At 41.9% G+C, this 44,254-nt stretch carries 40 protein-coding genes, 6 pseudogenes and 1 riboswitch; of the genes and pseudogenes, 23 read left to right on the top strand and 23 right to left on the bottom strand.

Translation table 11 applies throughout. From position 1 onward, the window contains the following. Positions 1-166: 166 nt before the first annotated feature. Positions 167-556 (top strand): annotated as a pseudogene (locus F8S12_RS08495) (transposase); the annotation flags it as partial. 242 nt (positions 557-798) lie between these two features. Here the strand turns inward: F8S12_RS08495 and F8S12_RS08490 are convergent. Next, positions 799-1,128: a helix-turn-helix domain-containing protein gene (locus F8S12_RS08490; protein ID WP_196515866.1), complete on the bottom strand. Its 330-nt coding sequence runs from the start codon at positions 1,126-1,128 to the stop codon at positions 799-801. 209 nt (positions 1,129-1,337) lie between these two features. On the opposite strand from F8S12_RS08490, the gene F8S12_RS08485 reads away from it, so the two are divergent. After that, entirely contained in the window at positions 1,338-3,119 is a 1,782-nt protein-coding gene (locus F8S12_RS08485) for a M61 family metallopeptidase (protein WP_196515865.1), read from the top strand. A gap of 140 nt (positions 3,120-3,259) precedes the next feature. Here the strand turns inward: F8S12_RS08485 and pyk are convergent, their stop codons facing one another. After that, complete coding sequence (pyk, locus tag F8S12_RS08480; protein ID WP_196515864.1) at positions 3,260-5,029, bottom strand: pyruvate kinase; 1,770 nt, start codon at positions 5,027-5,029, stop codon at positions 3,260-3,262. Positions 5,030-5,423: 394 nt separating this feature from the next. On the opposite strand from pyk, the gene crtR reads away from it, so the two are divergent. Continuing rightward, on the top strand, positions 5,424-6,314 hold the full coding sequence (gene crtR, locus F8S12_RS08475) for a beta-carotene hydroxylase (protein WP_196515871.1): 891 nt from the start codon (positions 5,424-5,426) through the stop codon (positions 6,312-6,314). Between the two features lie 336 nt (positions 6,315-6,650). Here crtR and F8S12_RS08465 read toward each other — a convergent pair. Next, positions 6,651-6,887, bottom strand: a pseudogene (locus F8S12_RS08465) (DUF433 domain-containing protein); the annotation flags it as partial. A gap of 63 nt (positions 6,888-6,950) precedes the next feature. Here F8S12_RS08465 and F8S12_RS40440 point away from each other — a divergent pair. After that, positions 6,951-7,067 (top strand): annotated as a pseudogene (locus F8S12_RS40440) (beta-carotene hydroxylase); the annotation flags it as partial. Between the two features lie 31 nt (positions 7,068-7,098). Here F8S12_RS40440 and F8S12_RS08460 read toward each other — a convergent pair. Then, positions 7,099-7,247: pseudogene (locus F8S12_RS08460) on the bottom strand (IS701 family transposase); the annotation flags it as partial. A gap of 110 nt (positions 7,248-7,357) precedes the next feature. Between F8S12_RS08460 and F8S12_RS08455 the strand changes: the two are divergent. Beyond that, entirely contained in the window at positions 7,358-13,216 is a 5,859-nt protein-coding gene (locus tag F8S12_RS08455; RefSeq protein WP_196515863.1) for an AAA family ATPase, read from the top strand. A gap of 272 nt (positions 13,217-13,488) precedes the next feature. Next, on the top strand, positions 13,489-13,938 hold the full coding sequence (locus tag F8S12_RS08450) for a hypothetical protein (RefSeq protein ID WP_196515862.1): 450 nt from the start codon (positions 13,489-13,491) through the stop codon (positions 13,936-13,938). Between the two features lie 64 nt (positions 13,939-14,002). On the opposite strand, the gene F8S12_RS08445 is transcribed toward F8S12_RS08450, so the two are convergent. Beyond that, a complete protein-coding gene (locus F8S12_RS08445) occupies positions 14,003-14,623 on the bottom strand; it encodes an rRNA large subunit pseudouridine synthase E (RefSeq protein ID WP_196515869.1) in 621 nt (206 codons plus the stop codon). Between the two features lie 188 nt (positions 14,624-14,811). On the opposite strand from F8S12_RS08445, the gene F8S12_RS08440 reads away from it, so the two are divergent. The 5 genes from F8S12_RS08440 to larE all read left to right on the top strand — a co-directional run bounded on the left by F8S12_RS08440 (position 14,812) and on the right by larE (position 18,846). Next, complete coding sequence (locus tag F8S12_RS08440) at positions 14,812-15,459, top strand: hypothetical protein (protein WP_196515861.1); 648 nt, start codon at positions 14,812-14,814, stop codon at positions 15,457-15,459. Beyond that, positions 15,459-15,899, top strand: coding sequence for a DUF2726 domain-containing protein (locus F8S12_RS08435; protein WP_196515860.1), 441 nt, complete (start codon positions 15,459-15,461; stop codon positions 15,897-15,899). The genes F8S12_RS08440 and F8S12_RS08435 overlap by 1 nt, the downstream gene beginning before the upstream one ends. 192 nt (positions 15,900-16,091) lie before the next feature. Beyond that, complete coding sequence (locus F8S12_RS08430) at positions 16,092-16,319, top strand: DUF6887 family protein (protein ID WP_196515859.1); 228 nt, start codon at positions 16,092-16,094, stop codon at positions 16,317-16,319. Between the two features lie 45 nt (positions 16,320-16,364). Further along, positions 16,365-16,461: riboswitch (TPP riboswitch) on the top strand. Between the two features lie 6 nt (positions 16,462-16,467). Further along, complete coding sequence (gene thiC / locus F8S12_RS08425; RefSeq protein ID WP_196515858.1) at positions 16,468-17,841, top strand: phosphomethylpyrimidine synthase; 1,374 nt, start codon at positions 16,468-16,470, stop codon at positions 17,839-17,841. A gap of 177 nt (positions 17,842-18,018) precedes the next feature. After that, positions 18,019-18,846: an ATP-dependent sacrificial sulfur transferase LarE gene (gene larE / locus F8S12_RS08420; RefSeq protein ID WP_196515857.1), complete on the top strand. Its 828-nt coding sequence runs from the start codon at positions 18,019-18,021 to the stop codon at positions 18,844-18,846. Between the two features lie 124 nt (positions 18,847-18,970). On the opposite strand, the gene F8S12_RS08415 is transcribed toward larE, so the two are convergent. The 6 genes from F8S12_RS08415 to F8S12_RS08395 form a co-directional block, all read right to left on the bottom strand. Beyond that, positions 18,971-20,341 (bottom strand): AtzE family amidohydrolase, encoded by a 1,371-nt coding sequence (locus F8S12_RS08415; RefSeq protein WP_196515856.1) that lies wholly within the window; start codon positions 20,339-20,341, stop codon positions 18,971-18,973. Then, entirely contained in the window at positions 20,338-20,526 is a 189-nt protein-coding gene (locus tag F8S12_RS08410; protein ID WP_196515855.1) for a DUF4089 domain-containing protein, read from the bottom strand. Before F8S12_RS08410 ends, F8S12_RS08415 begins: the two co-directional genes overlap by 4 nt. 48 nt (positions 20,527-20,574) lie before the next feature. Continuing rightward, complete coding sequence (locus F8S12_RS42260) at positions 20,575-20,841, bottom strand: hypothetical protein (RefSeq protein WP_442946790.1); 267 nt, start codon at positions 20,839-20,841, stop codon at positions 20,575-20,577. Between the two features lie 470 nt (positions 20,842-21,311). Continuing rightward, positions 21,312-21,662: a DUF952 domain-containing protein gene (locus tag F8S12_RS08405; RefSeq protein WP_196515854.1), complete on the bottom strand. Its 351-nt coding sequence runs from the start codon at positions 21,660-21,662 to the stop codon at positions 21,312-21,314. Next, positions 21,659-22,102 carry a KGK domain-containing protein gene (locus F8S12_RS08400; protein ID WP_196515853.1) on the bottom strand — a complete coding sequence of 148 codons (444 nt, stop codon included), beginning with the start codon at positions 22,100-22,102 and terminating at the stop codon, positions 21,659-21,661. Before F8S12_RS08400 ends, F8S12_RS08405 begins: the two co-directional genes overlap by 4 nt. A gap of 214 nt (positions 22,103-22,316) precedes the next feature. Beyond that, a complete protein-coding gene (locus F8S12_RS08395; protein WP_196515852.1) occupies positions 22,317-23,831 on the bottom strand; it encodes a thioredoxin-like domain-containing protein in 1,515 nt (504 codons plus the stop codon). A gap of 153 nt (positions 23,832-23,984) precedes the next feature. Here F8S12_RS08395 and F8S12_RS08390 point away from each other — a divergent pair, with 153 nt between their 5' ends. From F8S12_RS08390 to F8S12_RS08370, 5 genes are all read left to right on the top strand, one after another. After that, positions 23,985-24,185 (top strand): hypothetical protein, encoded by a 201-nt coding sequence (locus F8S12_RS08390; protein WP_196515851.1) that lies wholly within the window; start codon positions 23,985-23,987, stop codon positions 24,183-24,185. Beyond that, on the top strand, positions 24,182-24,364 hold the full coding sequence (locus tag F8S12_RS08385) for a hypothetical protein (protein WP_196515850.1): 183 nt from the start codon (positions 24,182-24,184) through the stop codon (positions 24,362-24,364). The genes F8S12_RS08390 and F8S12_RS08385 overlap by 4 nt, the downstream gene beginning before the upstream one ends. A gap of 35 nt (positions 24,365-24,399) precedes the next feature. Beyond that, complete coding sequence (gene glsA, locus F8S12_RS08380; protein WP_196515849.1) at positions 24,400-25,314, top strand: glutaminase A; 915 nt, start codon at positions 24,400-24,402, stop codon at positions 25,312-25,314. A gap of 116 nt (positions 25,315-25,430) precedes the next feature. Next, the gene (locus F8S12_RS08375) at positions 25,431-26,339 is read left to right on the top strand and encodes a nucleotidyl transferase AbiEii/AbiGii toxin family protein (RefSeq protein ID WP_196515848.1); all 909 of its coding nucleotides are present in this window, start codon (positions 25,431-25,433) and stop codon (positions 26,337-26,339) included. Between the two features lie 128 nt (positions 26,340-26,467). Then, positions 26,468-26,686 (top strand): glutaminase, encoded by a 219-nt coding sequence (locus F8S12_RS08370; RefSeq protein ID WP_230967887.1) that lies wholly within the window; start codon positions 26,468-26,470, stop codon positions 26,684-26,686. Between the two features lie 37 nt (positions 26,687-26,723). Here the strand turns inward: F8S12_RS08370 and F8S12_RS08365 are convergent, their stop codons facing one another. Beyond that, a complete protein-coding gene (locus tag F8S12_RS08365) occupies positions 26,724-28,511 on the bottom strand; it encodes an ATP-binding protein (protein ID WP_196515847.1) in 1,788 nt (595 codons plus the stop codon). 126 nt (positions 28,512-28,637) lie between these two features. Then, entirely contained in the window at positions 28,638-30,080 is a 1,443-nt protein-coding gene (locus F8S12_RS08360; protein ID WP_196515868.1) for a hypothetical protein, read from the bottom strand. A gap of 545 nt (positions 30,081-30,625) precedes the next feature. Between F8S12_RS08360 and psaA the strand changes: the two genes are divergently transcribed. After that, entirely contained in the window at positions 30,626-32,884 is a 2,259-nt protein-coding gene (gene psaA / locus F8S12_RS08355) for a photosystem I core protein PsaA (RefSeq protein WP_196515846.1), read from the top strand. A 119-nt stretch (positions 32,885-33,003) separates the two neighbouring features. Continuing rightward, entirely contained in the window at positions 33,004-35,235 is a 2,232-nt protein-coding gene (gene psaB / locus F8S12_RS08350; RefSeq protein WP_196515845.1) for a photosystem I core protein PsaB, read from the top strand. Between the two features lie 227 nt (positions 35,236-35,462). On the opposite strand, the gene F8S12_RS08345 is transcribed toward psaB, so the two are convergent. Next, positions 35,463-35,813 (bottom strand): ArsR/SmtB family transcription factor, encoded by a 351-nt coding sequence (locus F8S12_RS08345; RefSeq protein WP_196515844.1) that lies wholly within the window; start codon positions 35,811-35,813, stop codon positions 35,463-35,465. Positions 35,814-35,894: 81 nt separating this feature from the next. Between F8S12_RS08345 and trxA the strand changes: the two genes are divergently transcribed. From trxA to F8S12_RS08325, 4 genes and pseudogenes are all read left to right on the top strand, one after another. Continuing rightward, positions 35,895-36,218, top strand: a complete 324-nt coding sequence (gene trxA / locus F8S12_RS08340) for a thioredoxin (RefSeq protein ID WP_196515843.1) — start codon at positions 35,895-35,897, stop codon at positions 36,216-36,218. A gap of 131 nt (positions 36,219-36,349) precedes the next feature. After that, positions 36,350-37,462 carry an alkene reductase gene (locus F8S12_RS08335; RefSeq protein ID WP_196515842.1) on the top strand — a complete coding sequence of 371 codons (1,113 nt, stop codon included), beginning with the start codon at positions 36,350-36,352 and terminating at the stop codon, positions 37,460-37,462. 164 nt (positions 37,463-37,626) lie between these two features. Beyond that, a complete protein-coding gene (locus tag F8S12_RS08330; protein WP_442946789.1) occupies positions 37,627-37,878 on the top strand; it encodes a nitroreductase family protein in 252 nt (83 codons plus the stop codon). Positions 37,879-38,053: 175 nt separating this feature from the next. Continuing rightward, positions 38,054-38,497, top strand: a pseudogene (locus F8S12_RS08325) (nitroreductase family protein); the annotation flags it as partial. Between the two features lie 187 nt (positions 38,498-38,684). Here F8S12_RS08325 and tmk read toward each other — a convergent pair. The 8 genes from tmk to F8S12_RS08285 all read right to left on the bottom strand — a co-directional run bounded on the left by tmk (position 38,685) and on the right by F8S12_RS08285 (position 42,777). Beyond that, positions 38,685-39,320: a dTMP kinase gene (gene tmk / locus F8S12_RS08320; RefSeq protein WP_196515867.1), complete on the bottom strand. Its 636-nt coding sequence runs from the start codon at positions 39,318-39,320 to the stop codon at positions 38,685-38,687. 77 nt (positions 39,321-39,397) lie between these two features. Beyond that, positions 39,398-39,661 (bottom strand): hypothetical protein, encoded by a 264-nt coding sequence (locus F8S12_RS08315; RefSeq protein ID WP_196515841.1) that lies wholly within the window; start codon positions 39,659-39,661, stop codon positions 39,398-39,400. A 108-nt stretch (positions 39,662-39,769) separates the two neighbouring features. Further along, positions 39,770-40,372: a hypothetical protein gene (locus tag F8S12_RS08310; RefSeq protein ID WP_196515840.1), complete on the bottom strand. Its 603-nt coding sequence runs from the start codon at positions 40,370-40,372 to the stop codon at positions 39,770-39,772. A 143-nt stretch (positions 40,373-40,515) separates the two neighbouring features. Then, complete coding sequence (locus tag F8S12_RS08305) at positions 40,516-40,881, bottom strand: aspartyl protease (protein WP_196515839.1); 366 nt, start codon at positions 40,879-40,881, stop codon at positions 40,516-40,518. Continuing rightward, positions 40,878-41,195, bottom strand: a complete 318-nt coding sequence (locus tag F8S12_RS08300) for a hypothetical protein (protein WP_196515838.1) — start codon at positions 41,193-41,195, stop codon at positions 40,878-40,880. Before F8S12_RS08300 ends, F8S12_RS08305 begins: the two co-directional genes overlap by 4 nt. Positions 41,196-41,264: 69 nt before the next feature. Then, positions 41,265-41,633 carry an aspartyl protease gene (locus F8S12_RS08295; protein WP_196515837.1) on the bottom strand — a complete coding sequence of 123 codons (369 nt, stop codon included), beginning with the start codon at positions 41,631-41,633 and terminating at the stop codon, positions 41,265-41,267. After that, a complete protein-coding gene (locus tag F8S12_RS08290) occupies positions 41,630-41,947 on the bottom strand; it encodes a hypothetical protein (protein WP_196515836.1) in 318 nt (105 codons plus the stop codon). Before F8S12_RS08290 ends, F8S12_RS08295 begins: the two co-directional genes overlap by 4 nt. 173 nt (positions 41,948-42,120) lie before the next feature. Beyond that, positions 42,121-42,777 (bottom strand): DUF3386 domain-containing protein, encoded by a 657-nt coding sequence (locus F8S12_RS08285; protein ID WP_196515835.1) that lies wholly within the window; start codon positions 42,775-42,777, stop codon positions 42,121-42,123. Between the two features lie 100 nt (positions 42,778-42,877). On the opposite strand from F8S12_RS08285, the gene F8S12_RS08280 reads away from it, so the two are divergent. Continuing rightward, positions 42,878-43,549, top strand: coding sequence for a helix-turn-helix transcriptional regulator (locus F8S12_RS08280; protein ID WP_196515834.1), 672 nt, complete (start codon positions 42,878-42,880; stop codon positions 43,547-43,549). Positions 43,550-43,952: 403 nt separating this feature from the next. On the opposite strand, the pseudogene F8S12_RS08275 reads toward F8S12_RS08280, so the two are convergent. Beyond that, a pseudogene (locus F8S12_RS08275) lies at positions 43,953-44,129 on the bottom strand (IS701 family transposase); the annotation flags it as partial. Positions 44,130-44,254: the final 125 nt, after the last annotated feature.

The raw sequence follows: 44,254 nt of genomic DNA, 5'->3' as shown, positions 1-44,254 counted from the left end.
CCAGAAGAACAAATCAAATATCGTTTAATTACAAAAAACAGGGTGTAGGGTGTAGGGTTTAGGGTGTAGGGGTTTAAATAAAAACTTTAGTTCTGAGTTTAAAGCTCAGTTTAAAAAAAGATGTTTTTCGAGACGCAAAGCGCGAGAAAAACAGTGTCCTTGTTACAATCCCACGTTTTTAAACGTGGGTTCCCCACACCCTACCCCCCACACCCTACCCCCTTTGAAGAGCTTATTGAACATTGAAAAATTCCCAGCCCAGTTACTAGCTTGTGAGTACCATCAACGTTGGGAAGTCGAGAATACGATTGATGAACTCAAAGTACATCTTTTAGGACGAAAAACTCATATTCGTTCTCAAAAACCACGGGAGGTTGTGCAAGAAGTTTACGGTTTATTATTAGGGCATTGGGCTATCCGGTTGTTGATTTTTCAAGCTGCAAACAGCGCAGATGTTTCACCCTTACGTCTAAGTTTCACTGGAACATTACGAGTTGTTCGTCGTGCTCTCCCAAAATTCCAACGTTTACAACCACAAGAACTTCCCTTTTTTTGAGTTGGTTAACTGTGGAGATTCTCGACCAAGTTTTACCTGAAAGGGTTCATAGAAACAACCCAAGGGTTGTGAAAAAGCCTGTATCAAAATTTCGCTCGAAAAAAGTTAAACACAGAGGTACTGGAATAATAACTAATCCTCCCGTGTTTATTATTTTAAGCACTGCATAGCCTTAACTGAACCGTATTGCTTTATATGATGCTTCTATCCCTTCTACTGCTTTTAACCATGTTCGTATTTCCTCATAAATGCGTGAATCCTTCTGATTGTTCAAGCTCTTTGTCTAGCTGCTCTCTTACTTGTAAGCTAATAATTGCTGGTCGCCCTGGACTCTTTTTCATTGATAATAGACCGTTGATTCCTGACTCTTGATAATCCTTTAACCATCTTTGTACCGTTACCCTTGCTCTTCCTACTACCACCGCCACATCTTGTATTGTTTTCACCTGTCCTATTTTCAGCAAATACAAAGCTTGAATCCGTTCAAGACTTGATGCTGTTTTTTGTTTTCTCAACAACCCATGTAATTCCTCTACTGACTCTCTTATTTCTACTTTGGTGACTCCAGCCATCTTTGCTTTTTAATATTTATTCATTATTTATCTGTATCACTCTTTTCGTGAATTGGTATAACTGGAGGCGGAGCCTCTAATCAGCCATTCCCATGCAGAGCATGGGAACGAGAGAAAGCGGCTTCCCGCAGGTATTGCCCCTACAGCTTAAAAAACAAATTTGTCATGATGGGAAAAATTACCCATCGACTATTAACTCGGTACACAAAATGACTCAAGCAACAGTAACTCATCCCAACACCTACGTTCAGGAAACTGGGCCAACGATTCATTACCTGGTGGCAATGTCCCAACCAGAAACCCATCTGTTTGAGGTGACTTTACGCCTTGTCAATTACTCCTCGCCGATTCTCGATTTAAAACTGCCGGTGTGGACACCTGGTTCCTACTTAGTCCGGGAATACGCCAAGAATTTACAGGATTTTGTGGCTTTTGCAGAGGATAAGCCTTTACCTTGGCGGAAGATCAGTAAGAATCACTGGCAGGTAGACAAAATAGGTATTTCAGAATTAACCGTGCGTTATCGCATTTTTGCGAATGAGCTATCGGTGCGGACAAATCACTTGGATGCCACCCACGGTTATTTTAACGGTGCGGCACTATTTTTTAGAATACCAAGCTTGGAGAAGCAACTCATTCACGTTACCATCGTACCACCATGCCCGGAATGGCAGGTAACTACTGCCTTACCACCCGTTGGTAAGGAAACGAATACTTTCTTGGCTGACGATTTTGATACTTTGGTTGATACTCCCTTTGAGCTTGGTCGCCACCAATTGTATCAATTTAAGGTTTTGGGAAAACCCCACGAACTGGCAATCTGGGGGCAAGGAAATTTCCAAGCCCAACAGATGATTGCTGATATCCAAAAAATTGTTCAGGTAGAAGCGCAGATGTTCGGCGGTTTGCCCTATGAACGATACGTGTTTCTGCTACATTTATCTAGTCAAGCTTCTGGCGGTTTGGAGCATAAAAACTCTTGCTCTTTAATTTACCAGCGTTTTGGGTTTCGCTCTCAAGATAAGTACGATCGCTTTATGCAATTAGTGGCACACGAGTTCTTTCACTTGTGGAATGTCAAGCGAATTCGTCCAAAAGCATTAGAAGTCTTTGATTACGACCAGGAAAACTACACACCATCATTGTGGTTTTGTGAGGGGACTACTAGTTACTACGATTTGTTAATTCCTTTGCGGGCAGGAATTTATGATGCTGAGTCGTATTTGAATAACTTGAGCAAAGAAATTACCAGATATGAAATGACACCGGGGCGCAAGGTACAATCCGTTTCCGAGTCAAGTTTTGATACTTGGATTAAACTATATCGCCCAGATGCCAATAGCGGCAATTCCCAAATTTCCTACTATTTAAAGGGAGAAATGGTATCGTTATTGCTGGATTTACTGATTCGCTCTACTTACAACAATCAGCGCTCCCTTGATGACGTGATGCTGAAAATGTGGCAGCAATATGGGCAAGCTGAAATTGGCTATACCCCAGAACAGTTGCAGGAAGTTATAGAATCTGTTGCCGGAATCGATTTAACTGATTTCTTTAAACGCTACATTGATGGTACTGACGATTTGCCTTTGAATGAGTACTTAAAACCCTTTGGCTTGCAGTTAGTAGTGGAGCAACATGAAGAACCTTATTTGGGTGTGAAAACACATACAGAAAATGGGCGGGAGATTATTAAATTTGTGGAGTCGGGTTCACCTGCACAAGCTGGGGGAATTGATGCAGGTGATGAGTTACTAGCAATTGATGGGATTAAGGTAATGGGAAGTAGCTTAAGCGATCGCCTCAAAGATTACCAACTAAACGATACCATGCAAGTCACAGTTTTTCATCAAGACGAACTGCATACTTATTCCATTACTCTAACGTCACCACGTCCCACCCGGTATCAGGTAAAACCTGTTGAGCATCCTGACTCCACGCAGCAGCAAAACCTTGCTGGATGGCTCGGAGTAGCGATCGCAACTGTTTGATAAAGGGGCATTGGGCAATTCAATTTTGGATTTTGGATTGGCGATAGCGAGTCCGCGAGCGTCTTTTGGATTAAATTTCAATTCTTTAATCCAAAATCTAAAATCTAAAATCTAAAATTCTTACTCCCCACTCCCTGCCCCTAATGCGTTCTCACCGCCCCAGAGTAAATTAAACCCCGTTGCAGATCCAGCGTTATAATTGCCCCATCCCGAATCACCTGCGTTGCTTGCTTCACGCCAACAATTACTGGCACACCAAGACGTAAGCCAATCACTGCTGCGTGACTTGTAAGACTTTCATCTTCAGTAATAATTCCGCTAGCTTTCCGAATTGCCTCAACAAAATCGGCACTAGTGCGGGGTGCGACTAGAATATCTCCGGCATTAAAGTTACTAACATCCATGCCAGTAATAGCCACGCGGGCGCGACCACTCACTGAACCTTGTCCCAGTCCAATTCCCTGACCTAGTACTGCCGTCACCACCTCTACCTTAATCAAATCTGTGGAGCCGGAAATTCCTTGCAGTGTGCCAGCAGTCATCACTACTAAATCTCCCTCAGACAGTAACTTCAGCTCTTGAGCCACGTTGATCGCAGCTTGAAATGTCTGACCAGTGGAAGGTAATCCTAGCACCAATAGCGGTTTTACTCCCCATACCATTTGTAGCTGCCGCGCCACATTAACATGGGGTGTCACTGCCAAAATCGGGGTCTGGGGACGGAACTTAGAGACATTGCGAGCTGTTGCCCCGGTTTGGGTTAGGGTCATGATTGCTGCTGCACCTAGTTGTTCGGCAATTTGACCTACAGCTTGACTAATGGCATTGGGAATAGAGCGCCGGGCATCTCTTGAAGAACGTAAATTTGAATGTTGGGCTTCCTCCTGCTCCATCCGCTCGGCAATCCGTGCCATTGTCGCCACCGCTTCTACTGGGTAAGTGCCAACGGCGGTTTCATTAGAGAGCATCACCGCATCTGTGCCATCTAAAATTGCATTTGCCACATCCGACACTTCGGCGCGAGTGGGACGGGGATTGCTCACCATGCTGTCTAACATCTGGGTGGCGGTGATGATGGGAATTCCTAAGCGATTGGCTGTGGCAATTAATCGCTTTTGGAGTACGGGAACATCCTCCGCCGGCAATTCCACCCCTAAGTCGCCTCTGGCAACCATCACGCCATCACACAAAGCCAGAATCGCTTCCATTTGTTCGATGGCTTCGTGCTTTTCAATTTTGGCAATTACTGGCACTTGCTTGCCTGTACTGGAAATTAACTCTTTAATTTCGATCATGTCCTGCGGATTGCGGACAAAGGAAAGTGCCACCCAATCTACACCCTGATCCAGACCAAACATTAGATCCTCTCGGTCTTTGTCGGTCATTGCCTTAACTGACAGGTAAACGCCGGGAAAGTTTACGCCTTTGTTGTTAGAAAGTTTACCCGGTACTGTGATCCGACAATGCAAATCACCTTTGTCGCGGTTAATCTCCTCCACGAGCATTTCTACTCGTCCATCATCGAGGAGGATTTTTGCACCAACCGGGACTTCTTGGGCTAAATAATCGTAGGTGACACAGCTAATTTCCTGCATACCTACAACCGGACGATTTGTTAAGGTAAAGCGATCGCCTTTTGCCAAAACTATAGACCCGTTCTCAAACTTCCCCAAGCGGATTTTTGGGCCCTGCAAGTCTTGTAAAATAGCAACTGGCTGATTTAATTCAAATGCGGTTTGCCGAATTAAGCGAATACTACGCTGATGGTCGGCATGAGTTCCGTGGGAGAAGTTTAGCCGCAGCGTCGTGGCTCCCGCTTCAATAATTGCCTTGAGTATTTCAGGACTGCTAGTGGCGGGGCCAATGGTAGCGACAATTTTTGTCCGGCGCAGAGAATCTCTTAATTGCATAGGGGCTGAAGTTAGGGAGCTATCTGGGAAGTCATCGTAACTTAAGTGGCATCTCCTTTTCAGTCACTGCTATATCAATAGACTTAAGCAGTTAGAGAGAGGTTATGGGAGAGTGGGGCTGTGGGACTGTGGGGCTGTGGGATAGAATAAACATGCTACGTCAATCTTGTCTCTATTCTTCCTACTAGGAAGTTTATTCCATCAAACTCTTGCCAATTGTCATACCCCACTTATCAATAAATACTAGTCCTCGTCTGGAATCATAGCGTTATTCATCTGCTGATATGCAAAGCCCTGGATAAATATTGCTATATAAAACTTTGCAAAACTTTATCATTCCCTAATATTTATCGTATATTCGTAATGTTTCACAAAGAAGGAGTCAATGTCAGAAATGATCACATCGGAGGCACAAAAGCCACTGACAATCCCGCCGAAAGAATTTTTAGCGCCTCCTGGTGATTTCAATCCCACGCTGCTATTATTTTCAGCATCTGTAGTAATGCTGGTGTTATCTAACTTTGGTTACTGGCTTTGGGAATGGCCGCACTGGCTGTGCTTTAGCGTTAACACCATTGCACTGCATTGTGCTGGAACGGTAATTCACGATGCCTGTCACCAATCTGCCCATCGTAACCGGGCGATTAATGCGATGTTAGGGCATGGCAGTGCGTTGATGCTAGCTTTTGCTTTTCCAGTGTTTACGCGGGTGCATTTACAGCATCATGGACATGTCAATGATCCAAAAGACGACCCAGATCATTATGTCTCTACAGGTGGGCCGCTGTGGCTGATTGCAGTGAGGTTTTTGTACCACGAGGTGTTTTTCTTTCAACGGCGACTGTGGCGTAAATCTGAGCTACTAGAATGGTTTATCAGCCGTTTGTTTGTTGGTGTAATTGTTTATATTTCAGTGCAATACCACTTTTTGGGTTACCTTCTCAATTTTTGGTTCATACCGGCTTTTGTCGTGGGGATAGCACTGGGATTATTTTTTGACTATTTGCCCCATCGTCCTTTTGCCGAGCGCGATCGCTGGAAAAATGCTCGCGTTTATCCTAACCCAGTTCTGAATATCCTGATTATGGGACAGAATTACCACTTAGTTCATCATCTGTGGCCTTCTATTCCTTGGTACAATTACCAGCCCAGCTATTACGTTATGAAGCCTCTGTTAGATGAAAAAGGATGTTATCAAACTTCAGGATTGTTACAGAAAAAAGACTTTTTTGAGTTTGTTTATGACATCTTTTTAGGAATTCGGTTTCATCATCACAAGGAATAGAGTTGTTGCGCCAACGCGTCAAAAATTTCTGATTTCAATAACCACACCCGGAGCGATCGTTGCTAAGACACTGTGAACACTGGGTATCAATGGAAGTAAATCAGGGAGGCGATTACTAGACGCTACGAGAACAACGACCGCAACTCCAGTCTGTTGCAAGTTTTGCTGATATCGTAAGTTTTGGTCTGTTGTGACGAGAATCGTGAAACTCTGCTGGATCATCAGTTGCAACAGTTCACCATTCTTTTTGCCTGACCATCCCATCTCCACAACTGTGCGTACCTCATAATCAGTGAGTTCACGCCTCAATGGTCGTGGAACACACTCTATCAAAGAATTCACATAAGCGGTCAGCATCTCCTTTGCTAATTCGAGAGTGGCGTAGGCGCAGCCCGTCGTAGACATCGCTTGCTCACGGCTAACGCTAGGAAAGTGATCTAAAAACTCATCCAGTGAATCACCTGCTTCCAGATAATCGAGCAAGGTTTTGATCGGCACACGAGTACCAATAAAAACAGGAGTTCCCCCCAAAATATCCGGGTCGCTATGAACAATACGCGATGTGGATGTCATATAGCTACCATGTGTACAACAAACTAATTCCGATCCTAGCTCTCGTCGTCTCGGAAATGTCAGTATATATTCCATCGTCCTTTTGCCGAGCGCGATCGCTGAAAAAATGCTCGCGTCTATCCTAACCCAGTTCTTAATATCCTGATTATGGGACAGAATTACCACTTAGTTCATCCACTCTCCGGCGTTAGCAAGTAGTAACTAAGTGAAATTATCCAGAAGCATAACAAGGTTTAAATTGATTCATTTCACTAATTAATTGAATCCCAGCAATAAATTAGAATTGGGGAAAATATATATCCAGGGATAAATAAACCAAAATAGTAAGAGTGGTTGGGCAATGAGACGCAGATCGTGCAAATTCTTCCTAGAGCGCCAAATTTAGAATTGGTGTGGTACGAGAAAGATAATTGTGTCATTTATTTGGGAACACTAAGTACAGAAATTGTTAAGATTTAGTGGGTAAAATAATGATTACAGTAAATATTGCCGGCTATCATCTCAGCGAACAACTCTACAACGGTTCCAGAACCCTTGTTTATCGAGGGCATAGACAGGCAGACTCATTACCTATAGTCATTAAATTGCTAAAAAATCCTTATCCTAGTTTTAACGAACTAGTGCATTTTTACAATCAGTACACCATCGCCAAAAATCTCAACTCACCCCTAATCATCCAAATCTATAGCCTAGAACCCTACCAAAATGGTTATGCATTGATAATGGAAGATTTTGGGGGAATTTCTTTAAAGGATTATTTCACCTGTGTAGAAACATTACATCCAAAGTCTTTACAAGAATTTTTGCCTTTAGCGATCGCTCTTTGCAACGCCTTAGAGATTCTATATCAAAATCACATTATTCATAAAGATATTAAACCCGCGAATATTTTAATCAATCCTGAAACCAAACAAGTAAAATTAATTGACTTTAGTATCGCATCTCTATTACCACGAGAAACTCAAACCCTCATCAATACCAATGTGTTAGAAGGGACACTCGCTTATATTTCCCCAGAACAAACAGGAAGAATGAATCGGGGGATTGATTACCGGACTGACTTCTATTCTTTAGGTATAACTTTCTACGAATTACTCACAGGAGAATTACCATTTCAATCAAGCGACTCAATGGAGTTATTGCATTGTCATATTGCTAAAGCAGCTCCTTTGGTACATGAAATTAACTCACAAATCCCGTCTGTAATTTCGGAGATTGTCAGCAAATTGATGGCAAAGAATGCTGAAGATCGCTATCAAAGTGCATTGAGATTAAAGCATGATTTAGAAACTTGTTGGCATCAACTCCAAGAAACAGATGTGATTAAGAGCTTCCCAATTGCCCAACGAGATGTGTGCGATCGCTTCAGCATCCCTGATAAACTCTATGGAAGAGAAACAGAAATAGAAACCCTACTCCAAGCATTTGAAAGAGTCAGCTTAGGTGCAACTGAAATGATGCTGGTAGCAGGTTTTTCGGGTATTGGTAAAACTGCGGTTGTTAACGAAGTTCATAAACCCATTGTTCGGCAACGTGGTTACTTTATCAAAGGCAAATTTGACCAATTTCAGCGAAATATTCCCTTCAGTGCCTTTGTAGAAGCATTCCGAGATTTAATGGGGCAATTGTTAACAGAAAGTGATCCTCAAATCCAGCACTGGAAAAGCCAAATATTAGCAGCTGTTGGGGAAAATGGACAGGTGATTATGGAAGTCATCCCCGAATTATCAAGAATTATTGGTCAACAACCATCGGCTCCAGAGTTATCAGGAACTACATCACAAAATAGATTTAATTTATTGTTCCAGAAATTTACCCAAGTCTTTACCACTGCTGAACATCCATTAGTGATGTTTTTAGATGATTTGCAATGGGCAGATTCGGCATCGCTAAAGTTAATGCAGCTATTAATGGCTGATACAGGTCATCTTTTTCTAATTGGTGCCTACCGTGATAACGAAGTCAACCCGGCACATCCATTAATGTTGACTTTGAATGAAATCGAAAAAACAACAGCCAAAATTAACACTATTACTTTAGCACCATTGAATCAAGTGCGAGTCAATCAGTTAATTGCTGACACATTTAAATGTGCAGAAAATCTGACATGGACTCTTTCATTATTGGTATATCGGAAAACCGAAGGTAATCCATTTTTTACTACTCAATTTCTGAAAGCATTACATCAAGATAAGCTGATTCAATTTAACTTTGAATTAGGTTGTTGGCAGTGTGACATTACCCAAGTTAATCAGCAAGCACTGACAGATGATGTTGTTGTGTTTATGAGTTTTCAATTACGAAAACTGCCACAATTAACTCAAAATGTATTACAGCTAGCTGCTTGTATTGGCAATCAGTTTGATTTAGCAACTTTGGCAATTGTCTCGGAAGCGTTAGAAATTGAAACGGCTGCTGATTTATGGAAAGCTTTGGAAGAAGGATTAATTTTACCGATTAGTGATGTTTATAAGTTTTACGTCAGCCAAGAAAGTCAAGCAGTTAATCAAAAAATTGCTCAGACTGTTACATACAAATTTTTGCACGATCGCATCCAGCAAGCTGCCTATTCTCTAATCCCAGAAGATAAAAAACAGTCCACTCACTTAAAAATTGGTCAACTACTTTTAAGGAATACTCCTCAAGAGGAGCAAGAAGGGAAAATTTTTGAGATTGTTAATCAATTAAATTTTGGAGAGGCGTTAATTACTCTTCAACTAGAACGAGATCAACTAGCGCAGTTAAATTTGATAGCTGGACGTAAAGCCAAAGGTTCTACAGCCTATAGTGCTGCACTTAAATATTTAACTGTAGCCTTGGAATTGTTAGCATCAGATAGCTGGCATCATCAGTATAATTTGACGCTAGCTTTATATATAGAAATATCAGAAATAGCGTACCTCAGCACTAATTTTGAGCAGATGGATAAGTGGGCTAATGTGGTGCTGCAACAATCTAAAACTCTACTAGATAAAGTAAAAATATACGAAATCAAGATCAGTGCTTTAATAGCACAGAACAAACCATTAGCAGCAGTAAGCCAAGCGCTAGAAGTTCTTAAATTATTGGGGATTTGGTTGCCCGAAAAGCCAAATCAATTGCAGATTTTGCGTGGACTATTAGAAACTAAGTTAGCGTTAGGAGGGAAACGAATTGAGGATTTAATCAACCAGCCATTGATGACTGAAACTAGTAAACTGGCAGCAATGCGTATCCTCGCAAATGCATTTTCGGCTGCTTATTTTGCTGTTCCTGAATTAGTACCACTAATAGTATTTCAACAGGTTAATCTATCAGTCAAATACGGGAATACTTCTGTGTCTACTTTTGGCTACGCTCTTTATGGGCTAATTTTATGTGGGCAATTGGGAGACATTGATGCTGGGTTTGAATTTGGTCAACTTGCTTTAAATTTGTTATCAAAATTGAATGAAAAAGAGTACAAAGCAAAAACGGTAATTATCGTGAATTGCTTTATTATGCATTGGAAAAAACCAGTTAAAGAAATATTACAGCCTTGTAGCAATAATTATCAAACTGCTATAGAAGCTGGAGATTTAGAATATGCTGCTCATTCTATAAATGTATATGCCTACTATTCATATCTGAGCGGTAAAGAATTGATAGAGGTTGACCGAATAATGCAGTTCTCCTGTAATGCTATTGCTCAAGTAAAGCAAGCAACAATTCTTAATTGGATGGAGATATATCAGCAGGCTGTGATCAATTTGCTAGGACGATCTAAAAACCCATACTGCTTAATTGGAGAAGCATATAATGAAGAAATCCAGCTACCATTGCATCAGCAAGCGAATGATAGAACTGCTATCTTCTTCTTGTATTTTAACAAAATTATCCTTGGTTATCTGTTTCAAGAATACCGTCAAGCTGTTGACAATATAGTAATGGCTGAACAGTATTTAGACGGTGTAATTGGGGCTTTAGCTGTTTCACCATTTTATTTATATAGCTCTTTAGCAAAGCTGGCAATGTATCCTTGTGCAACTAATTCAGAGAAAAAAATCATTCTAAAAAATGTAGTTGCTAATCAGAAAAAGATGCAAAAATGGGCACATCATGCTCCAAAAAATCATCTGCATAAATTTTATTTAGTAGAGGCAGAGAAATATCGGATTTTAGGTAAAAATTCTCAGGTAATTGATTATTACGATCGCGCCATTGCGGGAGCCAAAGCTAACGGTTATATCCAAGAAGAAGCTCTAGCCAACGAACTCACAGCTAAATTCTACCTCAACTGGGGTAAAGAAAAGGTAGCTCAAGCATATATGCAAGAAGCTTACTACTGCTATGCCCGTTGGGGAGCAAAAGCCAAAGTTAATCACCTAGAAAAAACCTATCCCCAACTACTCCAACCCATCCTGCAACAGCAACGCAGCAACCTCACCCCCTTAGAAACTATTGCCTTTTGTGGGACTTCTTCATCCACTCACACTTCTAGTACTGACAGCACTAACATTTCCGATACCCTAGATTTTACCTCTGTCCTCAAAGCCGCTCAAGCTATTTCCAGTTCTCTGGAATTAGATCAACTGATTGTTAGTCTGACTCGCATTATCCTCGAAAACTCTGGCGCGAAAAAATCTGTTCTAATTCTTCCCCAAGAGGAGGACATTGCTGTGCGGGGGTTACAGGAGTTAAAGCGAGTGCCTGTTGATACCTGGCAAGTTAGAGCAATTACTTTTATTAATCATGAGGAAATACAAACTACCCTCACCCCACAATCACTCGACAATTGTCAAGATATTCCTATAAATATTATCCATTACGTCAAAAATACCCAACAAACAGTTGTTATAGACAATTGCAAAACAGATATTCCTGGTTTAATTGGGGAATATATGTTGAAACATCAACCACAGAGTGTATTGTGTGTCCCTATTATTAATCAAGGATATTTGGTGGGAATTCTCTACCTAGAAAATAGCTTAACTCAAGGGGTTTTTACTAGCGATCGCCTTTCTGTTTTAAATTTCCTTTGTACTCAAGCTGCGATTTCTTTGGAAAATGCCCAATTATATAGTCATCTCCAAGAGCGAGGAAAGTACCTAAATAGTATTTACGAAGGTGTTGGCTGTTTCATCTTTGTGACTGATGTCCGAGATAATGGTAGGTTTGAGTACACAGGATGGAGTAAATCTTGTGAACTAGCAGTTGGTATATCTGCTTCGGAAGCGTTGGGTAAAACTCCGCAAGAAGTAATAGGTGCTGATCAAGGTGCAGTAGTGGAGCAAAAATATCTGTATTGTTGCCAAACCGGAAAAGCTATCACCTATGAAGAATGTCTAACAATTAATGGCCAGAAAGCTTGGTGGTTAACTACACTCAGTCCATTAAAAAATGAAACGGGCAAAGTTTATCGCATAGTTGGGACAACTATTAATATTAGCGATCGCAAACAAGCTGAAGAAGCGGTAACAGAAAAATCTCAAGCACTCGGAACAGCTTTAGAAGATTTACAACAAGCGCAATTACAAATTGTTCAGAGTGAGAAAATGTCAGCACTGGGTAATTTAGTTGCTGGGATTGCCCATGAAATGAATAATCCTTTGGGCTTTATTTCTGCAAGTCTCAAACAAGCGAAACCTACGATTGCTGAGATTTTTGAACACTTGAAGCTATATCAAGAAGCTGTACTATCACCGAGCGAGGAAATAATTGATCATGCAGAGTCAATCGACCTGGATTATAGTTTAGAAGATTTACCCAAAGTAATTGATGCGATGGTGATGGCGTGCGATCGCCTGAAAAATATCAGCACTAGTTTACGGACTTTCTCCCGTGCTGATAAAGATTACAAAGTGCCGTTTAAAATCCACGAGGGCATTGATAGTACAATTTTGATTCTCAAACATCGCCTCAAAGCCAACGAACAACGTCCCGCCATTGATGTGATAACTGAGTATGGTCATTTGCCCCAAATTGAATGTTTCCCTGGCCAATTAAATCAGGTATTCATGAATATTTTGGCGAATGCCATTGATGCCTTAGAAGAATCGAATAATGGACGCAGTTTTCAGGGAATTCAAGCCAATCCCAACCGCATTATCATTAAAACCACAGTCAAAGATCACCAAATTCAAGTTGCAATTGCTGATAATGGTATGGGGATGAATGAACAAGTTAAACAAAAAATATTTGACCATTTATTTACTACTAAATCTGTTGGTAAAGGAACGGGTTTAGGATTAGCGATCGCCCAGCAAATTATAGTAGAAAAACACAACGGTTCAGTGGTGGTTAATTCTACACTCGGTGAGGGAACCGAATTTGTCATTACCTTACCAATTTTGGCTCCCACTCTGGATTAACGCAGGGCGATCGAATTGCGACATCTCAAACGAAGAGGCAGGGGGAAGGGTTTATGTAAACTGCTCGAAAGTCAATGATTGGAACAATATAGGAATCCGATTTGATTTTTGAGCCAGATTACGAGAAAATGCAGAGTGATACATCTGTCTCACAGCCAACAATGATAAATTAGCATTTAAAAGCCGCAAGACTTCCAGAGAAAATTATCCAGCAAATGCCAATTATTAAAGTCATATCTGCAACTGAAAATAAATACCTTTTTATATAAGCAATGACTCAAAAAGCTACTTTATCTCGATTTGCCTTAGCATTTATTGCAGGCTTTGTATCTGTTTTGCTATTTCATCAAGGCATGTTGGCACTGCTACATGCAGTGAACTTCGCGCCTCGCGCCCCCTATTCAACTACACCGACACAACCATTGGGAATCCCGCAAATTTGGTCAAATGCTTTCTGGGGAGGGATTTGGGGACTGATTTGGATAACGTTCGCGCCTCGCTTTCGACATGATAAAAACTATTGGTTAGCAGCATTATTATTTGGTGCAATTTTCCCGACGCTAGTGGCTTGGTTCGTAGTCGCACCACTTAAGGGTCAGCCTATCGCCGGCGGCTGGAAACTTGCGGGAATAGTGACAGGTTTATTGGTTAATGGTGCTTGGGGCGTGGGAACTGCTGGGTTACTGAGATTATTCTCTAAAGAGCGATTGTTTAACAGCTAAAGTTTTAAGCATCTCTAACCAAACTTACTGTTTATTCAACTCAGCATCAAAAGTCAAATTCCTGTTAAAGAGCATTCGCCTTTGGGGGAAAACTTTTCGATTTATTGAAATTATGCAAAAATTTGAGTTCTGATGCAGTGAGGTCACGCCATTGACCCAATTGTAGGTCATCTAATTGTAAGTGACCTATGCTGACCCTGACCAGTCGCAAAGTCGGAAACCCCACAGCCGCAGTCATCCGCCGTACTTGGCGATTTTTTCCCTCAGTCAAGGTCATTTCTAGCCAAGCTGTCGGTACATTTTTGCGAAATCTAATCGGCGGGGTGCGTTCAGGTAGCTGTGGTTCTTCTGCTAAAAGCCTAATTTCTGCTGGTTGAGTGCGGTAATCTTGAATTTCTACACCTGTTTGCAACTTTTTGATCGCATCTGCATCTGGAATTCGCTCTACCTGTACCCAGTAAGTACGTTTATGTCCAAAACGCGGATGAGCCAGGCGATGTTGCAATTGTCCATCGTTCGTCAACAGCAGCAACCCTTCACTGTCCCAGTCCAAACGTCCCACAGGATACACATCAGGTACATCAATATAATCTTTTAGCGTGCTATGTGTAGGCGCATCTTTTGTAAACTGGCTAAGAACGCCATAGGGTTTGTAAAAAATAATATAGCGGTAATGATTAGTCATTGGGCATTGGGCATTGGGCATTGCTCCATAGTAACTGGTGGTTAAAAGCTTTTGGTTGAAGGGTGTCAGGGGTGCGATCGCCTTTAGTATAGCAATCAAACTATAGGTAGAATTAGCACTTCCAAGAAAATCTAAAAATCTTATCTAAGACTATTGGATTATTTAAGAATAAGCGTTAGACTATTTCCATGAACCTTAGCCAAGGTTTTTGGGAATTAATCATGTCAAAAATTATATACGATGTTATTCAGCGTTTTGAGGTAGAAAACGGCGTTCCTCGTTTGGTTTCAACAAATATCCAGGTGATTGAAGGCGGGGAAGATTTAATGTCTTTGGCTACTAGTATGCTGGATAAACTTGGTTTTTATGACATGTTTGAGGAAAAGCGAACATCTCAATATATAGGATATAAACTTAAAAATCCTACTATAAAGGGAACTAAACGTTATCAACTAGTCTTAGCTCAACGGAAAGATGGCTTATATATTTCTTTACCTCGTGTAGTAGTGGAACCATTTTTATTATCTTTACACATAGAGCATGAATATACATATTATCACGTAGATAATTATTGGGTTTTACCCAGTAATTCGGAGATTTTTTTAGAAGAAATAGCTGATGATGGAGGATTATCTCTAGGAGAGGAAGTTATAGGTTATTTTCATGCTAATTACGTTGAATACGAACTACATCCAGGTTTGGAAGAGAGAGGACTCTGTATCAGTCTAAAGGAGGATCAACTTTTTCCTTATACCTGGCAAGCACATATCAAATCAAGGGAAGTATTAGAAGAATTCATTAGTTACTTTGCCAAAATTATGATGGAGAAATATTAATGACTATCAAGCTAAAAAGACTTGTCAATGCTTATGAAGAAAGGATGCTAGAGTTTTTGCAAACCTGCGTGGATGAAAATTATAAAATTCACACACAGGTTAGCTTATGTCAATTTTGTGAACTAGACAGCAACCTTGATATGGAATTGAGAAAGTTTTTCTTTAGCTCCAGTGTAGACGCTCTGATCACTAATTCTGACTATAAACCTTGTTTAGTTGTAGATTTTCAATCTTCATATCATGATTATCCTGAAGCAAGAGAGCGCGATCGCAAAAAGGCAACTTTACTAGCTTTTGCAGCAGTTCCCTTACTTTATTCACGGATTAAAGACTTTGGATTATTGCATATTTACTCTCAGGATGAAGAAGTAATATTCAATTTATTTACAGGAAACCGACGAGAAAATGCCCAAGCCCTAATTAGAAAATATTGCGAATAATCTTTTCCTTCTGATGCTCGAGTTGCAGCTTGGTAAAGCACAAGATGTTTACACACCAATAGCCATAAATCTCAGCGATGTCTCCGGCTGTAAACTAAGCAAAATTAACAGACTATGATATCGCCTTGGCTCCATTCAATTACTATAAAATATAGAAATTATGATTAGTCGTGATGGTAGCTGGGAATATCTATGAGTAAACCAAACTTTGATGATATGAGCAAGGCAGAATTACGCGCCTACGTCATTGCACACCAAGATGATCAAGAGGCTTTTTACGCATTTGCAGATCGTTTGACGGCAAAACCACCATCTAAGATTTATCCCGCGTCGATGACACCGGAGGAAATGCATCAGGCGATATTAGACATTATTCAACAGAAACAGCAGCGATCGCCAGACTCCGAAAAAACAGCATAAATTTTTAACCCCCTTGCTCCTAGATATAACCAAGGTGGTACACTACATCCATGCTAGGGGTGCCTATATAACCAGGCTGAGATCACACCCTTAACACCTGAGTCTGGGTAATACCAGCGGAGGGAAGCTGTTTATTGAGGGTTTTAATATGCGGACAGAATGGGTTGCTAAACGTCGTGGGCAGAGTAATGTATCTCAAATGCACTACGCCCGCCAAGGTGTTATCACCGAAGAAATGCACTACGTCGCCCAACGGGAAAATCTCCCCGCCGAACTCATTCGTGAGGAAGTAGCGCGGGGGCGAATGATTATCCCAGCTAATATTAATCACACCAATCTAGAGCCGATGTGTATTGGCATCGCTTCTAAATGTAAAGTAAATGCTAATATCGGCGCTTCACCCAACTCTTCCAATCTTCAGGAAGAAGTGGATAAGCTGAATCTGTCGGTGAAGTATGGTGCTGATACTGTGATGGATTTGTCCACAGGTGGCGGTAATTTAGATGAAATTCGCACCGCCATTATCAAAGCTTCGCCTGTTCCCATTGGTACGGTGCCGGTCTACCAAGCTTTAGAAAGTGTCCACGGCACAATTGAAAACCTGACTGCTGATGACTTTCTTCATATCATCGAAAAGCACGCCCAGCAAGGAGTAGATTATCAAACTATCCACGCAGGGATTTTAATTGAGCATTTGCCTTTGGTGAGAAACCGGATCACTGGTATTGTCTCTCGCGGCGGCGGTATTTTGGCGCGGTGGATGTTGCATCACCATAAACAAAACCCGCTTTACACTCACTTCCAGGATATCATCGAGATTTTCAAGAAGTACGATGTCTCCTTCAGTTTAGGCGATTCCTTGCGTCCTGGCTGCACCCATGATGCATCAGATGAAGCACAATTAGCTGAATTGAAAACCCTTGGACAACTAACTCGCAAAGCCTGGGAAGATGATGTACAGGTGATGGTGGAAGGGCCTGGACACGTCCCAATGGATCAAATTGAGTTCAACGTCCGTAAGCAGATGGAAGAGTGTTCGGAAGCACCTTTCTATGTGTTGGGGCCATTGGTGACAGATATTGCTCCCGGTTATGACCATATCACTTCAGCGATAGGGGCTGCGATGGCTGGATGGTACGGTACAGCAATGTTATGCTATGTAACACCAAAAGAACATTTGGGACTACCAAATGCGGAAGATGTCAGAAATGGGTTGATTGCCTACAAGATAGCAGCTCATGCGGCTGATATTGCCAGACATCGCCCAGGGGCAAGAGACAGAGACGATGAACTTTCTAAGGCGCGTTACAACTTCGATTGGAACCGTCAGTTTGAATTATCACTTGATCCAGAAAGAGCTAAGGAATATCACGACGAAACTCTGCCAGCAGACATCTATAAAACTGCTGAGTTTTGCTCTATGTGTGGGCCTAAGTTCTGTCCAATGCAAACTAAAGTTGATGCTGATGCGTTGACAGAATTAGAGAAGTTCTTGGCGAAAGATGCTGTGACTCAAAGCTAACAGATTGTCATATCGAGTTTAGTTGAATACTTATAGCGGTTTTCAAGTGGATGAGATATGGGATAGAACACGCTGTAGGGTAGCACAGATAGCTGTGCTACCTAACCCTATCAACCCAACTAATTACTAGAATGGAATTTGCAGGGTGCTATGGGGCTTTAAGAGGATTTGCCAATTATGCTAACAGAAAAATTTGAGCAATTAAGAGATTTATTTAGAGAAATGGAGCAGGCGTTGATTGCCTACTCTGGGGGCGTTGATAGCACTTTGGTTGCCAAAATTGCTTATGATGTGTTAGGCGATCGCGCTTTGGCTGTAACTGCTGTTTCTCCTTCGCTATTGCCAGAAGAATTAGAAGACGCGAAAATTCAAGCAGCAACTATTGGGATTTCTCATAAGATCGTCCAGACTCACGAGATGGAAAATCCCAATTACACTTCTAACCCTGTCAATCGCTGTTATTTTTGTAAAAGTGAATTGCACGACACTCTCAAACCTCTGGCTTTGCAGTTGGGTTATCCCTATGTGGTTGATGGCGTAAATGCCGATGATTTGCATGATTATCGCCCAGGAATTCAGGCAGCGAAAGAAAGAGGGGCGCGATCGCCTTTAGCAGAAGTTGGTGTCACTAAAGCTGAAGTCCGCCAACTTTCGCAACAACTCGGTTTACTTTGGTGGGATAAACCTGCTCAACCTTGCCTCAGCTCCCGCTTTCCCTACGGTGAAGAGATTACTGTAGCTAAACTGCAACGAGTTGGCAGAGCAGAAGTTTTCCTGCGAAAGCTTAGTTGGCAGAATTTGCGTGTGCGTTCAGAAGGTGATACAGCACGCATTGAATTGCCTCCAGAACAAATCAAAGAGTTTGTCTTGACTATGGATTTACAAAAATTAGTTTCTGCATTTCAAGATTTCGGATTTATCTACGTAACGCTAGATTTAGAAGGTTATCGCAGTGGTAAGTTGAATCAGGTGTTAAATCGGGATGTCTTAGGCGTTAAGCTGTAGCATTTTATTGGACAATTAAATTCTGCTAATTTTCAGCGAATAATGTAGCGATCGCACTATGCAAAATCTAAAATTCTAAGGAGCGATCGCTATCTATTAATAAATATTGTGAATTCTGTCATAATTACACTACTGCTGCTGAAACTATACCCTTCGCCTCTAGCGCAGCTGCAACCCGTAAAATTAACGCTTCATTATATGGTGCTGCTATCAATTGTACACCCAAAGGTAAGGCATTTAAACGCTGAATTGGTACTGATAAAACGGGTAAACCGATAAAAGATAATGGTTGAGTAAATAGACCCAAATGAGGACGGACAAGAATTTCTTCACCATCCAAAATCATAGTTTGTTGATTAATTAGCGGTGCAGAAATTGGTGTAGTTGGGGCGAGAATTACATCGACATTTTGAAAAACTTCTCGAATGCGATCGCGATACCATCTTCTAAAGCGTTGTGCTTGCAGATACCAGCTACTAGGGATTAATGCCCCAGCCAAAAAGCGATCGCGTGTAGCGGGGTCAAAATCTTGAGGACGCGATTGCAATTTGTCCAAATGCAGATTTGCACCCTCACTAGCTGTAATCACAAATGCTGCTGCACGGGCGCGGTGTGCTTCCGGTATTGTCACATACTCTGTGACATTCAAAGCATCAGCTACCTTTTGCACTGCTGCTAAGGCTTCCGGTTCTGCACCTTTGGTAAAATAATCACCAGCAATGGCAATTCTGATTGCAGAGATATCTTGCTTTTGTGGTAAAACCAATTCAGGAGAACGTTTTGTACAAATTGGATCGCGATCGTCTTTCCCCTGAAGCACATCAAACACCGTAGCTATATCCTGCACCGAACGAGCAAAAGATCCGATATGGTCAAAACTGCTAGAAAATAAAGCTACTCCAGCACGAGATAACCTTCCATAGGTTGGTTTAAAACCAAAAACGCCACACAAAGCAGCCGGAACGCGAATCGAACCATTAGTATCAGAACCCAGCGTCAACGGTACCAACCCAGCAGCAACAGCCGCCGCCGAACCACCCGATGAACCCCCAGCTACTCGCTGTAAATCATGAGGGTTGTGAGTAGCACCGTAATGGGAGTTTTCCGTCACAAACCCATAGGCGTATTCATCCATATTCAAAGCGCCAACTAGCACAGCACCCGCTTGTTTCAGCTTGGCTACTGCGGTTGCATCTTGGGTAGCTGCTGGGTTTTCCGCATTAATTTTTGACCCCGCCAGAGTTGTTAAACCAGCAATATCGAAGAGATTTTTCACTGCAAAAGGCACACCAGCAAGGGAACCAGGGTTATTACCTTGAGCAATTTCCCGATCAATGCGTGCTGCATCCAGCAAAGCAGTTTCAATAGTTACAGCCGTGAAACAGTTGAGTTGATGATCACGCGCTGCAATTTGTGCTAATGCAGCTTTGGTAACTTCCAGTGCGCTAACTTTACCTTCACGGACAGCAGTTGCTATTGATACAGCGTCATTCATGGTTCAAAAACTGGTGCAGCTTCAACTTCTTCTGGTAATGGAAAAGAGTTTACTAATTGTGCGATCGCTTTAATTCTCTCAAAATTTGCCACCACACCATCACGATACTCATCTCTTAACTGTAAATCCAATAATAACGCCATTTGATCAACATACACACCCACATCAAACTCTTGACTTATCATCTTCCTCTACATCCAAATTCATCTTTCGATTCAGCAAAGCCCATTTTTTCATAATTTTACGTAAGTTTTGTACCCAAATACGATATTGAAGTACCCAAATACGATATTGAAGTACCCAAATACGCAATTGAAGTACCCAAATACGCAATTGGAGTACCCAAATACGATATTGAAGTACCCAAATACGCAATTGAAGTACCCAAATACGATATTGAAGTACCCAAATACGATATTGAAGTACCCAAATACGATATTGAAGTACCCAAATACGATATTGGAGTACCTAAATACGGTATTGGAGTACCTAAATTCGATATTGGAGTACCCATTTATAATTAATGCTTAATTCGTTAGCTGAAATTTTAAGCATTTGTGATGAATGAGTACGCGATCGCGATAAATGGGCGTTGCTGAATTGAATTATGAAATTTCAAAATCGACTATTTAAAACTCTTACCGACGTTGCTGATTGCGGTATGAAAACGATTGTGTGTTGCAGTGAAAATCCTTGTAGAGACGTAGCACTGCTACGTCTCTATAGGAATCATATTTGATTTCTGAAAAAATCTCGGTAGTAATGTTGCAAAAAAAATTGTAGGTTGGGTGGAGGCTTTGCGTAACCCAACATCCTGATAATGAGTTGGGTTGCGCTCCGCTCCACCCAACCTACGTCTACGTCTAATGCACTATTTTAGCCTAGAGGGTTCACTACGTACATTTCAAAAATCAAATACTAGTCCTATACATCCAAATTCATACCTCGATTCAGCAACGCCGGCGGTTTGTTATTCTAAATTTATAACTTCTTGCGGTAACTCAAAAAAACCATCTTCCCCAGCTTCAAAATCAATCACCTGATATACAGCATCAATATTTAATGCACCATAAATGTGAGGAAATAATTCGCCTCTTTCAGCCTCCTCATAACGAATTTCAGCTTGAACTCGATCGGAATCAATAAGAAGCAGTACTAATTCTTTTTGATTGAAAAAAAACTTATTTGCAACTTTGACGATTTGCGTTGACTTTGAACAATGAATAAAGCCTTCAGTATCGAGTGAATCAGCGCGATAGCTGCCCAAATCTTTTGCTTGTTCCCATTGTTGGCGATTAGCGATGTGGAAGATAGTATTCATGTTGCCTGTACCATTTTACGAAGATCATCTAAAGGTGATTCGGGTTCATTAGGATTATCAGGATAAAATTCTAACACTACAGTAATGTTAAGTTTGCCAGCTTCTTTTTGCATGAATGGAGAAATAATTTCTGTAGATGCTTTTATTCTGAGTTTTCCTGATTGCCACCTTGTAGAGCCAACTCTGAAAACTTCACAGTTTATGCCTTCAGTAGAAGATTGCCATGTGATATCTTCAACTTGAAAATTTACTTCGTTTATACACAGCTTGTGAAAAATTCCTGAAACTGAAAAATCACCATGATGTTCGTGTAATTTTGTACGAAATTTTTGACTAAAGTTTTCAGATATCAATTCTTTGAATCTGCTAACGATATATGTCTCTTTATTAAATAACAAAACATCAGCATCAAAGTCTAATAGTTGGCATATCTTGTTCATGTTAATCCTAGTAGTCAATGTAAATTAAGAAGTGTCCGCATGATAATTTAAACTAATCAATTATTATAATTCGCAATTATTAACATCAATTCAGTGATAATACTGCTATTTAAGTAGCCAAAAATAATCGCTCTACAACATTATCTTTAAAATCTCACGCAGAGACGCTGAAAAAAAACTTTGCGCCTTTGCGCCTTTGCGCGAAATAATCCTTTTATAAATTAGGCGGAATACAAACATCCGGCGCACACAACCCAGAAAATTGCAGCGTTGTCACCTCAAAAGTTTCCAAATTTACACGTCGAATAACATGATTATTAGTATCAGCAATATATAGATATGAACCCACAGCACTCAATCCCGAAGGTTCAAAAAACCGAGTATTTTTACCTTGACCATCTTGTAAACCAGCAGAACCATCTCCCAAAACTGTTTGACAATTTCCACTGGAACTAACTAATTTAATTTTATGATTATAGGTATCTGCCACCCACACATAATTGTGATCATATTCCACTCCTAAACAATGCTGCAAACGGACATCTTCACCCTCTCCATCAACATCCCCAAAGCCAAATAAACCCCCACTACCGCAAATGGTTCGCACTTGGTACGGTTCCACAATTCCAACACCACGAATTGAGCTAACTTCACTGTCAGCAATATATAATTCTTTTCCATCCGTGGTGATACCGCTAGGTTGAGCAAAAGCAGATTCGGTAAGTGAACCATCAACACAAGCTTCTGCACCAATACCAGCATAGGTTTTAACAATGCCCGTTTCCAAATCCATTTGCCAAATTTGATGTGGCCCAGCCATTGCAATAAACAGGGTATTTCCCACTTTTACTAAATCCCAAGGCGAATTTAGCGCAGTTTGTAAACCAGCACCGCCATGAGGACGGATATTATGGCTTTGTTTACCAGTTCCCGCAATAGTCTCCACTACTTGGCGCTTCAGATCAACTCGCCGCAGGGCATGATTTTCTGTATCAGCAACATAAAGAATCTGATTTTCAGCATCAAACGCCATTCCCTGTGGTGCAAAAAACTGCGCTTTGTTGAAAGAACCATCAGTTAAGCCAGATTTTCCAGTACCAATCAAGTGCAAAATTTCGCCGTCAAAGTTACTCATGACTAGGCGGTGATGTCCAGAGTCAGCAATGAACAAACCCACTGGAGTAGCTAAGACTTTACCAGGAAAAGCCAAGGGTGTAATTAATGGTTGGCGCTGTTTTTCTAAAGTCAAACTGAACTCTTGAAAATTAATTGTGCCTTTCTCGCGGTGTTGCTGAATTAACTTTTGAATCAATTCGTCTAAAGTGTCACGGCTTCCTTCACCAGAAATCTGGCCAATCACGTAACCTTCTGGGTCGATAATTATCAAGGTAGGCCAAGCACGGACAGCATACTCTTCCCAAACTCGAAAGCCGTCGTCAACTACAACTGGATGTTCGATGTCGTAGCGGAGGATAGCTTGACGAATGTTTTCTATTTCTTTTTCGTTATCAAATTTGGCAGAATGGACGCCGATAACGGTAAGGCTATCTTTATATTTTTGTTCTAAATATTTCAGGTTTGGCAGAATATGCAGACAATTAATACAGCAGTATGTCCAAAAGTCTAAAATTATAACTCTACCTTTAAGTTGCTTAATAGACAAAGGTTTATCGGTGTTGAGCCAAGAGTAATTTTGTGGTAATTCTGGCGCTCTGACACGGGGAATCATAAAGTATACTTTGCTCTTAGAGGATATTTATACCAATTTTCTGAAATAGACTAATGAAAAATAATGATATATTAACGTGTATTGCTACTAGAGACTTAGACAAAATCAAACCGGAGTTTAATTCCAGGAGAGTTAGATATTTAGCCAGTAAATATGAAGTTAGAAACACGAAACATATTATTACAAGCTTATGTACAATTACAAGAAATCATTGATGAGTTGTATAAAGCTCATAACAGAGCAATAGCAAACAATGATTTTGATGATGCTAGCTTGTTGGCTAGTAGAGCAGATAAACTTTATGAAGAAGCAGAAAATTTGGAAATTGTGATTTCAGAACAGGAGCAAAGATGAAAACAATTGAAGAATTAAAGACTCGTATTAAGGAACTCAGTAAACTAGCTGTTGATCTCAGGCAAAAGGCATCTGAAGTGTATTTAACTAACCAAGAGCAAGCCAAACAGTTTAGGCAACAGGCAAGAGAAGCTAGCAAGCGCTGCCAAGTATTGATACAAGAGTTAAAACGCCAATAAGTATAAACTATAAGTGATTTGAGCGTGTATCTTTTGTGAAAGAATTTGACAAACTAACTACTATTGAGTTATCAGCTTGGGTACAACAAGCTAAAATCCAGGCTGAAGAAGGACGAGTTTGCGATCGCATCCCGCAATTAGCTTTAGCTGATCCTGGTTGGTTTGCAGTTCACATCTGCTGTGAATCGGGGCAAACTATCAGCCTGGGCGATACCGCTTGTATATTCCCCTTGATGAGTGCCATTAAACCATTTTCTTTACTTTATCTGCTAGAACATTTTGATGCAGAGACGGTTTTTGGATGGGTTGGGGTTGAAGCATCGGATGCACCCTTCAATTCTTTAGAACAACTCATTGCCGATCGCGGACGCCCCCGAAACCCCATGATTAATAGTGGGGCAATTACCCTGGCTGATAAATTACCAGGAAAGGACGCTAGCCAACGCACTCAGCAATTTTGTCAATGGCTCAATCAATTAGCAGGTTGTCAACTAAGGTTAGATGAGGTCATGTTAGCTTCAGTGCGACTGACACGCTCAACAGCCAATCAAGCGATCGCTAATTATCTTATCGAAATCGGACATCTAGAAAATATTGAAACAGCACTTGACACCTACGAGCAAATATGCTGCCTATCTGGGCGAGTTGAAGATTTAGCTCTGCTGGGAAAACTCCTAGCTTGTGAAAGCGATTGTTTATCAGCACAAAACCGCCGGATTGTCAACGCTGTAATGTTAACTTGTGGACTATATGAAGCTTCTGCCGAGTTTGCATTCAAGATTGGTCTACCGATGAAATCAGGGATTGGTGGTGGACTACTCGCAATAGTACCAGGAGAGGGAGCGATCGCTTGCTACAGTCCAGCCTTGGATAATATCGGAAATCCTGTAGGAGCGATCGCATTTGTTGAGGCTTTAGCGCAAGAGTTACAGTTAAGCATCTTCGGATAAATGCTGCTTTTAACAATTAGTGATTACGAATTACGAATTACGTTAGCGTAGCGTTAGCGAGTCTTCTCCCAAGGGGAGACGCCAAAGGCGAACGAGCGTCATTACGAATTAATTTTATGCTCAATCCACAAAAGCTACCATTTCTAGAGTCTATTGGTTGGCAGCTAAAAAATGTATATCAAATGAGTGAAAAAGAAATTGTTCAATTGTATCAACGCAATTGGCATCATCAAACTACCTTCAAAAACTTAAAACAAGAAGAAAAGGATTTTGTTCATTATTTAGCAAAAAAATATAACTCTTGGATATTACCGGATTTTGAAATGTTTCATCTCGATCATCACAATAATATAATTAAAATACTTAATGCTTTCAATCCAGAAGTTTTCAAAAAAGCTTCTGCATATTTTGGCGGTGGTACACTCTTGGCGTTAGACTATGATGAATACAGGCTTAGTAAAGATATTGATTTTCTCTTCCCTTATGGAACTGAAAATTACAGGTATTTAAGAAATTTGATTTACGACGAAGGAATTATAGCATTCTTTCAAAGAACAACAGATATCGAATTAGGTGAACCTACAATAAATCAATATGGTATTCGTTTCCCTGTTGTAGTCAATGAAACAACTATTAAAATAGAAATTGTAGCCAGTGGTATTTTTACTTTAGACCCTCCTATTTATCCTGAATGGACAAAAATACCTTGTCTAAGTATAAGCGATAGATTTACATCAAAACTAATGGCTAATGCTGACCGATGGAACGATTCAAGTACACAATCTAGAGATTTAATTGATTTAGCAATATTGCGTGTAAATAACGAAATACCCGCACGTGCGATCGCTAAGGCTGAAGAAAGCTACGAAGTAAAAAAGCCATTAGTTAAAGCTATCAATAATTTTACTGAAAAAGAAAGATATAGAGATAAATGTTTTCAGGAGTTAAACATACCTGAAGAAAAATTTCCAATAATAATGGATGGAATAAATTGGCTTCTTGTTGACTTTGAATCTATGAATTAAAGGAATTTAAAATGCAATCATCACTACCATTATCTGACCATGTGATAAATCTTGCATTAGCATTGGTAGGGGAATAGATTGACTCCTAGCTTTGGAAAATAGCCGTTTCTCAACACAAAACCGCCGGATTGTCAACTTGTGGACTATATGAAGCTTCTGCCAAGTTCGCAGTTAAGATTGGTCTGCCGATGAAATCAGGGATTGGTGGTGGACTACTCGCAATAGTACCAGGAGAGGGAGCGATCGCTTGCTACAGTCCTGCCTTAGATAATATAGGAAATCCAATAACGGGGCTTGTCTTCGTGGAGTCTTTATCACAAAAGTTACAGTTAAGTATTTTTAGGTAAATCCTGCTTTTAACAATCCGTAATTACGAATTACGAATTACGAATTACGAATTAGTTGAATGGGGAGAGAAATGATAAATTCTGTACCATTACCCACCTCAGATTTGCACATTAGTCGTCCTCCATGTTTCTCGACTACAATCTGATGACTAATCGAAAGTCCCATACCAGTGCCAACGCCTCTGGCTTTAGTAGTAAAGAACATCTCAAAAATTCTTTCTTGCATGTCAGATGCAATACCCGAACCGTTATCAGCAATGCGGATAACTACCCAGTTTTTATCTTGAAGTTCAGTAGCGATCGTAATTCGTGGGTAGTCTTGACTGTTATGCTCTTCTTCCAATGCGTCAAGCGCATTGTTGATAATATTCATGAACACTTGATAAAGCGAGCTAGAAAAACCTTCAACGCTGGGAATATTGCCGTACAACCGCTCAATCGTAATCCCCTTTTTGATGCGGCTATTGAGGATGAGTAACGTACTCTCAATGCATTCGTGCAGATTGACTGCATGAGCTTCTGCTTCATCTAGGCGAGAAAAGTTTTTCAGGCTTAAGACAATTTGCCGCACACGATCAGCGCCGAACTTCATCGACTGCAAAAGTTTGGGTAAATCTTCTTCCACAAATTCTGTATCAATTTCTGTAGCGTAGGCTTCTACTGCTAGAGGTGGATTAGGCACTTCTTGGCGATAGGTTTGTAGCAATGCTAATAAATCGTCTACGTGTTGAATAGCAGGATCTAAATTGCCGTAGATAAAATTTACCGGATTATTAATTTCATGGGCAATGCCAGCTACCATTCGTCCTAAGCTAGACATTTTTTCACTTTGGAGCAATTGAGCTTCTTGCATTTGCTGCTGACGAAAGGCGGCTGCTTGCTGTTCTTCCAGTAGACATTTAACCCTGTGCAAAACCTGGTTAAAAGCAGTAGCAAGTATCCCAATTTCATCTGTAGTTATGACAGGTGCTTGCACATCAAAGTTAGATTCTTTGGTGACTCGCTGCGCCATATTCGTCAGCACTTTGATGGGATAGGTAATGGTTCGACTTGTAAACAAAGCTAAAATAGTAGCAATCAAAACTGACAACAGGATGCTGGCAGCCATGATTTGAATCCGCATTTGTGCTGCTGTCTTTGATGTCGTCGTCGCTGCTTTTAAGTCCTCATAAGAAGCATCAATGATGGTGATCAGTTCATCAGAGATGCCATCAAACTTAAGTGCTAACTCACTGTTGGTAAATTTTAACAGTCGTTGTTGGGCGATCGCAATTTTATTGTCAGTTAAAGGCGATAGATCAATTTGCTCAAATAGTTCCTCAAGTTGATCAATATAAGTTTGTGGTATACCTTCATAAGTTTTTAGAAGCAAGGGAATATTTTCACCGTGCTTTTCCTTCGCATAATTAGCAGTTTTAATGTAGTCTTTGATTTCAGACCAAACCTGCTCAATTTCAGCTATATGCACAATAATATGTTTGTATTCATCCTTATATAAGTCTGGGTTCGCTGCCAAGGGAATAAGTTGCTGTTGGTGCGTCCGGGTTTGAAGGATACCTGCCTGGAGGCGATGAAGCAAATTAAGTTCTCTAAAAGCGTTTTCTTGCTGCTGCAAAGCTTGTCCTTGATAGTAGTCTCCAAGGATTAACCCAATCGTAGTTCCTAAAATTCCAACACTGAGGGCAACAGCATAGCCACATTTAATCTTATTACCAATACTCAAACCATTGGTAACTCGTATAAACCACCCTCTTCGGCTCGATTCTCCGACGGCGATATCGCCGGAAACTGGCACAAAATCTGAACCTTGAGTTTTGGAAGCCATAGTAATTCTAAGTAAGAAATAAGAGTCAATTCTTACTTAGAATTCCCTAGTTGTTCAGCAAAAGCAACAATTTTGCAACTTTGTGACTTCTATATTACTGAGTTCTATGACGGTGAAGAAAGTGAGTTATTTCACTTCTCCTTTTTCGGATAACGGGGTTGATTCAGGAGTTGGTGTCACCTCTGGCTCTAATTCTGGTTTAGTTTCTGCTGATGGCGCAATTGTTTCTGGTGCTGGAGACTCAATAATCTCTGGCAAACTAGGAGATGGCGTAACTGATGGCTGTGAGGTGGGTATCTTATCCGCCCGACGGTTGAAAAATCCGCCCAATCTTGGTTTTGTTGACTGAGGCGCGATGTTTTTAGGTAACGGCGTTGATTCAGGACTTGGCTTTACCTCTGGCTGTGGTTCTGATGCCGGAGACTCAATAATTTCTGGTAATGTCGGGGACAACCGGGGAGATGGCGCAGCCGTTGGAACTTCCAATTTTGGCTGTGTTTGGAATTCTTCTGGAACTTTAGTTTTAGGAATGGGCTGTTTTTCTACCTTTGGTTGGATTTGGGGAGTTTTTTCAACGGACGGCGTGGGTGTAGATGTTGTAAATTTATAATTCGGGTCTACAATGCCACGCACCTCATCTGCTGTGAGTTCTCCTCTGGTAATTCTCGACAAAGTATCTTTACCCTTTGGCTGGTAGTCAATCAGTCTAACTGTGATATTAAAGGCATTTTTGAGAGGATTTCCCTGATTATCAAGAAATTCCAGTTTTACCCAGTTTTTTCCAGGTTTAAAGCCCTTGAGGTAAACTGCTTGCCAGCGATCGAAAATAAAGCTTTCACCATTGATTGTGACGCGGATGCGCCAATCACTAAATTCTTCGTTGTCCTTTTCTTTACCCACCAGATGTAAGGGGGCGTTAGTTAGATAAAAGTCCAGTAAGATTGGTTCTGCTCCATAGCTGCTTTGAGGACGGCTATAGGTTAGCAGAGGTAAGTTGGGATTTGGGTTATTGTCGTCGGTTTTGGTGAAGACGTGAAACGTTGTCTGGGCATAAGCGCCTTCATTTTTAAAGCTTTCATGCCAAGGACGGGAGGCAAAGACGCGCAGGGTATGAGTACCTAAAGACAAGTCTGGCAAAACCAAGGGCTGATTCAGGTCGTAAACAGGTATATAAGGTTGATTATCCAGAATTACGTGTAGATGGGGCCCTAGTTGTAATTGGGGGTCTTTAAATATTGGTAGATCCTTAACCTGAAAGCTGGTTGTGACTTTGTTATCTTGGAGAACTTCATCAGGTCGTGGAGTAACAATTGTCACTTGTGGCTGATAGACTTCCAAAATTGGACGCAGTTCTTGAATAACATTTGGTGGGGAAACTTCCGAAAATTGCTTTGAAATTTGAGAAATCTGTGGAGAGTTTTCTCTATGGCCAATAGATACTTCCTGGCTCACAGCTTTCTCGCCACAACTGGTTAAGCTGCATACCAACACCAATGTCATTATCCACCTGAAAATCGGAAACTCCTTAGGGAGGAGCTTTTCTAAGACCTTCTTCTGCCACGAGTTCATGCGTTGCACCCAGTAATAGTCTTCGACAATTGACAGATTATTTTGGCTCAAACTGTCCATCTGGAACTATAGCTGTTTCCAGCCTAAAAGGTGAAATCTGCCTCACATCCCATAAGTTTTTCTGTGTATCTCAGGAAATTTTCAAAGAAGTCATATTGTTTACAGCTTTTTACTTGTAAAAATTGAAATATGACACAAATATTCACAATCAACAGCACAAAAGCTGGAATGCTGGCTACATCCAGTAAGACCAGAAATTTTACGAATTGTTATCCTTTGTAAAATAAATGAATAATCTATTGACTTTTGGACAAATAGTTTAGAGTTAAAAGCCCGATGAGGCAGGAATTGTAGCAATATTTGAGCAAGTTTGAATTATTGTTAAAATATCTCCACCAATGTACAAGTGAAGACTCTATAATTCAACGAGAAACAACTATCCACATAGGTCTTCATCGCGGCTTCAGTAAAATTCTGGAGTGTGTGGTAATGGTTAACTTTGTGGTATACATGATTCCTCATTACTTATCAAGAGAGGAGGTCAAATGACAATAAGTCCTCCGGAGCGAGAGGAAAAGAAGGCAAGAGTAATCGTTGATAATGACCCGGTTCCTACCTCATTTGAGAGATGGGCACAACCTGGACACTATGACAGAACCTTAGCCAGAGGCCCCAAAACCACCGCATGGATTTGGAACCTGCACGCACTCGCCCATGATTTTGATACACATACAAGCGATTTAGAAGACATCTCCCGCAAGATATTCTCAGCCCACTTTGGCCACTTAGCCATAGTGATGATTTGGTTGAGCGGGATGATTTTTCACGGCGCGAAGTTTTCTAACTACGAAGCTTGGCTAACCGACCCGTTGAACGTTAAGCCTAGTGCCCAAGTCGTTTGGCCAATTGTTGGACAAGACATTTTAAACGCCGATGTTGGCGGTGGTTTCCACGGGATTCAAATCACCTCCGGTTTGTTTCAAGTATGGCGTGGCTGGGGTATTACCAACTCCTTCCAGCTTTACGTCACTGCGATCGGTGGCTTGGTATTAGCAGCCTTGTTCCTATTTGCTGGCTGGTTCCACTACCACAAACGCGCTCCTAAACTGGAATGGTTCCAGAATACGGAGTCGATGCTGAATCATCACTTATCAGTATTGTTAGGTTGTGGTTCCTTGGGATGGACAGGTCACTTAATCCACGTGTCCAATCCGACCAACAAGCTTTTGGATGCAGGTGTTGCTCTCAAAGACATCCCCTTGCCCCACGAGTTCATCTTGAACAAAGACTTGTTGACCGAGCTGTATCCTAGCTTTGCTGCTGGTTTAGCACCCTTCTTCACCTTGAACTGGGGTCAGTATGCTGACATCCTTACCTTCAATGGCGGTCTGAACCCAGTAACAGGCGGCTTGTGGATGACTGACATAGCTCATCACCACTTAGCGATCGCAGTTCTGTTCATTATTGCTGGTCATCAATACCGTACCAACTGGGGTATTGGTCACAGCATTAAAGAAATTCTAGAAAACCACAAAGGGCCCTTCACTGGTGAAGGTCACAAAGGTCTCTACGAAAATCTGACAACATCTTGGCACGCTCAGTTGGCTACTAACCTGGCCTTCTTGGGTTCGCTGACCATCATCATCGCGCATCACATGTACGCGATGCCCCCCTATCCATATTTGGCAACTGACTACGCTACGCAGCTGTGCATCTTCACCCACCACATGTGGATTGGTGCATTCTGTATAGTCGGCGGTGCGGCTCACGCTGCCATCTTCATGGTGCGGGATTACGATCCGGTTGTAAATCAAAACAACTTACTGGATCGGGTGATTCGTCACCGGGATGCAATTATTTCCCACCTCAACTGGGTGTGTATTTTCCTCGGCTTCCATAGCTTTGGACTATACATCCACAACGACACAATGCGTGCCTTGGGGCGTCCCCAAGACATGTTCTCTGATACGGCAATTCAGTTGCAGCCAGTATTTGCTCAGTGGGTGCAAAACATCCACACCTTAGCTCCTGGTGGCACTGCTCCCAATGCCCTAGAACCCGTTAGCTATGCTTTCGGCGGTGGGATTTTGGCTGTAGGCGGTAAAGTAGCGATGATGCCCATTGCTTTGGGTACGGCGGACTTCTTAATCCACCATATTCACGCATTCCAAATCCACGTTACCGTCTTAATTCTGCTCAAAGGTGTATTGTTTGCCCGTAGCTCTCGTCTGATTCCAGATAAAGCAAACCTGGGCTTCCGCTTCCCCTGCGACGGTCCTGGCCGTGGCGGTACTTGTCAAGTGTCTGGTTGGGATCACGTATTCCTCGGACTTTTCTGGATGTACAACACAATATCCATCGTAATTTTCCACTTTAGCTGGAAGATGCAATCGGATGTCTGGGGAACGGTAGATGCAGCCGGGAATGTGACTCACATCACTGGTGGTAACTTTGCCCAAAGTGCTATTACCATCAATGGTTGGTTGCGCGACTTCTTGTGGGCGCAAGCTTCACAAGTCATAAATTCCTATGGCAGCGCCCTATCTGCCTATGGACTCATGTTCTTAGGCGCTCACTTTGTCTGGGCATTCAGCTTGATGTTCCTGTTCAGTGGTCGTGGCTACTGGCAAGAACTGATTGAGTCCATTGTTTGGGCGCATAACAAACTGAAAGTAGCACCAGCAATTCAGCCTCGCGCTCTGAGCATTATTCAGGGTCGAGCTGTCGGGGTAGCTCACTACCTCTTGGGAGGAATCGCCACTACTTGGGCATTCTTCCATGCACATATCCTTTCAGTAGGGTAGCAATCAGCAGAATTTTGGATTTGAGATTTTAGATTTTGGATTGAATCTAAAATCTAAAATTCAAAATCCAAAATTGAACTGGTACTTGATGGCTAAAGGTCAGAGGATTTATTTAACCTATGGCGACAAAATTTCCCAAATTTAGCCAGGATCTCGCGCAGGACCCGACGACTCGTCGGATATGGTATGCGATCGCTACAGGCAACGATTTTGAAAGCCATGATGGCATGACCGAAGAAAATCTTTACCAAAAGATTTTCGCAACTCACTTCGGTCATTTGGCAATCATCTTCCTGTGGGCATCCAGCCTCCTGTTCCACGTAGCCTGGCAAGGTAACTTTGAACAGTGGATTAAAGATCCCCTTCATATCCGTCCCATCGCCCACGCGATTTGGGACCCCCACTTTGGTAAACCAGCTATAGAAGCTTTTACCCAAGGTGGCGCTAGTAATCCTGTTAACATTGCTTACTCTGGTGTTTACCACTGGTGGTACACCATCGGTATGCGGACAAACACCGAACTGTACACCGGTTCACTGGGTTTGTTGTTGTTGGCAGCAGTGTTCTTATTTGCTGGTTGGTTGCACTTACAACCCAAGTTCCGTCCTAGCCTTTCTTGGTTTAAGAGCGCTGAACCCCGGCTGAATCACCACTTGTCAGCTTTGTTTGGTGTTAGTTCTTTGGCTTGGGCTGGTCACTTGATTCACGTTGCTATCCCCGAATCTCGTGGACAGCACGTAGGTTGGGATAACTTCCTATCCACCCCCCCCCACCCAGCAGGTTTGGCACCTTTCTGGAGTGGTAACTGGGGTGTTTACGCTCAAGACCCTGACACAGCTGGTCATATATTTAGTACTTCCACTGGCTCAGGTACTGCGATTCTGACTTTCTTGGGTGGCTTCCATCCTCAGACAGAATCCTTGTGGCTGACTGACATGGCGCATCACCACTTAGCGATCGCAGTACTATTTATCGTTGCCGGTCACATGTACCGGACTAACTTCGGAATTGGTCACAGCATCAAAGAAATGCTGAACTCCAAGTCCGGTTTAGTACCTGGTACCAAGAGTGAAGGTCAGTTCAACCTGCCTCACCAAGGTCTGTACGACACGATCAACAACTCCCTGCACTTCCAACTGGCTTTAGCCTTGGCAGCTCTGGGAACCATCACCTCCTTAGTGGCGCAGCACATGTACGCCCTGCCTCCTTACGCATTTATTGCTAAGGACTACACAACACAGGCAGCGCTTTACACCCACCACCAGTACATTGCAGTTTTTCTGTTGGTTGGTGCATTTGCACATGGTGCGATCTTCTTAGTGCGCGACTACGACCCCGAACAAAACAAGGGCAACGTCCTTGATCGCGTGTTACAGCACAAAGAAGCGATCATTTCCCACCTCAGCTGGGTATCGCTATTCTTGGGCTTCCACACCTTGGGTCTATACGTTCACAACGACGTAGTAGTTGCTTTCGGTACACCTGAAAAGCAAATCTTGATTGAACCGGTATTTGCCCAGTTCGTTCAAGCTGCTCACGGTAAAGTACTCTACGGCTTAGACACCTTGTTGTCTAACCCCGATAGCATTGCCTACACAGCCTACCCCAACTACGGCAACGTTTGGTTAAGCGGCTGGTTAGATGCCATCAACTCTGGCACTAACTCCCTCTTCTTGACAATTGGCCCTGGCGACTTCTTGGTACACCATGCGATCGCTTTGGGTCTGCACACCACCACCTTGATCTTGGTCAAAGGTGCTTTGGATGCCCGTGGTTCTAAGCTGATGCCCGATAAAAAGGACTTCGGCTATGCCTTCCCTTGCGACGGCCCCGGTCGTGGCGGTACTTGCGACATCTCAGCTTGGGATTCCTTCTATCTGTCTCTGTTCTGGGCATTGAATACAGTAGGTTGGGTAACTTTCTACTGGCACTGGAAGCATTTAGGTATTTGGCAAGGCAACGTTGCTCAGTTCAACGAAAATTCTACATACCTAATGGGCTGGTTCCGTGATTACCTCTGGGCTAACTCCGCTCAGTTGATTAACGGATACAATCCCTACGGCGTGAATAACCTGTCTGTCTGGGCTTGGATGTTCCTGTTTGGACACTTAGTTTGGGCTACTGGCTTCATGTTCTTAATCTCCTGGAGAGGTTACTGGCAAGAGTTGATTGAAACCCTTGTTTGGGCACACGAACGTACTCCTCTAGCTAACCTAGTTCGCTGGAAAGACAAGCCCGTGGCTCTGTCTATTGTTCAAGGTCGTGTAGTTGGTCTAGCTCACTTCACTGTTGGCTATGTCTTAACCTACGCCGCATTCTTGATTGCTTCTACTGCTGGTAAGTTCGGTTGATCCGGCTGCTAGTTTTGTAAAGAATAAAAATCCCCTGCCGTAAGGCAGGGGATTTTTTGTTGAGAAAAATAAAGAAAGGGCAGGCAAGATGTCCACTCCATAAGAAAAATTACATTAAGGAGTGCTGAGTGCTGTTAGCGGATAGCTATGGTTTAGCCCGTACCGAGTTGGGAATCTCACTTCTTCACTCAGAACTCGGAACTCGGAACTGTTTTTGCCCCATGCCCCTAAACCATTGAAGCTGTTTGTTTAGTACAGGTGGGGTCAACAGGCAATGGTTGAGCGGCTTTCAATACCGCATCCAGCAACCCTGGAAATAGCACCTCTAAATCTTCACGCCGCAGGATGTTGATGTGATGTGTCCCTTCTTTCCGTGTCAAGACTACCCCCGACTTTCGCAAAATCTTGAAGTGATTGGACATGGTAGACTTGGCGATCGCAAAATCAAATCTGGCACAGCATTGTTCCCCCTCGGTAGCCAGCAGCCGCACAATCTCTAGCCGCACTGGGTCACCCAATGCATACAGCACTCCTGGTAAGGAAATATTTTTTCGTTCTGGGTGATAAAGAAATCTCATATTTGCATTATCTCATCAGGTGGTATATATTTTTATTATTCGATATTATCGAATTATAGAGTTAAGTCAGGAAGGCAATTTATGTCATCCATTACAAATGTCACAGAAGCCACATTCAAGCAAGAAGTCTTGGAAAGTACAATTCCGGTCTTAGTAGACTTTTGGGCACCGTGGTGCGGGCCTTGCCGAATGGTGGGCCCAGTCGTTGATGAAGTTGCTGCCGAATACGAAGGACAGGTTAAATTTGTGAAGCTGAACACAGATCAAAATCCTACTGTCGCCAGCCATTATGGAATTCGCAGCATCCCAACACTGATGGTTTTTAAGGAAGGTCGGCAAGTTGATACTGTCGTAGGGGCAGTGCCAAAGACGACCTTGAATAAGACCTTAGCACAGCATCTTTAAACTAGTGGAGTGCTGAGTAAATTAAAAAGTACTCAGCACTCAAAACTTTGTTAGGTCAATTACAGAAAGTTTGCACGGGGCTGGGAGAAATAACCAATGCCCAATTAAAGACTCATTTGGAGATATAACCAATGACAACTGATATCAATCTATTTTCTTCCTACCAATTAGGAAATCTGGAACTACCTAACCGGATAATAATGGCACCTTTAACCCGAAACAGGGCAGCTAAGGGAAACGTACCACACCAACTTAATGCTACTTACTACGTCCAACGTGCTTCTGCTGGACTAATTATTGCGGAAGCAACACAGGTAACTCCCGAAGGACAGGGCTATCCCAGTACACCAGGAATTCATTCACCAGAACAGGTGGAGGGATGGAAGTTAGTGACCGATAGCGTACATCAGCAGGGAGGGAGAATTTTTCTGCAACTATGGCACGTAGGCAGAATTTCGCACCCTGACTTACAACCGGATGGAGCTTTGCCTGTTGCACCTTCTGCCATTGCTGCTCAAGGTAATGCCTCAACTTATGAGGGGTCTAAACCATTTGTTACTCCCCGTGCTTTAGAAACTTCAGAAATATCGCAGATAGTAGAACAGTATCGTCAGGGAGCGGCAAATGCTCTAGCGGCTGGGTTTGATGGGGTAGAAATTCATTCAGCTAATGGTTATTTAATAGATCAGTTTCTTCGGGATGGTACGAATCAGCGCACAGATCAATATGGGGGTTCAATTGAGAATCGGACTCGATTTCTGTTGGAGATCACAGAGGCAGTAACTAGAGTGTGGGATTCTAACCGAGTAGGAGTACGTTTTTCTCCCAGTGGAACTTTTAACGATATGCGTGACTCTAATCCCCTGGAGACATTTGGTTATGCAACTCAAGCATTGAACCAGTTTAATTTGGCATATCTGCATATTTTTGAGGCAACAGAGGCAGATATCAGATATGGCGGGATAATTGTACCTACTGCTCATATACGCGATCGCTTTACAGGTACACTCATGGTCAATGGTGGTTATACCCGTGAAAAAGGCGATGCCGTACTAGCAAACAAAGCAGCAGATTTAGTTGCCTTTGGCACGCTATTTATATCAAATCCCGATTTACCCCGACGCTTGGCTTTGAATGCACCACTAAATGAACCAGATCAAGCAAGCTTTTATGGTGGCGATGAAAAGGGATATACAGACTATCCATTTTGGTCGACTGCTAATGAGCCAGTAGCTAATGCGTAATGCGTAATTCGTAATTCGTAATTCGTAATTATAATCTTACGACTGTTCGCGTAGCGTGCTTTTGTTCTGAAATAAGGAATAATTTTTGTTTCCTGAATAAATACATTTGCTTGTATCGTAAATTACGAATTATTTGGTCATAACTCAACTACCCTGAGAATCTTATGAGTTCCATCACCCAAACCCAACCTTTAGATGTACCGAGTGCGATCGCTAAACGCCGTTCCATCAAAACTTTTAAAACAGACGCCATCGCCCCAGAACTGCTCAAGCAACTGGTAGAGCTAACTGTAGCTGCACCCAGCAGTTTCAATATTCAAGGCTGGCAAATTATTCTCGTGCAAGATGAGGCGCAAAAGGCAGCGCTATCAGCAGCATCGTGGAATCAACCAGGACTTACGCACTGTACAAAATGACTATCATGTGTATCAACGAAAATCCGTTGTTTCAGACCATTCGCTACTAGCTTTAGATCACTAGCGTAGGCGCAGCCCGCCGCAGGCATCGCTGGCTAATGGTGAAAAAATCAAACTTAAATGTCTGAAAACCCATATTCATATTTAATTGCTTCTGTCAATGCGTAAGTCCTATCAACAACAAATTGTCCAAGCACCTGTAACCTTTGTCTTTGCCGCCAATGTGAGTGCACCCGAAAAAAACTTGACCCCGATAATTGAACAGGCTCTTACATCTGGGGCATGGAATGAAAGCACTGTAAATTACTTCAAAACTGCTGTCCCGCAATTTCAAGCCGGTCTAGGCGACAAGCAACGTGAATATGCTATCAAAGATGCCATTATTGCCTCTACCCATTTAGTATTAGCAGCCGAAAGCCTGGGTTTATCTACCTGTTTTATGAACGGTTGGATTGAGGATCAGGTGAAAGAAGTGATTGGTGCTGCGGATAATCCAGATTTAGCGATCGCTGTTTTAGTTCCTGTTGGCTATGCAGCAGAACCACGCTTGAATCCGGGTCGTTTGCCATTATCCTACAACGTCTTTGTAGACAGAATAAGTAACCCTTATCTAGGGTAGTTTTCGTGGATTATATCATGTCCGCTGAATTGCCCATAATAAAACAACCTTACCCCGCCTATAGCTAAAGCTATAAGCTCCCCTCCCCTAGTAGCTACGGTGTACACACAAGTCATGCAACAAAGGTAAAGTCAAAAGACTTGTCTGTACACCGTAGCCTAGTAGTGGAGAGGTCACGCAGGAATGTCTACGGTAAGTTCTTCAGGTGTCCACGCAAAATTTCTTGAATTATTTGGTGTACAGCTTCTTGACTCAAGCTGCCATCTACCCGCACAATTCGTGAGGGATAAGATGCTGCTAAATCTGCGTATCCTTGCTGAACACGCCGATGAAAAGCGATTGTTTCTTGTTCAATGCGGTCTAGTCTTACTCCGCCTGAAAGTTTGCGGGTTAGTCCCACCTCGACATCGACATCTAACCAAATAGTTAGGTCACTCTTTAAGTCACCAGTGGCAATATAATTAAGCTGATTGATTAACTCGATATTAAGACCCCGACCATATCCTTGGTAGGCAATGGTAGAGTCAGTGTAGCGATCGCATAAAATATATTTCCCTGCTGCGAGATTTGGTTTGAGTTCTTGTTCGACGTGTTGCGATCGGTCGGCAGCATACAATAAAAGTTCTGTCACTTGAGCAACTGGTTTATCCTCTGCCTTTTCTAGTAGCAAGCGGCGAAGATGTAAGCCTAACTCTGTTCCCCCTGGTTCACGAGTTACCATCACAGAAATACCCAGACTTTCCAACCACTGACAACAAAGCTTCATTTGGGTGGTTTTGCCACAGCCTTCCACTCCTTCAAATACAATTAATTTGCCATCCATGCTTTTTAAAGTTTGCTGCAATAAACTTGTTCGCTGACGTTTGATCAAGAATAGCGCTCAATGGACTCAATTCAAACCTAGTCTCTATCTAGATTTTGTGACTTTTTAGCCTTTTCCACCGTGTTCTCAAGGAGCGATTCATAGCTTTCATCTGGTAGGTGGTTGAGAAACGCTTGTGCAAAGCTCCCCCCAAAATCTGCTGTAGGGCTAGATGGAATGACTAAAGCATCAAACGGTAGATCCCAAGGGCTGTCTGTTTTAAATATGTAAATCTTGGTCTTGCCTTGCTTTTTAAGGAGAATTGGCTTGTTTTCGCCCGTTGAATTAGCTGGTTTTATCATAAATATGCCTGATAATTATTAAATATTACAAAAACATCCTAAACATATCTCATGTATACAAGTTTGCACTCAGTTACAGTAGGGTGATAAAAGTAAGCGCAACATCTATCAACTGTTTTGAACCATCCAAACTAAAAATCCGAGAATTTGTTCTACAGGTGGAAGAGGATAATCCATCAAGTCAATAGTGACAATATTATCCTCCAGCTTTAGGAATCGCCATTGTGTACCACTGCTGATAGAACCATATATTACCGCAACGGGACGATTTTTTGCGGCGTTGAATCTTTGTGCTGCAACCATCTCTGCAATACATTGTCCAAACCCAGTTCTTAAATCAGCTTTTTTTGCTTCCACAATCACAATGCATGGTGCTTCAATTTCTAGCACTTCCGGCGAACGACTCAATAGGAAATCACACATTCCATTAAGTCCAACTGCCTCATCTACTGTAAAATCTTCCCCAGAGAATAAGCTAATTTGGCGATTTAATATCCGTCTAACTTCTAATAATACTGGGTAAATAATTCCTTCGGAACGGGCTTTTTCACTAGCTGAAGAAGCAAGTGGCAAACTTTCTTCAAGATATGCTGTTAGTGTAGCAGATGCTTTAATTGGTTCAGTGACAGGAATAAATCGGCCACCCTCCTGTGTTTTTAACCCGAAAGCTTCTTTAACTTTACTGATAGTTGTAAACTGACTATAAGGCATAACTGGTATAAATGTTGGCGTTCTGGAAATACTCTTCCTCTACGTGGTGTGTGATTAGAAGATAGTTGTGTCATATTATTTACTATCTACTAGAGAGAAGCAGTTTACTTTGGATATATTGATTGTATTTGAAGCGATCGCATTTACCCCAATGTCAAAATTCCGCTTGGAAAATCTGCCACTAGTCGTTTTGTCTGTAACCAACGCACACCCAAAAGAATATCTTGCAGTTCATCTCCCCCCAACACTGAAATGATGAACTCTTCTTCATCTAAAAGTATAGTTCCCTGATACAGGTTAAACTGTGCTTCTCCCCTTGCAGTCTGCATATCTTCTCTTTGACTCTCCCGTAACCATCCCAAGCTCAGAGCATCTTGATTATCAATTGCTAAAGCGCCAGTAAATCCTGTATCTAGTAGCGCTTGGACTGGGATAATATCACCATCAGCAGCAATCAAAGCAATTTCAAAAATTAACTCGCCTTTACTGTTAAACTCGCCGAAAATCATATTTTCCCACAGGTTCCAGTCTCATTGATTCGCATCATTAGACGTAAAGTATCACCAAATTGCTCACGAGCCTTTTGTCTAGCAACATCTTCGTTTGGATCTATAAAATAGTCTCCACTATCAGGCTCAATGACGATAAACCAGTCGTAGTGATCTTTGATTAACTCTGGTTGAACTCGTTCAAATACTACTCGACAACGCTGATAAAATACTTCGTCTTCAGCTTTCCGTCGGGCTTTTTCTTCCGGTAATAGTTGGCGCTCTGGGAATACTCTTCCTCTACGTGGTGTGTGATTAGAAGATAGTTGTGTCATATTATTTACTATCTGCTAGAGAGAAGCAGTTTACTTTGGATATATTGATTGTATCTGAAGCGATCGCATTTACCCCAATGTCAAAATTCCTGCGGGGAAATCTGCCAATAGTCGTTTTGTCTGTAACCAACGCACACCTAAGAGAACGTTATCTAGATGATCTCCATCCAAAACTTCTATAGTGAACTCTTCTCCATCTAAAAGCACGATTCCCTCATAAAGATTAAAGCGTGCTTCTCCCCATGCTGTTTGCATCTCCCGTTGTTCATTTATGTTGAGAATCCACCCTAAACTAAGAGCATCTTGGTTATCAAGTGCTAGCAAACCAGTGAATCCCGTATCTAGAAGTGCATTAACTGGTATAACATCTCCATCAAATGTAACCAAACCAATTTCAAAGATTAACTCACTCTGATTATTAAATTCTCCAAAAATCATATTCTGCCACAAGTTCCTCTCTCGTTGAGGCGCATAATGAGGCGCATTTTATCAGAATATTTTTCACGAGCCTTCTGTCTAGCAACATCTTCGTTTGGATCTATAAAATAGTCTCCACTATCAGGCTCAATGACGATAAACCAGTCGTAGTGATCTTTGATTAACTCTGGTTGAACTCGTTCAAATACTACTCGACAACGCTGATAAAATACTTCGTCTTCAGCTTTCCGTCGGGCTTTTTCTTCCGGTAATAGTTGGCGTTCTGGAAATACTCTTCCTCTACGTGGTGTGTGATTAGAAGATAGTTGTGTCATGTTGTTTATTATCTGCTATATAGAAGCGAGTTTACTTTGGATATATTGATTGTATCTGAAGCGATCGCCTGAAATCTGTGATCATTTATTATTACTTCTAAACCCCAAAAATAAAAGCGATCGCTTCCTTAAACTAAAGAGCGATCGCTAATTTTTATATTAAATAATCCAGCTTAAGCAGCAACAGGTTCCAACAATTTGATATCAGAGAAGACAAATTCCTGAATAGATACTTGTCCTTCTGTCTGGGTGCGAATTTCTCGACGATTCAGGATAAAATAGACACCAACTTTTTCGTATTCATCGGTAAATTCGCTTCTACCACCTTTTTGTTCCCCAGTTTTAGGGTCATGGTACACGGAGTCATAAGTGTGGGACAAGTAGCCTTCCCCCGTGTCATGACTGCTGAAGGTGTCAATTGTCACAAAAGTACCGTGAATTAGACGGTGAACATGGCATACTTCATTATTGCGGACTTTGTATTTATCGCCCTCAGCCTTACCACCAATTAAAAGCTCAACAGCACCAGTTTCGTCAGTTTTACCATAGTTAAAGGTATTGGCGCTGTGGGTGTCTTCAAAGCTGCGGCGGACGCGGTGAATTGCTATTTCCCATGTTTGACCATGAATTGCTTGCTTTGCTGACTCATCATCTACGTCCAAAACTTCCGCTTTGAGATTGGCGCTGACGATAACTTTGCCTGTAAACACTTGATCATCATGCTTAAAGGTAATATTTGCGGAATAACCGGGGAAATTTTTGTCCCAAGTATAGCGGTTCTCATAAGCAGCCCGGAAAAGTTCCTGAGCAGAGAGTTGTGTAACTGTCATGTGCTTCTCCTAGTCGCTACTGTAATTAGCGTTTTAGTTTTCTTGGTACTAGCATAGAAGTAGTTGTTGAGGCTTGGATAGTCCCCGACTGGGTACACTTATGACTAATTCTCTTCACGCCGTGTTTCATGCGATCGCTAATGTCCAGAATGAGCAAGAATTAAGACTAGCTCTGATGGATAAAATTGGTGAGCATTTTGGCGTGCAAAATTGGGGTATCTATCTCCTAAATGAGCAGCCAACGGCTGACATTGATGTTCAGGGCATTCCCGCAGTCTGCTTAGAGAGCAATCCAGTCGGGCGCTACGTGGTTGAGCGTCACGCTCCCGCTCATGAGCAGTTATTATTATCACCAGCAGACTGGAAGCATTTTTGTTCGCGTTCCGATCACGAACACGTAATGACCGGGCCGATTGTTTGCGATGGTCATCTTGTAGGAACGTTTAACCTGGCCCGCGACAAGGGAAATCCTGCCTTTAATGGCAACGATTTAGCTGACCTGAGTGCCTTATGTATTCATTTGTCAGCAAAAATGGCAACCCTACGGGCAAAACCCAAAATATTCAATTCCCTTTTAGTAAGTCCTCTAACAGCGCGGGAGTTAGAAATTGCTGAGTTAGTAGCGCAGGGCTTAACGAACGCGGAAATTGGGGAAAAACTTTGGATTACACAAAATTCTGTCAAACAAGCTCTGAAGAGGATGTTTCGGAAGTTGAAGGTTTCAGCGCGCGCGGAAATGGTAGCAAAGCTGCAAGATATGCAAGTTTCATAAAGGATAATTTTATGAGTCACCCGCGCATTCTGTAATCTAGTACAAGATTTACGCAAAATTATGCAAAAAAGGAAATGAATTTTGAAAGACAGTGTTTTTAGTTAAGCAAAGTATATCTATAAGAAAAAGCCCATTGGTACAACAATGAGCAGAGAAAGAATAATAAATATTGTTTTGTTATGGTTTCGGCGCATTTTCTGAAAGCTTAGAGACTAAGCAAAAATTTAGCCTCTGCATAGTCATTTCTCGATAATTCGTAATATTGAATGTTATATCAAGTTCGGCAAATCACTTACGATATGTCATTGCGAATGTAACGAAGTGGAATGAAGGAATCGCAAGGCTTTGGGATTGCCGCGCGACCCTCGCAATGACATAAGTATTAACGGGACTTAAACAAAAATTAAGCCCAAATAAAGCCCAAACTGGCTTTGTAAGCAGCAAATACATCACGGTTGAGGGTCAACCAATCGAAAAATCGATAAGACATAGCCGTTCTAAAGGCTTCTAAGGCTTCAGTAAAGGTGTTCAAAGGTTTGCTTGCCCACCTACGTCTCAAGCCTCCTGTCAATGATCTCCAAGCGCCGTTCGTTTACCTGGGAAGTAGACCAAGCAAGGTGCTTGGGTTAAAAAGTGGTGTAATCGGTGGTAAGTCACCCCTATAGCATTCTCTGCGAGCTGAAATAAGTTTTTTCTCTCACTTTC

Origin of the sequence: Nostoc sp. WHI (assembly GCF_015714725.1) — a bacterium.
Classification (GTDB): domain Bacteria; phylum Cyanobacteriota; class Cyanobacteriia; order Cyanobacteriales; family Nostocaceae; genus Nostoc.
Note: the sequence above shows the minus strand (reverse complement) of the source record. Positions and strands in the feature narration are given on the sequence as shown.

Excerpts from the sequence above, each read along its gene's own strand:
- F8S12_RS08490 (WP_196515866.1), bottom strand. The coding sequence starts at position 1,128 with ATGGCTGGAGTCACCAAAGTAGAAATAAGAGAGTCAGTAGAGGAATTA.
- F8S12_RS08485 (WP_196515865.1), top strand. The coding sequence starts at position 1,338 with ATGACTCAAGCAACAGTAACTCATCCCAACACCTACGTTCAGGAAACT.
- pyk (WP_196515864.1), bottom strand. The coding sequence starts at position 5,029 with ATGCAATTAAGAGATTCTCTGCGCCGGACAAAAATTGTCGCTACCATT.
- crtR (WP_196515871.1), top strand. The coding sequence starts at position 5,424 with ATGATCACATCGGAGGCACAAAAGCCACTGACAATCCCGCCGAAAGAA.
- F8S12_RS08455 (WP_196515863.1), top strand. The coding sequence starts at position 7,358 with ATGATTACAGTAAATATTGCCGGCTATCATCTCAGCGAACAACTCTAC.
- F8S12_RS08450 (WP_196515862.1), top strand. The coding sequence starts at position 13,489 with ATGACTCAAAAAGCTACTTTATCTCGATTTGCCTTAGCATTTATTGCA.
- F8S12_RS08445 (WP_196515869.1), bottom strand. The coding sequence starts at position 14,623 with ATGACTAATCATTACCGCTATATTATTTTTTACAAACCCTATGGCGTT.
- F8S12_RS08440 (WP_196515861.1), top strand. The coding sequence starts at position 14,812 with ATGAACCTTAGCCAAGGTTTTTGGGAATTAATCATGTCAAAAATTATA.
- F8S12_RS08435 (WP_196515860.1), top strand. The coding sequence starts at position 15,459 with ATGACTATCAAGCTAAAAAGACTTGTCAATGCTTATGAAGAAAGGATG.
- F8S12_RS08430 (WP_196515859.1), top strand. The coding sequence starts at position 16,092 with ATGAGTAAACCAAACTTTGATGATATGAGCAAGGCAGAATTACGCGCC.
- thiC (WP_196515858.1), top strand. The coding sequence starts at position 16,468 with ATGCGGACAGAATGGGTTGCTAAACGTCGTGGGCAGAGTAATGTATCT.
- larE (WP_196515857.1), top strand. The coding sequence starts at position 18,019 with ATGCTAACAGAAAAATTTGAGCAATTAAGAGATTTATTTAGAGAAATG.
- F8S12_RS08415 (WP_196515856.1), bottom strand. The coding sequence starts at position 20,341 with ATGAATGACGCTGTATCAATAGCAACTGCTGTCCGTGAAGGTAAAGTT.
- F8S12_RS08410 (WP_196515855.1), bottom strand. The coding sequence starts at position 20,526 with ATGATAAGTCAAGAGTTTGATGTGGGTGTGTATGTTGATCAAATGGCG.
- F8S12_RS08405 (WP_196515854.1), bottom strand. The coding sequence starts at position 21,662 with ATGAATACTATCTTCCACATCGCTAATCGCCAACAATGGGAACAAGCA.
- F8S12_RS08400 (WP_196515853.1), bottom strand. The coding sequence starts at position 22,102 with ATGAACAAGATATGCCAACTATTAGACTTTGATGCTGATGTTTTGTTA.
- F8S12_RS08395 (WP_196515852.1), bottom strand. The coding sequence starts at position 23,831 with ATGATTCCCCGTGTCAGAGCGCCAGAATTACCACAAAATTACTCTTGG.
- F8S12_RS08390 (WP_196515851.1), top strand. The coding sequence starts at position 23,985 with ATGAAGTTAGAAACACGAAACATATTATTACAAGCTTATGTACAATTA.
- F8S12_RS08385 (WP_196515850.1), top strand. The coding sequence starts at position 24,182 with ATGAAAACAATTGAAGAATTAAAGACTCGTATTAAGGAACTCAGTAAA.
- F8S12_RS08375 (WP_196515848.1), top strand. The coding sequence starts at position 25,431 with ATGCTCAATCCACAAAAGCTACCATTTCTAGAGTCTATTGGTTGGCAG.
- F8S12_RS08365 (WP_196515847.1), bottom strand. The coding sequence starts at position 28,511 with ATGGCTTCCAAAACTCAAGGTTCAGATTTTGTGCCAGTTTCCGGCGAT.
- F8S12_RS08360 (WP_196515868.1), bottom strand. The coding sequence starts at position 30,080 with ATGAACTCGTGGCAGAAGAAGGTCTTAGAAAAGCTCCTCCCTAAGGAG.
- psaA (WP_196515846.1), top strand. The coding sequence starts at position 30,626 with ATGACAATAAGTCCTCCGGAGCGAGAGGAAAAGAAGGCAAGAGTAATC.
- psaB (WP_196515845.1), top strand. The coding sequence starts at position 33,004 with ATGGCGACAAAATTTCCCAAATTTAGCCAGGATCTCGCGCAGGACCCG.
- F8S12_RS08345 (WP_196515844.1), bottom strand. The coding sequence starts at position 35,813 with ATGAGATTTCTTTATCACCCAGAACGAAAAAATATTTCCTTACCAGGA.
- trxA (WP_196515843.1), top strand. The coding sequence starts at position 35,895 with ATGTCATCCATTACAAATGTCACAGAAGCCACATTCAAGCAAGAAGTC.
- F8S12_RS08335 (WP_196515842.1), top strand. The coding sequence starts at position 36,350 with ATGACAACTGATATCAATCTATTTTCTTCCTACCAATTAGGAAATCTG.
- F8S12_RS08330 (WP_442946789.1), top strand. The coding sequence starts at position 37,627 with ATGAGTTCCATCACCCAAACCCAACCTTTAGATGTACCGAGTGCGATC.
- tmk (WP_196515867.1), bottom strand. The coding sequence starts at position 39,320 with ATGGATGGCAAATTAATTGTATTTGAAGGAGTGGAAGGCTGTGGCAAA.
- F8S12_RS08315 (WP_196515841.1), bottom strand. The coding sequence starts at position 39,661 with ATGATAAAACCAGCTAATTCAACGGGCGAAAACAAGCCAATTCTCCTT.
- F8S12_RS08310 (WP_196515840.1), bottom strand. The coding sequence starts at position 40,372 with ATGCCTTATAGTCAGTTTACAACTATCAGTAAAGTTAAAGAAGCTTTC.
- F8S12_RS08305 (WP_196515839.1), bottom strand. The coding sequence starts at position 40,881 with ATGATTTTCGGCGAGTTTAACAGTAAAGGCGAGTTAATTTTTGAAATT.
- F8S12_RS08300 (WP_196515838.1), bottom strand. The coding sequence starts at position 41,195 with ATGACACAACTATCTTCTAATCACACACCACGTAGAGGAAGAGTATTC.
- F8S12_RS08295 (WP_196515837.1), bottom strand. The coding sequence starts at position 41,633 with ATGATTTTTGGAGAATTTAATAATCAGAGTGAGTTAATCTTTGAAATT.
- F8S12_RS08290 (WP_196515836.1), bottom strand. The coding sequence starts at position 41,947 with ATGACACAACTATCTTCTAATCACACACCACGTAGAGGAAGAGTATTT.
- F8S12_RS08285 (WP_196515835.1), bottom strand. The coding sequence starts at position 42,777 with ATGACAGTTACACAACTCTCTGCTCAGGAACTTTTCCGGGCTGCTTAT.
- F8S12_RS08280 (WP_196515834.1), top strand. The coding sequence starts at position 42,878 with ATGACTAATTCTCTTCACGCCGTGTTTCATGCGATCGCTAATGTCCAG.